A 42,670-nucleotide genomic window follows, 5' to 3' on the forward strand; every position below is an offset into this window, starting at 1 on the left:
CCGCGCCCCGCCGCCCGCCGGGGCAACCGCGGCCGGGGGGCGGGGCGGTCCCGGGCCCCGCCACCGCTGTTCCCCGCTATTGGTCGATGATCAGGACCGCGGTCCTGGTCGGTCGGTGCGGTCAGCCACCGTTGTCGGCGCCGCCACCCTGGCCACCGGCGGCCTGGGCCTCGTCACCGGCGGCGGCGTCGTCACCGGCAGCGGCGTCGTCACCGGCAGCGTCGTCACCAGCGTCGTCGCCACCCGCGGCGGCCTCGTCACCAGCGGCGTCGCCGTCGGCGTTGTCACCGGCGTTGTCACCGGCGCCCTGGTCCTGGCCCTCGTCACCGGCGTTGTCGTCCTGACCGCCGCCGGCCCCGCCGACCTCGATGCGGACCGAGTCGATGGCCGGGGTCTGGTTCGCCCGCGACATCATCGGGGTGCGGTGCGAGCCGTCACCGGCCCACGAGGTGCACTGCAGGGTGCCGGCCTCGTCGATGCCCGGGACGTCGATCGTGACGGTGTCCGAACCCTCGCCACCGCCGTTGTCCTGGGTCGCCAGGAAGAACTCCGGCGCGCCCGACGAGTCGGGGGCCTCGTCGGTGCTGGGCAGGATGCGGCAGGCCGTGTGGAAGTGGCCGCGCTGCAGGTTGGTGCCCTCCTGCAGGAAGGAGGCCTCCAGGTAGTACCCGCCGACGGCGGCACCCAGGAACCGGTCGCGGACCAGGTTGCGGGTGGCCACCTGCAGCTGGAAGTCCTCGCCGACGCCGACGGCGTCGGGCGCCGCGGTGATCAGCAGCGAGGGCAGCCGGTCCTCCGGCGCGACCTCACCCATCGAGGTGTTCACGCACTGCGCGTCGCCGGACTGGAAGCCGGTGTGCGGGGGCAGGTTGCTGTCGGCGCAGCTCTGGCCGAGCACGTCCAGGCCGTTGGTGTTGCCGGGCGGGGGCTCCTCGGCGGGCGGCTCCTCAGCCGGGGGCTCCTCCTCGCCGGGGGGCTGCTCACCCTCGCCGGGCTGCTCACCCTCGCCGCCGCCGGGCTGCTCGCCACCGGGCTGCTCGCCCTCGCCGCCGCCAGGCTGCTCGCCGCCAGGCTGCTCACCCTCGCCGCCGCCGGGCTGCTCGCCACCGGGCTGCTCGCCGCCAGGCTCCTCGCCACCCGGCTCCTCGCCACCGGGCTGCTCGCCACCGGGCTGCTCGCCACCGGGCTGCTCGCCACCGGGCTCCTCGCCACCCGGCTCCTCGCCACCGGGCTGGCCGCCGCCCGGACGCCCGCCGCCGGGACGGCCGTAGCCGCCGCCGTCCTGCTGGTTGCCGACCGGGACGACGACGGTGTCGCCGGTGGGCTGCTCGCCCGGGGCCGGCGCGCCGTAGCCGCCGCCGTTGCCGCCCGACGGGGCGGAGGGGACCCCGCCGAAGTCGCAGGCGGTGGGCAGCAGGCACACGGCGAGCGCCGCAGCGGAGACCACCAGCTTGCGGCCGGCCCTCCGGTGTCGAGCGGTACTGGTCGGTGACATGAGTCGTGCTCCAATTCGGGGTTGGGGAGCGGATAGAGCCCGGTGGGCCTGGTGGCCCGCCGGTGCCGGCGTTCGAAGCGGGGAGCTAACGCCGGACGGAGTGACGTGGTCCTGTGCTGTTCACGGCCCGGTGGGTCGCGGTCGCGTTCTCCGGGACGCGGTGCGATCCGGAGTCCCCCGGCCGGTTCGACCCGGTCTCGGAGACGGTGCGGTAGCGGCCCGGCGCCGGGGGGTAGTGCCCGGAGCCCGGTCCCTGGCCGTACCCGCCGTTCGCGGGCGGGTAGTAGCCGGAGCCGTTGTGGTAGCCCGAGCCCGGGTAGCCGTCGTCGCGGATCGGCGGGCCGAGCGGGCCGGTCATGTCCGGGGTGAGGTCGGAGTTGATCCGGAAGGCGCCCGAGTCGGAGACCGGCGCGTAGTGGGGGGCGTCGATGGTCGGGTGCGGGCCGGTGTCCCGCACGCCCGGAGCGCCCAGGTTCCACTGCACCGAGGGCTCACCCGCGCCGGCGCGCGGCGACGGGATGACCGTCGTGCCGGAGACGGCGCTCGCGCCGACCGCCGCCTCGCGCGGGTACGCGGCACCCGGCATCGAGGTCTCGGCCGCGGACGGGGTGGAGCCGCCACCGACCGGGAGGGCGGCGACGGAGGCCCGGGCGGGCACCGGGGCGGCGCTGACGGTCGAGCCGACCGGGGCGCGGCTCTTGGTGACGGTGACCCGCTCGGTGGTCTGGGCCTTCTTCTTGCGCAGCGCCGAGAGCATCGCCACGACACCGATCATCACCGCGACGAAGACCAGGATCGGCAGGATCAGCGCCTGCGGGCCGGTGCCGTTGGTCAGCACGTTGGTCAGCGAGGCCTGCGTGATCGGCAGCTGGCTGTAGTCGACCAGGCCGGTGCTCTCCAGGTACTGGCAGTGCCGGGTGACGAAGGCGTCGGCGGTCTCGGCGAACTGGCGGATCAGGTCGTTGCGGGTGGAGACCCGCACGTCGTTGATGACCGGCAGCACGCCGCCGTGCGCGCCGCGGACGAGCTGGACGAAGGTCTGGTCGTAGTCCGAGCCGGTGGCCGCGGCGATCTGGTTCATCCAGGCCTGCTGCTTCGAGCTGGCCGAAGCGGGCAGCTGCACCCCCAGCTGCTCGGCGATCCGGCGGGTCTCCACGTCCAGCTCGGCGTGCTCCGCGGCCAGCTTGCCGCCCACGTCGCGCACCGCGGCGCTGGTGGCCATCTGCTGGGCCTGCTCGCTGGTCGGCCCCTCCCAGAGGTTGGCCTGGCGGACCGCGGTCAGCAGGTTGATGTCGTTCTGGGTGAGTGGGCCGAACGCGGTCTGCGTGGCGCCGAGACCGGCGCCGCCGGAGATCCAGGTCTGGTACACGGACGCCGAGACGGCCAGGACCACCGCTGCGATCAGCGAGACGCGGAGCAGTCGGGGGATGCGGCGGAGCATGGGGGCCTTCCTGATCATGTGGCGGGGGAGTCACACGAAGCCGAGCGGGTCGACGGTGGCGGAGCCTGTGGGGAGTCAGGGCATCCGCGTCACACGAAGTCGAACTGCTCGGTATGGACGCGATCCGCGGGGACCGACATCTCGTCCAGCACGTTCATCGCATCGACCACCATCCCCGGCGGACCGCAGATGAAGTAGTCGAGGTCCTGCGGGTCGCCGATGTCGCCGACGACCAGGCCCATCAGCTCGGAGTTGATCCCGCCGATGGGACCGGACCAGTCGGGACGGGGCCGGCGCAGGACCTCGGTCACCTCGAGGTCGATGTAGCGCCGCAGGGTGGCGAGCTCGTCCCGGAAGAACAGGTCCTCGGGGGCGCTGGCCACGACCACCAGCCGGTAGGGCCGGGGGTCGCCGCGGTGCGCGGCGGTGCGCACCATGCTGAGCATCGGGGTGATGCCCACCCCGCCGGCCATCAGCACGAAGCCGGCCGACGCGGTGGTCAGGTCGCTGGTGAACGCGCCGTGCGGGCCGTCGACCCAGACCGGCTGGCCCGGCTGCAGGCGCCGGATCCGGCGGGTGAAGTCGCCTGCGCCGCGGATCGTGAACTCGGTGAACTCGTCGTGCGCGCTGGAGGCGATGGTGAAGGGGTGCTCCTGGCCGGTGGCCGAGCGGTCGAGCCGGATCCAGGCGAACTGGCCGGGGGCGAAGGCCCAGCTGGTGGTGGAGCCGTCGCGGTTGCGGGTCTTGGGCTCCAGCACCAGCGTGGCGACCGTCGGGTTCTCCAGCCGCACGTCGCGGACCAGGAACTCGGTCGACTGGTCGTAGATGTTGCGCCAGATCCAGCGGTAGGCGAAGACCAGCACGACGGCGACGGCCAGCGCGGTGAGCACCAGGGCGAACGTCGGGTCGTTCATCAGCTGGTTGAGCAGCACGATGTGCATCGCCGAGGTGATCAGGACGACCACGGCGAGGGCGAGGTGGCTGGTCCGCCAGAACTCGTAGGACAGGTCGAACTTCCGGCGCAGGATCGCCAGCAGCACGATCGCGACGAGGCCGAAGGTGGCGATCGTGGCGTTCTGGGCCCGGCCCGGGGCCTCCGGGAAGTTCAGCAGCGCAGTGTTGGTGGGGTCGGCGGCGACGACGCAGGCCAGGTGCAGCAGCACCAGCGACGCGGTGACGATGCCCAGGAACCGGTGCAGGTCGATGATGTTCTCGATGCCGAACGCGCGGTTGAGCGAGCGGATCCGCGAGGGCAGCACGACGACGCACACCATCGCCGAGGTCGCGAGCAGGCCGGTGACGACCGACAGGTTGCTCCACAGCGAGATCCTGCGGATGCCGTTGCCCGTCACGCTCGGCGGCACGGAGAGCCACAGCAGCGAAGGCGCGATGACGATCACCGCAAACCCCGCGAGCCAGATGGCCCGCAACTGACGCTGTTCCATGGCCGGGACCGTATGAGACGCGCTCATGGTCGGGTTGCGAGTCTGAGAGGGCAGTGGGCCCGGAGTAGCGGCCGACGCGACGAGCGGTTAGCAGTTACTCCGTCTGCCCCAATATTTGGGCTGAACGCCGAGCAACGCCTTCAGAATGTGATCGAAGCTGTATGGGGAGCGAGGCAACCTGCCGCTCGCCGACGCGTCTCGACCACACGAGCCGCGCTGTCAGCCGCTGGGCTCGCCGTCCACCGCTGCGCCCACCCTACCGCCCGCCCGCGCCGGGCGGGCGGCGAAACCTGCTCGCAACGGATTCGACCCACCCGGACCGGCCCGTCGTGCCGCGTCGTCCTAGGTCACAGGAAGGTCACGGCAGGGGGGCGGATGGGGTTCCGTCGTGCCGGCCATCCGATGCCGCTGGGCGCGCGTGCGCTCGCGCTGGCCGTGTCCGCGCTGGTCGTGGCCGGTCGCGGCGCACCCGAGTACACCTACGTCACCAACTCCGAGGACCGCACCTACCTGCGGATCCCCAGCACGTGGCGGCCGCTCGACGACAAGGTCGATCCTCGAGGGCATGGGGGTCGGCTCCACCGGCGACCCGGAGCAGATCGGCTTCTGGCTCGAGGCCTACGACGCCGACACCGCCGAACCGTCCGTGGCCCACCTGTTCGGGCAGAACTCGAACGCGCCCGCGGTGGTCGTCGGCGTGCAGGACGTACCGCTCACCGTGCGCGGGCAGATCCCGCTCGACGTCGCACCACAACCACACCGGCGTCCGGCTGGCCCTGCCGGCGGGTGGGCGGCGGGCGCTGCCCGAAGCGACCCGGCTCGGACACGGCGGCGGCGACGACGCCGCCCGACCCGATGCCGTAGAGGTTCTGGGGCACCGCGCGCCCCTGTTGGCCACCGCGCCTACGTCATGACATGTGCGCGGTGGCAGTAGGTGCGCGCGCTGGCCCACCACGACAAAGGCCCGCTCCACAGGGGCGGGCCCCGGTCGTAGGTCGAAGCTCAGCGGTCCCGACTGGTCGACGTCCCCCCCGGGCGCGTCTCCACCTCGTCGTCGTCCACGTCGTCGTCCGGGTCGCGCTTCACCAGGTCGAGCCCACCCGCGCGCCGGTCGTCGCGCGTGCTGCCGGTGGGCGCGGGGGGTGCGGTGACGGTGCCGACCGGCGAGGTCTCGGCCGCCGCCCCGCGCCGACTGGCGGCCTGGGACTTCTCCAGCACCGAGGCCACCTCGGCCAGGTCGGCCAGCAGGTCCTGCAGCCGATCGGTGCTGGAGTCCAGCGGTGCGGTGGCCAGCACCCAGGACTCCTCGGCCCAGACCAGCTCCACGTCGTCGCCCAGCGCGTCGGCCGCGGCGGCCAGCCGCGGCGTCAGCAGGGGGCGCGCGGCGTCGGCGTCGGCCACGAAGGCGTACCGGTCGCCGACGGGCTCGAGCAGGTCGAGACCGGCGTCGTCGGGCAGCGGGGCCGAGGGCAGCCGCAGCTCGACCGCGGCCGGTAGCGGCTCCCCCACGTGCACCGCGACCAGCACCGACGTCGGGCGGCCCGCCTGCTCGTGGTCGAACACGTAGGCCTGGCGGTCGCCGTCGGGGGTGGGCACACCGCCGGACATCAGCCGCCGGGCCACCCCGGGACCGCCCTGGCTGATCGTCCCGTACCGCCACCGGCTGGGCAGGACCGGATCGGAGTCCAGGTACTCCCAGCCGCGCAACGCCGCCCACTTCTTGCGGTCGCGGGCGCCCGACCCGGACGATCCCCCGCCCCCGCGCTCGCTCAGCAGCAGCGCCGCGCCAGCCAGCACGGCCACCACCGCGATGACGAACCACACCGTCGACGAGAGACCCACGCCACGAGGGTAGACCCGGGGACCCCCCGCAGCCGGGACCGCCACGGGGGTCGGGCGCCCCACTGTCACCCGGCGGGGTGCCCGGGACCCCCGATCAGTGCGCGGTGACCGGGTACGCCCGCCCGACCACGAGCTGCCCGGTGCCGCCGCTCGCGGACGGGTCGAGGTCGACGCGGACCGTGTCGCCCTCGCGGACCGCCCCGGACAGCAGCGCGCGGGCGAGCTGGTCGCCGATGGCCGACTGCACCAGCCTGCGCAGCGGGCGCGCCCCGTAGACCGGGTCGAAGCCGTTCATCGCCAGCCACTCGCGCCCGGCCTCGGACACCTCCAGCGAGAGGCGCCGCTTGGCCAGCCGCTTGCGCAGCACGTCGACCTGGATGTCGACGATGTGGGTGAGCTCCTCGGTGGACAGCGCGTGGAAGACCACCACGTCGTCGAGCCGGTTGAGGAACTCCGGCTTGAAGTGCCTGCGGACGACGTCCATCACCGCGTCCCGGCGGCCGCGGTCGTCCAGGCCCGGGTCGGCGATGGCCTGCGAGCCCAGGTTCGAGGTCAGCACCAGGATGGTGTTGCGGAAGTCGACCGTGCGGCCCTGCCCGTCGGTGAGCCTGCCGTCGTCGAGGACCTGCAGCAGCGTGTCGAACACGTCCGGGTGGGCCTTCTCCACCTCGTCGAACAGCACCACCGTGTACGGCCTGCGGCGCACCGCCTCGGTCAGCTGGCCGCCCTGGTCGTAGCCGACGTACCCGGGCGGGGCGCCGACCAGCCGGGCCACCGAGTGCTTCTCCGAGTACTCGCTCATGTCGATGCGGACCATCGCCCGCTCGTCGTCGAACAGGAAGTCGGCCAGCGCCTTGGCCAGCTCGGTCTTGCCGACGCCGGTGGGCCCGAGGAACAGGAACGACCCGGTCGGGCGGTTCTCGTCGGCGACGCCCGCCCGGGCGCGGCGCACCGCGTCGGACACGGCGCGCACCGCCTCGGCCTGCCCCACGACGCGCCTGCCGAGCTCGTCCTCCATGCGCAGCAGCTTGGCCGTCTCGCCCTCCAGCAGCCGGCCGGCCGGGATGCCCGTCCAGGCGGAGACGACGTCGGCGACGTCGTCCGGGCCGACCTCCTCCTTGAGCATCACGTCGGCGTCCGGTGCGGTGACCGCGGTGGACTCGGCGAGCTTCTTCTCCAGCGCCGGGATCCGCCCGTAGCGCAGCTCGGCGGCCCGGCCCAGGTCGCCGTCGCGCTCGGCGCGCTCGGACTCCCCGCGCAGCGCCTCCAGCTGCTCCTTGAGCTCGCGGACGCCCTCGATGGCGCCCTTCTCGTTCTGCCAGCGGGCGGTGAGGGCGGTCAGCTCCTCGCGCTTCTCGGCCAGCTCGGCGCGCAGCGCCTCCAGCCGGTCGCGCGAGGCGGCGTCGTCCTCCTTGGACAGCGCCATCTCCTCGATCTCCAGCCGGCGCACGGCGCGCTCCACGGTGTCGATCTCCACCGGGCGGGAGTCGATCTCCATGCGCAGCCGCGACGCCGCCTCGTCGACCAGGTCGATGGCCTTGTCCGGGAGGAAGCGGGCGGTGATGTAGCGGTCGGACAGCGCCGCCGCGGCGACCAGCGCGGCGTCGGTGATCCGCACGCCGTGGTGGACCTCGTAGCGCTCCTTGAGCCCGCGCAGGATGCCCACGGTGTCCTCCACCGACGGCTCGCCCACGTAGACCTGCTGGAAGCGGCGCTCCAGCGCGGGGTCCTTCTCGATGCGCTGGCGGTACTCGTCCAGCGTGGTCGCGCCGACCATGCGCAGCTCGCCGCGGGCCAGCATCGGCTTGATCATGTTGCCGGCGTCCATCGCGCCCTCGCCGCCCGCGCCCGCCCCGACGATGGTGTGCAGCTCGTCGATGAACGTGATGACCTGGCCGGCCGAGTCGGTGATCTCCTTGAGCACGGCCTTGAGCCGCTCCTCGAACTCACCGCGGTACTTCGCGCCGGCGACCATCGAGCCCAGGTCGAGCGACACGACGCGCTTGCCGCGCAGCGACTCCGGGACGTCGCCCGCGACCACCCGCTGGGCCAGGCCCTCGACGATCGCGGTCTTGCCGACGCCCGGCTCGCCGATCAGCACCGGGTTGTTCTTCGTGCGCCGCGACAGCACCTGCACGACGCGGCGGATCTCGGTGTCGCGCCCGATCACCGGGTCGAGCCTGCCCTCGCGGGCGCGCTCGGTCAGGTCGACGCCGTACTTCTCCAGCGCCTGGTAGGTGCCCTCCGGGTCGGGGCTGGTGACCCGCGAGCCGCCGCGCACCCTGGCGAACGCCTCGCGCAGTGCCTCGGGGGTGGCGCCGTGCCTGCGCAGCAGGTCGGCCACCTGTCCCCGGGTCGAGGCCAGGCCGACCAGCAGGTGCTCGGTGGAGACGTACTCGTCGCCCATCTCGGTGGCCAACTGCTGGGCGGCGCTGATCGCGGCCAGCGCCTCGCGGGAGAGTTGGGGAGCGCTCACCGTGGCGCCCGCGGCCGAGGGCAGCCGGTTGCCCAGTGCGGTCAGCTCGGCGCGCACCGACGCCGGGTCGGCGCCCACGGCGGTCAGCAGCGGGGCCGTGATCCCCTCACCCTGGGCCAGCAGCGCGCCGAGCAGGTGGGTGGGGCCCACGTCGGGGTTGCCGGCGAGCGATGCGGCCTGGACGGCGGCGGAGATGGCCTGCTGGGTCTTGGTGGTGGGGTTGAAGGAGTCCATCCCTCACGTCCTCCTGCGGTCGTTCCCGGGCATCGATCAGCCCGTCCTCTCGGACAACGCCAGAAAAGTTGAGTCTGTTCCGCTCATGTCTGACCGGTTCATCCGGACGGTGACGCTCGGCGCCCGGCCCGTAACGTCGCGCCGTCGACCGACGACCTCGTTCCCCGAGGGCGCCCGTCCCCGGAACCGGGGACCCGCCGTGCCACGATCCGGTGGCGCACCGCGATCGGACTGTCACGATCCGTTCGCTGTGGCGATAGGGTGCCACGCCGAGACCCCGGCGCGAACCACGCGCGCGGGCACCGCACCGCAATGCGGCGCAGAGCAGCGAGAGAGGAGCCGGCCGCATATGACCGTGGACCAGCTGCTGACCGCCGACGTCGAGCCGCCCGCCGAGGAGCACCCGCCCCCGCCGGCCAGCGCCGACCTCGTCCGGTCGAGCTTCGCGCTCATCGAGCCGCGCGCCGAGGAGGTGGGGCGGGCCTTCTACGCCGGCCTGTTCGGCCTGGCCCCGGCCACCCGGGCCATGTTCCCGGTGAACATGCAGGTGCAGCGCAGCCGGCTGCTGCGCGCGCTGGTGCACGTCGTGCAGCAGGTCGACCGGCCGGAGGTGATGGTGCCGTTCCTCGAGCAGCTCGGCCGCGACCACCGCAAGTTCGGGGTCGTCGGCGAGCACTACGAGGCCGTGGGCACCGCCCTGCTCAACGCGCTGCGCGGGGTCGCCGGACCGGCCTGGACACCGGCGGTGCACCGGGCCTGGAGCGAGGCCTACGCGGTGGTCGCCGGGGCCATGCGCACCGCGGCCGAGGCCGAGCGCGGGCCCGCCGGCCGGCTGGGCCAGGTCGTCGGGCACCGGCGGATCGGCTGGGACATCGCGGTCGTCACCGTGCGCGCCGAGGAGCCGGTGCCCTACCTGGCCGGCCAGTACGTCAGCGTGGAGACCCCGCAGCGCCCGCGGCTGTGGCGCTACCTCTCCCCGGCCAACGCGCCCCGCCCGGACGGCCTGCTGGAGTTCCACGTGCGCGCGGTCGACGGCGGCTGGGTGAGCCGGGCCGTGGTCGCACACACCGCCGTCGGCGACGTGTGGCGCATCGGACCGCCGATGGGGCGGATGCACCTCGAGCCCGACACCGGCCGCGACCTGCTGATGGTGGCGGGCGGCACCGGCTACGCGCCGGTCAAGGCGGTGATCGAGGAGCTCGCCCGCCGCCCGCGCCGGCCCGCCACCCAGGTGTTCGTGGGCGGGCGCTCCTGGGACGACCTCTACGACCTCGCCGCGCTGCGCGAGCTGTCCTACCGCCACCCCTGGCTGGACGTGGTGGCCGTCGTCGAGGGCGACATCGACGCCGGGCGGCCCGCCGACGGCGAGGCACCGGCCGCCGAGCAGGGCACCCTGGCCGACGTCGTCACCCGCTACGGGGCGTGGGCCGACCACGACGTGCTGGTCAGCGGCTCGCCGGCGATGATCCGCTCGACCGTCTCGCGGATGCTGGTGGCCGGCACCCCGCTCGACCGCATCCGCTACGACCCGTTCACCATGGACTGACCGGGCCGCACGGGCGCCGGTCAGCTCCGGCGCGGCCCGGGCCGCCACACCACCAGCGCCTGCCGCCGGTCGACCGGCACCAGGTCGCGCCGGTAGGACGCGTGCACCGACGCCGCGGCGTGCTCGGCCGCCGTGTGCGCGGCCAGCAGCTCGTCGGCCATCTCGGCCAGGCGCGTGCGCAGCTCGTCGACCAGCTGCTCCAGCTCGATGATCCGCTTGATGCCGGCGAGGTTGACGCCCTCCTCCTGGGAGAGCCGCTGCACCTCGCGCAGCAGGGCGATGTCGCGGGCCGAGTACCGCCGCCCGCCGCCGGGCGACCGGCCGGGGCTGACCAGCCCCAGCCGGTCGTAGCTGCGCAGCGTCTGGGCGTGCAGCCCGGCCAGCTCCGCGGCCACCGAGATCACGAAGATCGGCGTCTCGGCGGTGGCACCCGGGGGCAGCCCGACCCCGGCCGCCGGGCGGCCGGGGTCGGGCGTCGGGCGACCGGTCGTCACCGGGCACCGCCGAGCAGGTCGGCCCGCGGGTCGTACGCCTTCGTCGCCTCGGCGTAGGACTGCAGGGCCGTGGTGGCCGCGTCGTCCAGCCGGCTGGGCACCGCCACCTCGACGGTGACCAGCAGGTCGCCCGGGTTGCCCGAGCGCTTCTGCACGCCGCGCCCGCGCACCCGGAAGGTGCGCCCGCTCGCCGTGCCCGGCGGGACCTTCAGCGACACCGTCGAGTCCAGCGTCGGCACCGTGATCGTGGTGCCGAGCACCAGCTCGGGGTAGGTGACCGGCACGGTGAGCGTCAGGTCGTCGGGGTTGCGCTCCGAGCGGCCGAACAGCCGGTGCGGCTCGACGTGCACGCGCAGCAGCAGGTCGCCCGCCGGGCCGCCGGTCGGTCCCGGCTCGCCCTTGCCCTTGATCCTGATCTGCTGGCCGTCGGTGACCCCGGCCGGCACCCGCACGGTCAGCTTGCGGACCTGCGTGGTGACGCCCTCGCCGCGGCACTCCGGGCACGGGTCGTCGATCAGCCTGCCGGTGCCCCGGCAGTCCTGGCAGGGCTCCGAGAACGCGAACGCCCCCTGGCTGCGGCTGACCAGGCCCACCCCGGCGCACGTCGGGCACGTCCGCGGCGTGCTGCCGGGCCGGGCCCCGGTGCCGGCGCACCGCCGGCAGCGCGCGGGACCGGCCAGCCGCAGCTGGACCTCGGCCCCGCGCACGGCATCGGCGAACCCGATCCGCACCTCGTTCTCGATGTCGGCGCCGCGCTGCTGGGTGCGGGCACCGGCGGACCGCCCGGCGCCCGCACCGCGGCCGCCGAGGATGTCGCCGAACAGGTCGCCGAGGCCACCGCCGCCGGCACCGGCCCCGGTCCGCCCGAGCAGGTCGTTCAGGTCGAACCCCTGCCCGCCCGCACCGCCGCCGAAGCCGCCGGGGAAGCCCTGGCCGCCGCGGAACCCACCGGCACCGCCGGCGAACAGCGACCGGGTCTCGTCGTACTCCCGGCGCTTCTTGTCGTCCGAGAGCACGCCGTAGGCCTCGGACACGGACTTGAACCGCGCCTCGGCCCGGGCGTCGCCCGGGTTGGCGTCCGGGTGCAGCTCGCGGGCGAGCTTCCGGTACGCCTTCTTGATCTCGTCAGCCGACGCGCTCGAAGCGACGCCCAGCTCGCGGTAGAAGTCCTTCTCGATCCAGTCCCGCTGGGTCACTCCGCCTCCTCACGCAGTCCGACTCACGCGGTGGTCCGCACCGCCTGGCCCCTCAGTCCGCCAGGCGGTGCTTGCCCGACCCCTTCACACCGTCGACGTCGCCGTCGGGCTCCTCCGCCGTCCCGTCGTCGGGCCGGTCGGCCACCGTCACCATCGCCGGGCGGAGCACCCGGTCGGCGATGCGGTAGCCGCGGCGCAGCACCGACGACACGACGGTGACGGTGGGGCCGGGCTCGGAGCTGGCCTCGTGCTGCACGGCCTCGTGCACCGACGGGTCGAAGGGCTCGCCCTCCAACCCGAAGGCCTCCAGGCCCAGCTTCTGCACGACGGCCGTCAGCTTGTCGGCGACGGCCTTGAACGGGCCGGTCAGGTCGCCGTGCTGCTCGGCGCGGTCGACGTCGTCGAGCACGGTGAGCAGGTCGCCGACGAACTGGACGCGGGCCCCGACCAGCACGGACTCGCGGTCGCGGTCGACGCGGCGGCGGTAGTTGGCGTACTCGGCGCTGAGCCGCTGCAGGTCGGCGGTGCGCTCCTCGAGCTGGGCGGCCAGCTCGGCCGCCGACGCGTCGTCCGCCCCGCCGTCGGGGGGCCCGCCCCGCCCCGCCCGGGCCGCGGCGGGGGCCGCGGCGGCGGCCCCCCGGGCCTCCCCGGTCACCGGGTCGATCCGCCTGCGGTCCCTGACCACGACCCGCTCGCCCTCGGCGGCGCCGTCCCCACCGCCGGCCGAGCGTTCGTTGCGATCGGTTGGGTGGGTCACTTGCGGTCCTTCTCCTCGTCGACGATCTCCGCGTCGACCACGTCGTCGCCCTGGTCCTGGGCCTGCTGGTCACCACCGGGCTGGCCGGGGGCACCCTCGGGCTGCTGCTGGTAGAGCGCCGAGCCCATCTTCTGGGACTCGGTGGCCAGCCGCTCCATCGCCGACTTGATGGTGGCGGTGTCGGTGCCCTTGAGGGCCTCCTGGGCGTCGGTCAGCGCGCTCTGCACGTCGGACTTGACGTCGGCCGGCAGCTTCTCGTCGTTGTCCTTGACGAACTTCTCGGTCTGGTAGACCAGCGACTCGGCCTGGTTGCGGACCTCGGCCTCCTCGCGGCGGCGCTTGTCCTCCTCGGCGTGCTGCTCGGCCTCGCGCATCATCCGGTCGATCTCGTCCTTGCCCAGGGCGGAACCACCGGTGATCTGCATGGCCTGGCTCTTGCCGGTGCCCATGTCCTTCGCCGAGACGTTCACGATGCCGTTGGCGTCGATGTCGAAGGAGACCTCGATCTGCGGCACGCCCCGCGGGGCGGGCGGCAGGCCGGTCAGCTCGAACATGCCGAGCTTCTTGTTGTAGGCCGCGATCTCGCGCTCGCCCTGGAAGACCTGGATCTGCACCGAGGGCTGGTTGTCGTCCGCGGTGGTGAAGATCTCCGAGCGCTTGGTCGGGATCGTGGTGTTGCGCTCGATCAGCTTGGTCATCACGCCGCCCTTGGTCTCGATGCCCAGGGACAGCGGGGTGACGTCGAGCAGCAGGACGTCCTTGACCTCACCGCGCAGCACACCGGCCTGCAGGGCGGCGCCCACGGCGACGACCTCGTCCGGGTTGACGCCCTTGTTGGGCTCCTTGCCGCCGGTCAGCTCGCGCACCAGGTCGGTGACCGCGGGCATGCGGGTGGAACCACCCACCAGGACCACGTGGTCGATCTGGCCGACCGAGATGCCGGCGTCCTTGATGACTTGGTTGAACGGGTTGCGGGTGCGGTCGAGCAGGTCGGAGGTGATCCGCTGGAACTCCGCCCGGGACAGCGTCTCGTCCAGGAACAGCGGGTTCTTGTCCGCGTCGACCGTGATGTAGGGCAGGTTGATCGTCGCCGTGGTCTGGCTGGACAGCTCGATCTTGGCCTTCTCCGCGGCCTCGCGCAGGCGCTGCATGGCCATCTTGTCGCGGGTCAGGTCGATGCCCTGGGAGCTCTTGAACTTCTCGACCAGCCAGCCGATGACGCGCTCGTCCCAGTCGTCGCCACCGAGGTGGTTGTCACCGTTGGTCGCCTTGACCTCGACCACGCCCTCGCCGATCTCCAGCAGGGACACGTCGAACGTGCCGCCACCGAGGTCGAACACCAGGATGGTCTGGTCCTTGTCGCCCTTGTCGAGCCCGTAGGCCAACGCGGCCGCGGTGGGCTCGTTGACGATGCGCAGGACGTTCAGCCCCGCGATCTGCCCGGCCTCCTTGGTGGCCTGGCGCTGCGAGTCCTCGAAGTACGCCGGCACGGTGATGACCGCGTCGGTGATCTCCTCACCGAGGTAGGCCTCGGCGTCGCGCTTGAGCTTCTGCAGCACCCGCGCCGAGATCTCCTGCGCCGAGTACTTCTTGCCGTCGATGTCCTCGGTGGCCCAGCTCGAACCGATGTGCCGCTTGACCGACCGGATGGTGCGGTCGACGTTGGTGACGGCCTGGTTCTTCGCCGACTGCCCGACCAGCACCTCGCCGTTGCGCGCGAAGGCGACGACCGACGGGGTGGTGCGAGCACCCTCCGAGTTCGCGATGACCGTCGGCTCGCCGCCTTCGAGGACGGCGACGACCGAGTTGGTGGTCCCGAGGTCGATACCGACCGCACGAGCCATTGTGGTTCCTCCGATGGAGCTTGAGTTCAGGTCGCTCAAGTTTGGCACGTCCCAGCTCGGGCTCTGGATCCACCCTTGAGCCGGGTCCGCTCAACTTGCTCACCTCGCCCAACGCGCCACCCCCCGCCCGTGTTCCCGGCGCCGTGGATCTCTCGGCGTCGACCCCTGAGCTCCAGCTCACAGCGCTTCTCGCGCCCTGGCCGGCAGAGCGGCTCCGTCACGCTCAACTGGCGAGAGCGACTCTCGTCCCGTCAGGTGGCGGGAAAGCGACTCTCGTCCGGTTCACGGGGGCGGCGGCGCAGCACAATGGGGTCTTCGCAGGACGGGCGTGGTCCTCGCAGCTTCCGCGCGCCCTGCGCGGACGCTGCCCGCTCTGCGAGGACGCACCGAAGCCCCGAGGACCCGGCGACGACGCCGCTTCTCCCCCCGAGGCCCCTGCTCGATCTGAGGTCGCTCGCCGCGTAGGCGCCGCCGGAGGCGCTCTTCACCCCGTCAGTGATCCACGCCGCTCGTCCGAGGCTGGGCACGCCGCCCGGCAACGTTCCTGCTTACCGAGGGCGTCCGCGCGCGCCCGCTCCGATGGAAGAGCTCGTCGGAGGGAGGGGAAGTGCGCCTCCGGCGGGGGCCTCGGCTCGAGCAGGGGGGTCGAAGTGCCCCGGCGGGGGTTGCCGGGGAGATGGCGGTCCCGGTGGGTCCCGGGGCACCGCGCGCACCGTGTCTCCACCGCGCACATGTTCTGACGTGTGCGCGGTGGAGAGTAGGTGCGCGCGGTGGCGGCTGGGTGCGCGGTCGGGCCAACGGGCGTGGGGGCGCGGTGGTGTGCGGGGCGGCCGTGGAGGCCCGCCGTCACCGGCCCCGCTTGCGGGGCTTCCCCGGCTCCGGCCCACCCAGCGGGGCCGCGGGTCGCGGTTCCACCCGGCCCGCCGACGCCGGTGGCAGGGGGTCGTCCACGGGGGCCAGGACGCGGTGGCGGGCGGCGTCGTCGACGGGCTCGTCGGTTTGCGCCTCGCGGTACTCGAGTTGGCCGTCGGGGCCGAGTTCGGCGACGTAGCCCGCGGCCATCGCCTGCTGCTCGTCGAGGTCGACGAGGACCTCCCAGCGGCAGGGGGTGACCTTGTAGTCGGGCCAGTCGAGGTGGCCGTAGGCGTCGTGCAGGTCGGCGAGCAGGCCGACGAAGACCTGCTGCCAGCGCAGCGGCATGGACTGCGCCAGCGAGCGCGGGACCACGAGGTGGTCCAGGGTCGCGCCGGGGACCGGGCGGTCGAGGTAGTCCCGCACGGGGGTGGTGGAGGCGGGGACCACGGGTTCGGACGGCAATTGCGGCTCCTGCTGCTTCCTGCTGCGTGTCCTGCTGCTGCCTGGCACGGGGGACCCTGCCGATACTCCCACGCGCGCCGCGGGCCCCGACCGGGCTCGGGCCCGGGCCGGGTCCGGTCAGACCCGGTCGTACCCGGCGACCCGCCAGCCGGACTCGGTGTCGACGACCAGCACGCGCAGGGTGACCGCGTCGGTGGGCACCTCCACCTGCACGTTCCGCTCGGCGACCCGCACCGGGGACGGGTCGCCGGTGACCCGCGTGGCCGGGATGTTCTCCGGGTCGACGCCGGAGAGCACGCCCAGGTACTCCTCGGTCGTCAGGGGGCGCAGGCCGTCGAGCCACACCCGGGCCGGAGTGCCCTCGTCGGGTCGCACCCACGCCTTCGCCCACCGCTCGGCGGCGTCCAGCGCCTCGGGCGGGACCTGCGACAGCGGCAGCGGCGACACCGCCGACGACGAAGGGCCGGTGCCCGGTGTCGAGCGCGGGGTCCCGGCCGACGGGTTCGCTCCCGCCGACGGCCTGGCCGTCGGCGAGGTGAGCGGGGTGGCGGGCTCGGGGCCCCGGAGGTAGCCCAGCCCGACGGTCACGCCGACCGCCACGAGCAGCACCACGACCACGACTGACGCCAGTCGGGCCGGTGAGCGCAGCGGCCACTGCCAGATCGCGCGGTAGGCGGCGGACCGGCCGCGCGGGGTCCTGATCGGCACCGGGGTTCCTCGTCGGGATGGGGGCGTCTACTCGGGGCGGTAGGACGTCGGGCTGTAGGCCGACTGCGTGGTGCGCGGCCGGTAGATGCGGTACACCGGCACCCCGTCGACCAGTTCGGCCTGCACCGGGCGCGCTCCGCCCGGGCGCAGCGGCACCGCGTCCGGGCGGCGGTAGATGACCCGGTCGTCGACCTCGGCCGGGTCGTAGGCGCCGGGGTTGCCGCCACCGCCACCCGCCCCGATCCCGCCGCCCCCGCTGGGGAGGGCGGGGCGCCGGGCGGCCGGCACCGGGACGGGCGCGGACATCTGCTCGACCTCGGTGCGCTGCACGGGCCGGCGCTGCGGCGGCACGCGGGCGGCGCCCGCCGCGGCCTCGGGGCGGTGGCTGTCGGGGTCGTCCGCCCCACCGGCGCCCGAGCGGCGCTCGTCCCACCAGCGGCTCTGCCGGTCCTCCGGCGGGCCGCCGCGCATCCGCTGCCAGACCCGGCCCATCGGCCCGGAGCCCGCGCCGGGCACGATGCCGCCGAACGACTCGCGGGTAAGCGAGACCATAGACACGAGCCGGCGGAACGGCCGGGCGACCGCCCACAGCACCACCGTGACCACGCCGGTGACCAGCAGGGCCAGCCAGAGGTCGATGCCGGACCCCGGCCGGAACAGCGAGACCACCAGCAGCGCGTGCAGCCCGGCCAGCGCGCCGACGATCAGCGCGTTGACGATGGCCGCGCCGGCCACGCGCAGCAGCGCGGGCAGCACGTCCGGCTTCAGGATCGCCACCACGGCGACGGCGGGCGCGGTCATCACCAGCAGCCGCAGGATCAGCATCGCCACCAGCACCAGCACCTTGCTCAGCAGCTGGAACAGCGCGATGCACAGGGCCTGCACGACGGCCAGCGCGCCGGCGCCGACCCGGCTGCCCGACACCCCCTGGAAGTACGGGTAGCGGTCGCCCATGCGCTCGCCGATGGCGGCGAAGTCGGCCTTCTTCTGCTCGGCCAGCTCCGGCGTGGCCAGGTTCTCGGCCACCTCCGGCTTGGTGAAGGTCTGCGCGCGCAGCAGGTCGCGGCCCAGCTCCTGGGCCTGCGGGACGTCCGGGGCGCCGAACTCGCCGCGCAGCCAGTTCTGGTAGATCACCTGGTCGACAAGCACCGTCGGCAGGGTGTCGCGGTTGCCGAGGCCGACCTGGCCGAGGAAGCCCTCCTGCATCTGGGTGACGCCGTCGAGCAGGAGCGGGTCGGCCGCCTTCGCCCAGTCGATCGGGGCCAGGTAGGCCGCAGACCCGACGACCAGCGCGGCCACGCCGAACGCCGCGCGTTGGGCCTGCCTGGCCAGATCGCCGCGCAGGGCGAAGACGAGCAGCACCACCGCGAGCAGCAGCAGCGCCGGGCCGATCCAGTTGCTGAAGACCGCGTCGTACATGGCCCGGGTGCCGTCGCCGATCAGACCGTCCAGCGGGCTGAGCAGCTCGCCGCCGTCGGCGATGAGGTAGTGCGCCCAGTTGACGCCGCCGACGGCGAACTTGGCGACGTTGAACGTCTGGTTGCCCAGCCAGGTGTCGGTGGTCGACGCCGGGTTGAACACGGCGCTGCCCGCGCAGCCGAGGTCGTAGTTGTGCCAGATCAGGCCCGCGTAGCCGACCTCGTCGTAGACGCTGCCGGGTTCGCCAACCCCGTACGTCGGCGGATCGAGGGAGCCGACCAGGCCGGTGCCGGGGCGGTCGGGCTCGGGGGACTCCTTGCAGGAGAACGGCTGGGCCATGGCCGTCGAGCCGAGCAGGACCGACCCGCCGACCATGCCGATCACCACGAGGACGGCCGGCCAGCGGCGCCGGTGCACGACCCCGGACGCCGCGTCGCGGGCCCGACGCCGCTTGCGCGCGGCGACCAGCACCGCGGCGAGCACCACGAGCACGGCGGGCAGCCACCCGGCGACCGCCGACGGGCCATCCGGGATCACCGAACGACCCTCCCGCTCGTCCGCACGTCGTCGTCGGGGACCGGTCCGCTGCCGTTGCGGTGCCCGGGCGGGTGGGCCGCGAGGTCGTCGTCGGCGCCGTCGACGCCCGGGTCGACGTCGCCGAGCAGGTCAAACTCCTCGTCGTCGAACAGCTCCGCGGAGTACGCCCCGCGACCATCAGGGGTCTCGTGGTGCAGGCCGTTGCCGTTGGGCGCCTCGTCGGGCGGGTCGGCCGGGAGCCGTTCCCGCCCGGTGGCCGCGGCGCGCGGGACCGCGCGCGGCGGCGCCGACGGCGCCGGCTCGGCCAGCAGGCCGTCCGGGTCGTCCAGCTCGGCGAAGTCGGTCTCCAGGTCGCCCGCGATGCCGCCCTCGTCGCCGAACTCGGCGAGGTCGAGCGTGACGCCTGCGGGCGGCGCGGTGACCGGCTTGGCGGGTGGCGGCTCGTCGGGCGCGCGGACCGCCGCCGGCACGTAGGGCGAGGCGGGACCGCGCAGCGAGACGCGGCTGGCGTCCGGGTTGGTGTCCAGCGCCTCCCGGACGTGCTCCAGGTGCGGGGCCTCCAGGTCGATGCGGATCTTCTCCACCCCGCCGTGCCCGTCGGCGAAGACGAACTGGCGCGGGGTGTCGTCGGGGCGGTCGTCGTGGCGGGGGCGGGGCGAGAGCGTGCCCAGCATCTGCTCGTAGCCCACCCCGATGGGCACCTTCAGCAGCCGCAGCGCGTCGTTCTGCGCCTCGCCGTCGTCGGTGCGGCCGACGAACACCGCGTTGACCAGGGAGGCGAAGCCGGACACCCGTAGCAGGTCGCCCGCCAGCTGGGAGGCGAACAGCGCCCGGACGTTGAACTTGCGGGAGTCGCGGGCGAGCCGGTCGATCAGCACCTTGCCGGTGGGCACCTGGGACAGGAAGTGCGTCTCGTCGAGCGCGACGCCCTTGCGGGTGTTGCGGTCGGCGTCGTAGATGGTGCGCTGGGTCAGCCAGGAGGCCAGGTTGAGCAGCTCGACGGCCAGCGACTCGCCGTCGGTCCACTCCTCACGCGGGCTGCCCGGTCGGGGCAGGGTCATCCCCTGCATGGTCAGCACGGTGAGCCGGTAGTCGCGGTCGGCCTGCCACGGGTCGTGCCGGGAGGTGTCCGGGAACAGCAGCGCGGCCTGCGGCAGCTCGCGGCGCTCGTCCAGGAAGTCGGCCACCACACCGGCGTGGTCCTCGCCCTCCCTGGCGTGCCTGCGCAGCGCGTCGATGACCATGCCGGGGTGCCGGTCGGACGCGCCGCCCACCTCGCGGACGGCCCGCAGCAGCACGATGCGGGTGTGCGGCAGCCGGGCGACGTCGTAGGGCAGCAGCCCGGACATCACGTCGAGCACGAGCCTGCGCCGGGTGGCGCCGGCCAGCGAGCGCTCGCGTCGCCACGCCCGCTCGGCGTCCTCCTCGTCGGCGAAGTGCTCCGGACGCGGCTCGGCCACGACGCGGTACGGGTTGAGGATGCCGGGCTCGGCCCGCAGCAGGTTGATGTGGCGGGAGAACGGGGCCAGCTCGGGGAGCCGGGTGAGCTCGGCCAGCGGGCCGGACGGGTCGAGCACCGTCCAGCGCGCGCCGGCGCGCAGCGTCTTGTAGACGACGAGCCCGGTCAGGAACGACTTGCCCGAGCCGAGGCCGCCGACGATCGCGGTGAGGCCCGAGGCCCGCCGCACCTCCTGGGCCAGCCACGGGTCCCAGGCGACCGGGCGCCGGGTGGCCGTGCACGTCTCGCCGATCATGATGCCGCGGCGGTCGCCCACCGAGGCGGTGGCCGCGGGCACCGCCGCGGCGGCCCAGGTGACCGAGCCGCGACGGCGGTAGGCGGTGGAGGCCAGCGGCTCGCCGGGGATGAACTCGCGCGCGTAGCTGTACTGCGCCTCCGGGTGCTCGATCTGCACCTTCGGCCGGTAGACGTCGAGCACCTGCTGGGCGCGACTGATCGCCTCGGCCTCGTCCTTGCCCGAGACGGCGATGCGCCACCAGCCGTAGAGCCGGGAGTTGAGCTGGGTGAGCCCGCTGGTGAGCTCGTCCTCGATCTCCAGGACTCGGTCGGCCTGGCGGGCCAGCGACATCGGCGGGTCGAGGTCGTGGTCGTGGGTGTAGTGCCGGATCTGGCTGCGCACCTTGCCCATCTGGCGCTGCAGCTCCCCGGTGACCTCCTCGGGGCGGCGGACGTAGATGCGGGCCGACCACTCCACGGGGAACGGCAGCCGGTCGGAGTGCTGCATCCACGGGTCGTCGATCTCCGGGATCCGCAGGCCCTCCATCAGGCCGACCGACAGCACGGCCACGTTGCGGGCCACGGTCTGGGAGCGGATGCGCCCGACGACGCGCACGGTGGGCGCGTACGGCTCCTGGTCCATCTCGACGCCGTCGGTGAACTGGGCGAGGTCCTCGGTGTCCCAGCGGGTGACGCCGCCGGGGGCGACCGACAGCGTGCGCGGGGCGGGCAGCCCGAGCGCGCACGAGCGGTGCATCAGCCAGCCGATGTCGTCGGCAGTGGCCGGGACGGCGTCCAGGCCGCTGCCGGCGACCAGCGCGTCGATGTGGCCGACCTCGGAGGCCAGCGCGGCCAGCTCGGCCCGCACGGCGGCCGGCGCGATCCGGCCCAGCACCGGCGCGGCCATGTCCACCCAGCGGTCGAGCGCGTTGCGACCGGAGACCTCGACGCCGAGGAAGACCTCCTTGTCCGACATCGACAGCCCCATCAGGTGGCGCTGCTCCCCCTCCAGGAACGCGTCCCAGCCCAGGGCGCCCGCGACGTCGGGCATCCGGCCCAGCGCGTTGTGGTCGAAGGACTCCGCCCACATGTGCACGGGGTAGGGCCGGGTGGTCACCCGCAGGTGCAGCCAGCGGCCCTGCAGCTCGCCGAGCTGGGCGGCGATCTGGCGGATCAGGACCTCGCGCTGGGTGTCGCTGCGGAAGCTCCAGGCCTGCGCGGCCAGCCGGTACCAGGCCATGACCTGGGTGCCGGTGCGCGTCAGGTGGCCCTCGATGGAGCGCAGTGCGATGTTCGGCTGGTACTTGGGCAGGTTGGACTCGCCGGCCCGGGACCGGCCCCGCCTGCTGCGGCGGTCGGCCTTGCGCCCGGCCTTCTCGGCATCGCGGGCCGCGGCCTGGGCCGCCTTGGCCGCCGCCCTCTCCGCCTTCTTGTCAGCCCTGGCCATGGCCCTGCCTCCCCGGACGGCCGGCGGCACGCCGACCGGTGTTCGCGGGACGGTTGTGGCCGGCGCGCACCGGCGCCTGGGCGGTGTGCACCGCGGCGCGGCGGGTCGTCCGCGGCCGCACGGCCGGGCCCTTGCGCACGTGGGCCGTCCGCACCGGTCCGCCGGTGCCCGCGGTGCGCCGCCGCGGCCCGGTGATCTCCTTGCGGAACAGGGCGACGACCTGGCCGAGGGGGCGCTCGTAGTCGATGCGGTGGCCGAGGAACCGGGTGATGAGCACGGTGATGATGAGCGCCCACGCGACGGAGAAGAAGTCGAGCCCGATGCCGATCCGCCGCTGCACGAACATCACCGCGATCATGACCAGCAGGCCGAGCCCGTAGCTGACGTATCGCGCGCGCCACGGGAACGTGGCCCGAGGGGGGCCCAACCACACGGCGTCGACGCGGTAGACCTCGTCGTCGGTCCGAACGAGCACCCCGTCACCCGATGAGCAGGCCGGCGAGGAAGTTGCCGATCACCGGCCCCTGCCCGGAGACCGCGATGCCCAGGGCGATGAGCCCGACGACGAGCCCGACGCTGCGCCGGGCCACGCCGGCGTTGTCACCACGACCGCCGATCCAGAGCAGGATGATGGCGATCCCGAGCAGGACGAGCGGGACGACGTTGTCCGTTATCCAACCCTGGATCCCCCCGGTGCTCAGGCCCTGCGCGTAGAGCGCAACGGCCCCGGGTCCCGTCATGACGGCTCCTCCTCAAGGGCGTCCAGCCCGAGGCGCGGCCAATGACCCGACCCTCGGGAGCTGGGCACCCGCCTGGTCGACTCGGCCCGATCCGGTTCCGAGTAGAACATGCTGACCAGTGGGAGCATAGACGGTCGGCAGGGTGGCCGCCCGCACGGCAGACAGCCTGCGGTAGTCCTCGTGCACAGTCCCGGCCGACGGGGTGAATCGATTCGCGCACAACCCGCTCGGGCGGCTCCACGAACTGGACCGATTGAGTGACCTACGCCGCTGCGCAGCGTGCGCTGTTACCTCTATGACAGGTTATCGTGCCCCGAGCGAGTCGAAGTTACCGGCAAGTAGGCCGGGGTACGCGCGAGCCGGACCCACCACCGGCTCGCCGCTCGAGGGGCGGCCACACCGCCCACCGGGCATCCGTGCACCGCCACCGGCGGCGCGAGCATTGGGAGGGGGACGCCCCGTGGTTGTGAGATTGGTCATCGGCCTGGCGCTGACCGTGATAGCGCTGGCCTTCGCCGGGCGCCGGGCGTTCCAGATCTACAAGTTGCTCAAGTCGGGGCAACCGGCCCACGACCGGTCCGACGACATGGGCCGCAGGCTGCGCACGCAGCTGACCGAGGTGTTCGGCCAGCGCAGGCTGCTGAAGTGGTCGGTGCCGGGCGCCGCGCACTTCTTCACGTTCTGGGCGTTCGTCATCCTGGCCACCGTCTACCTGGAGGCCTACGGGGCGCTGTTCGACCCGGACTTCCACATCCCGCTGGTCGGGCGGTGGCCGGTGCTCGGGTTCCTGCAGGACACCATCGCCATGCTCTGCCTGCTCTCGCTGGGCGTATTCGCCGTCATCCGGATCCGCAACGCCCCGGAGCACAAGGCCCGGGCCAGCCGGTTCTACGGCAGCCACACCGGGGGCGCCTGGTTGATCCTGTTCATGATCTTCAACGTGCTGTGGACGCTGTTCTTCTTCCGGGCCGCGTCCTCCGCGCTGGGCGTGTTCCCCTACGAGTCCGGGGCGTGGGCCTCGATCTCGCTCGGCACCCTCTTCGAGGGGATGTCCGAACCGGTCCTGGAGGTCGTGGAGAGCATCGGGCTGCTGCTGCACATCGGCGTGATGCTGGTCTTCCTGATCGTCATCGCCTACAGCAAGCACCTGCACATCGTCACCGCGCCGATCAACGTCTCGGCCAAGCGCTACCCGAAGGCCCTCGGTCCGCTGCCCGTCATGACCTCCGGCGGGAAGCCGATCGACTTCGAGGATCCCGGCGAGGACGACGTCTTCGGCCGCGGCAAGATCGAGGACTTCACCTGGAAGGGCATGCTCGACTTCGCGACCTGCACCGAGTGCGGTCGCTGCCAGAGCCAGTGCCCGGCCTGGAACACCGGCAAGCCGCTCTCGCCCAAGCTCGTGATCATGGACCTGCGTGACCACCTGATGGCGAAGGCCCCCTACATCCTCGGCGACAAGGACATGCCGGACGAAGGGGCGATCGACTTCTCCGCCGGGTTCTCCGACAACCGCGTGCACGGCGTGCCCGAGTCCGGGTTCGAGCGGGTGCACGGCTCCGGGCCCGAGCAGGCGGCCCGGCCGCTGGTCGGCACCCTGGAGCAGGGCGGCGTCATCGACCCCGACGTGCTGTGGTCGTGCACCACCTGCGGCGCGTGCGTGGAGCAGTGCCCGGTCGACATCGAGCACGTCGACCACATCGTCGACATGCGCCGCCACCAGGTGCTGATCGAGTCGGAGTTCCCCTCCGAGCTGGGCGTGCTGTTCAAGAACCTGGAGAACAAGGGCAACCCCTGGGGCCAGAACGCCCGCGACCGGATGGCCTGGACCAAGAACCTCGACTTCGAGGTCCCGGTGTTCGACGGTGAGCTCTCCGCCGAGACCGAGTACCTGTTCTGGATCGGCTGTGCTGGCGCCTTCGACGACAACGCCAAGAAGACGGTGCGGGCCACCGCCGAGCTGCTGCACCGGGCCGGCGTCGGCTACGTCGTGCTGGGGCCCGAGGAGACCTGCACCGGCGACCCGGCCCGCCGCTCGGGCAACGAGTTCCTGTTCCAGATGCTGGCGCAGCAGAACGTGGAGGTGCTCAACGCGGTCTTCGAAGGCCGCGAGCCGGGCACCCGCAAGATCGTCACCACCTGTCCGCACTGCCTGAACACGCTGGGTCGGGAGTACCCCCAGCTCGACGGGCAGTACGAGGTGGTGCACCACACGCAGCTGCTGAACAAGCTGGTCCGCGAGGGCAAGCTGGTCCCGGTGGCCACCCCCGACGGCGGGATCGACGTCACCTACCACGACCCCTGCTACCTGGGCCGGCACAACGAGATCTACGAGGAGCCCCGCGAGCTGGTGGGCGCGGCGGGCGTGAAGCTCACCGAGATGCCCCGCCACGCCGACCGGTCCTTCTGCTGCGGCGCGGGCGGCGCCCGCATGTGGATGGAGGAGAAGATCGGCAAGCGGGTGAACCTGGAGCGCGTGGACGAGGCGCTGGGCACCGGGGCGGAGAAGATCGCCACCGGCTGCCCGTTCTGCCGCGTCATGTTCTCCGACGGGCTCACCCAGCGCCAGAGCGAGGACCAGGGCGCCGGCGTCGAGATCCTGGACGTCTCGCAGATGCTGCTGGCCTCGGTCAAGCGGGGCGACGCCGCGGCGAACGGGTCCGCCGGCGCCGAGGTCGACGCCGAAGGGGCCGGTGCTCCGCACACGGCGGACACGACGCCTTCCAGCGGCACGCAGGCCAACGGGCCGGGCGACGAGTCGGCGGTCACGGCGGACGCCGATGGCGACGTCTCGGTCGGCGGTGGCGGGAGCACGGGCGGGGGCGAGCCGAAGGGCGCCAAGCCCGAGGGCAGCACCTCGCAGGACGAGCGCTCCGGCGGGGACTGAGCGGTCACCAGGGGCAGCTGCCGGTCGTGCGACCGGCAGCTGCCCCTTCGAGCATGCGTTCGCAGCGCGGTTGCGCAGCCCTACTCGGCTGGATCAGCAGGCGCGGAAGGCCGAGACCACGAACCTGCCGGGCGCGATCTCGGTGATGCTCAGCCTGCCCAGTTGAGGTCCGGGCGGTGCTCCGCTGCCCCACGTCATCGCGCAGGCGTCGACCTCAGCCCCGCTGCCGGCTGATCGGATCTTCGGGGCATCGGCGCGGTTGTAGCGGTTCCGGTCGGTCACCTGCGATGCGAGCTCGGCCACGGCGGCAGGGCAATCGGGTTGACCCACCGAGGCGGCGAAGGGAGCGAGAGCGCCGTCGCCCAGCAGGTTGTCGCAGATCGCTCCCGGGCTGTTGGCGGCGATCCGGCTCAAGATCGTCGGTAGCACCGCATCAACGTTCCGAGCGCCCTGGTTGGCCTTGCCGATCTGGTTCTCGATCGCCGCTTCCTGGGCCTGCACCTGCTGCTCCTGGACCCGCGTCACCGCGAACCCGATCCCGGAGGCCAGGCACATCACCGCGCCGACCGCGGCCAGCCGCCACCACGGCAGCTGGGCGAGCCCGGCCAGCAGCACGCCGATGCTGGCCGCCAGCGCCCAGTCCCACGGCCCGGTACTGAGCATCAGCCCCGCCACGACCACCAGGCCCGCGAGGTGCAGGTCCCAGTTGCGCAGGAGCTTGTCCAGCCGCAGCAGCCGCAGCAGGACCATCACCCCGACGCCGGCCAGCCAGGGGATCCACGACCAGCCCGAGAACGGCCAGAGCAGCAGGGCGGCGGCCGCGATGACGAGCCCGGCGGCGCCGCGGGGGGAGCGGGTGAACCGCTTCCAGCTGAACCGGGGGCCCGGGGCGGGCGCCGGGGGCGGGCCGCCCGACGGGTGCACGGGCGCCGGCGGCGGCCCGTCGGGGCGCACGGCCGGCGGTCGCGGCGGCGGATCGGCGGGTCGCGGTTCCATCGCGGCCCGAGGATAGTGCGCGGACGGGCGAGTGGGATCCGCCGTCGGTGGTGGCGGCTACAGCCACCCGTGGTCGCGGGCCATCCGGACGGCCTCGGACCGGCTGCCCGCGCCGAGCTTCTGCATCGCCGAGGACAGGTAGTTGCGCACGGTGCCGGGGGACAGGTGCACGCGGCGGGCGATGTCGGCGGCCGTCCCGGCGGCGTCCACGCTGCGCAGCACGTCGAGCTCGCGGTCGGTCAGCGGGCAGTCCTCCGCGGTCAGCGCGGTCATGGCCAGGTCGGGGTCGACGTAGCGGCCGCCGCCGTGGACCCGCCGGATGACGTCGGCCAGCACCGACGCCGAGGCGCTCTTGGTGATGAACGCGGCGGCCCCGGCGGCCAGCGCGCGGCGCAGCACGCCGGGCCGGGCGTGCCGGGTGAGGATCACGCACCGGGTCCCGGGCACGTTGGCCGCGACCCACTGGGCCACCTCGGCGCCGTCCATCCCGGGCATCTCCACGTCCAGCACGGCGATGTCGGGCCGGTGCGCGCGGACGGCCGCGACGGCCTCGTCGCCGGTGCCGGCCTCGGCGACCACCTCGATGTCGGGCTCCAGGCCGAGCAGCGCGCCGACCGCTCCCCTGGTCAGCGACTCGTCGTCGGCCAGGACCAGGCGGATGGGGGCCACAGGCGGCACGCTAGCCCACCCGGGTCGCTCGCACGTCGCCCCATGACAGGTGTCATGCCACGTGGGGCGGCGTGTCAGGTCGGTCGGTGATCGCCGGGCACTACTGGTCGCCGCCCGGGTGCGGGAGCCTCGGGGGCATGACGCGCGAGAGAGCAGACGGCAGGGTCGCCGGGGTGGTCCCGGCGCGCGGGCACACCACGGGGCGGATGCGCGCCGCGATCCGGCGCGGGCTGGTCGTCGCGCTCGTCGGGGTCGCGGCGCTGGCCGGCGCCGGCTGCGCGGCCCAGGCGGAGCCGGCCGCGCCGGCGACCGGGCCCGTGCCGCCCGAGCTGGTCGGCGACTGGAAGGGCCGGATCGAGGTGCCCGGCAGCCCGCTGGACATCGGCATCACGCTGACCACCGACGGCGGCACGTTCGACCTACCCGCCCAGGGCCTGGCGGACCTGCCGCTGGCCGACCTGCGGACCGGGGGCGGCACGTTCGCCGCGGCGCTGCCGGACGTGCCCGGCGGCGCCCGCTTCGACGGCACGGTCACCGGCGACACCATCAGCGGCGACTTCACCCAGGGCGGTCAGAAGCTGCCGTTCGCGCTGGAGCGCGGGACGCTGGCCCCGCCCGCCCGGCCGCAGGAGCCGCGGCCGCCGTTCCCGTACCGCAGCGAGGACGTGACCTACCCCGCCGACGGGTTCGACCTGGCCGGCACCCTGACGACGCCCGAGGGCCCGGGCCCGTTCACGGCGGTCGTGATGATCACGGGCAGCGGCCCGCAGGACCGCGACGAGGCGCTGGCCGGGCACAAGCCGTTCCTGGTGATCGCCGACTCGCTGACCCGGGCGGGCTACGCGGTGCTGCGGGTCGACGACCGCGGGGTGGGCGGCTCCGGCGGCGACTACGCCGCGGGCCGCTACGACGACATGGCCGCCGACGTGCTGGCCGGGGTCTCGTACCTGGCCGGGCGCCCGGAGATCGACCCGGCCCGGATCGGGCTGTTCGGCCACAGCGAGGGCGGCTACCTGGCCCCGCTGGCCGCCGAGCGCGCGGCGGGCGCCGTGGCGTTCGTGATCATGATGGCCGGACCCGCGGTGGACGGCGAGGCCATCCTGGCCCGCCAGAACGAGCTGCTGCTGGCCCAGGCCGGGGTGCCGCAGACCGAGATCGACGCGCAGGTGGCCTACGTCCGGCAGCTGGCGCAGCTGCTGCGCACGGGCGACGAGGAGGGCGCGCGCGAGCTGACCAGGACCAGGCTCACCGAGCAGCTGGCGTCGTTGCCGGAGGACCAGCGACCCCCGGCCGAGCAGGTCGACGCCCAGATCGAGGCCTCGTTCGTGGAGTACCGCAGGCTGGTGCCCTACGACCCGGCCCCGGCGCTGTCCGCGCTGTCGGTCCCCGTGCTCGCCTTCTACGGCGGCGCGGACGTGCAGGTGCCCGCCGACCAGAGCGAGCCGGTGCTCACCGAGCTGCTGGCCGACAACCCGGACGCCACGGTCCGCACGCTGCCCGGGCTCAACCACCTGATGCAGCCGTCGGCGACCGGCGCCCCCGCGGAGTACGCCACCATCGAGACGACGGTGGCCCCGGAGGTGCTGGACCTGGTCACCGGCTGGCTGCGCGAGCGCTTCTGACCCCGTCCTCGAACGTCAGGAAAGCCACCATCAGGACACCGGACGTCCTGATGGTGGCTTTCCTGACGTCGGGGGGCGGGTGGGCGGGGCGTCGGGAGGGAGGGAGGGAGGGTGGGTGGGTGGGAGGGTGGGTGGGAGGGTGGAGGGCGTCAGCGGGCGGCGGCGGGCAGCACCGCGTCGAGCCGGAAGGTGCCGTCCTCGGCGCGCCCGGCGTCGAGCCGGCCGGCGTGCTCGTCGAGGTAGCGGCCGAGGGCGACCAGGCCGGTGCCCGTGCCGTCGCCGTCCGGGGGGAGGCTGCCGTCGTTGGCGACGCGCAGCCGGGCCTCGCCGTCGACCACCTCGATCTCGATCGTGCAGTGGCTCGGCTGGGCGTGGCGCAGCACGTTGGTCATGGCCTCGCGCAGCACCCGGCCCAGCACGTTGCGGGCCTTGGGCCCGACGGTTGCCGGATCGCCCCGCACGATCAGCGCGATGCCCGCGGACTGCAGCACGGCGCGCGCCCCCTTCAGCTCGGTGACCAGGTCGGTCTCCCTGGTCTCGCGGACCATGGCGCGGACCTCGGTGAGCGACTGCCGGGCGACCCGCTGCACCTCCTCCATCTCGGTGCGGGCGCGGGCCGGGTCGACCTCCTGCAGGCGGCTGGCCAGCTCGCTCTTGAACGCCACCACCTCCAGGGCGTGGCCGAGGATGTCGTGCAGGTCGTCGGCCAGGCGCAGGCGCTCGCGGGCGGTGGCCAGCTCGGCGGCGGAACGGCGGGCGTCGTCCATGTCGGTGACGGCCTTGAGCCACCACAGCCGTTCGACGTCGACGGTCCAGATGGACAGGACGAAGAAGCCGGCCATGCCCGCCGAGTACCAGGGCCACCACCACACCGGGGCGGGGAACCCGGTGCTGATCACGTAGACCAGCACGAACACCACCGCGGTCGCGCTGAGCACCCACACGGCGCTCCAGCGCGCCCGCAGCCCGGCCACCACGTCGCCGAGCAGGACCCCGCTCACCACCGCCCACATCGCACCGATGGGCGAGGTCCCGACGCCGACCAGCACGACGGCCAGCCCGACGGCGCAGGCGATGAGGACGAACCAGAGCGGCGCCCGTCCGCCCAGCGACCGGATGTGCTCGCGGATCCGCCAGAGGTGCAGCCCGATCGCCGTGGCGTACAGCAGCAGCATCGGCCACTGCGTCGCCAGGTCGAGCCCTTCCATCCAGATGATCGTCGTGGGGACGGCCAGCAGGTAGAAGACCGTGATCGCCAGGCCGATGCGACCGAACCGCCGGGCCGCGCGCAGCTTGCGCTCCTCGGCCCCGGCCAGCGGCCCGGTCAGCGACGGGGTGTCCACGACCGAACGGTAGCCGACCCCGCGGCCGGTCACCGCGCGCCGATGACAGCTGTCATGGGTGGTCAGGACGCCGTGTCAGCCGGATCGGTGATCGCCGGGCACTACTGGGGCCTGCCGCGGGCGGGCAGGGTCGTCCCCATGACACAGACCACCGCACCGATGGCCGGGCCGGGGCTCGACCGTGCGGACGGCGACCTCGCCATCCGCGTGCGCGACCTGCGCGTGAGCTACGGCGACTTCGAGGCCGTGCGCGGCATCGACCTGCAGGTCCGCCGGGGCGAGATCTTCGCCCTGCTGGGGACGAACGGCGCGGGCAAGACCACCACGCTGGAGGTGCTGGAGGGCTTCGGCCGGCGCAGCGGCGGCGAGGTCTCGGTGCTCGGGCTCGACCCGGCGACCGACACCGCCGCGCTGCGCCCGCGGATGGGCGTGCAGCTGCAGGAGGGGGGCTTCGTCGAGGAGCTGACCGTGCTGGAGTCCCTGCAGCTGTGGCAGCGCATGGTCGACCGCCGCGACGAGCCGCAGCGGCTGCTGGAGCGCTTCGAGCTGACCACCCGCCGCGACGTGGCGGTCGGCAAGCTCTCCGGCGGCGAGAAGCGCCGGCTCGACCTGGCCATGGCGGTGTGGGGGTCGCCGGAGCTGGCCGTGCTGGACGAGCCGACCACCGGCCTGGACCCGGAGTCGCGCCGGCGCACCTGGGACGCGATCCAGGAGCTGCAGGAGGCCGGCCGCACCGTCGTGCTGACCACGCACTACCTGGAGGAGGCCGAGGCGCTGGCCGACCGCATCGCGATCATGCACGAGGGCCGGATCGCGGTGTCCGGCTCGCTGAGCGAGATCGTCGCCGCGCAGCCCGCCGGGTTCTCCGCGACGCTGCCCGGCCCGCTCGACCTGCCGCCGCTGCGCGGCCGCGCCGAGCACGACGGGGAGACGCTGCGGGTGCGCACCGACGACCTGCAGGGCGACCTGACGACGTTCCTGACCTGGGCGGCCGATCGAGGGGTTCGGCTGCCCGACCTGCGCGCGGCGCCCGCGTCGCTCGCCGACATCTACCACGGCATCCGGACGGAGCAGTAGTCATGACCAGCGCAACGACCACGCCGACGACCACGGGGACGAGCACCGGCAGCAAGGTGCTGGCACTGGCCATGAGCGAGACCCGGCTGATGCTGCGCAACCGGACGGTGGCGGTGTCGGCCCTGTTCATCCCGCTGGTGATGGGGGCGTTCTTCGCCTACAGCTTCACCAGCAACGGCGGGGAGGACCCGTCGCCGTTCGTGTTCGCGCTGGTAGTGGCCAGTCAGCTGGCCATCGTGGTGGGGATGACCGTCTACGTCACCACGACGATCACGGTCGTCGCGCGCCGCCACACCCGGGTGCTCAAGCGGATGCGCACCAGCGGCATCTCCGACACCGGCCTGCTGGCCGCGACGATCGCGCCCACGGTGGTGGTGGGGCTGCTGCAGCTGGTGCTGTTCGTGCCGTTCAACGCCTACATGGGCGTTCCGGTGCCCGCCGACCCGCTGGCGCTGGCGCTGGCCGCGCTCGGCGGTCTGGCGCTGAGCGTCACCGCGGCGCTGGCCACGACGGTGGTCACCGCGACGCCGGAGCGCGCGCAGATCACCACGCTGCCGCTGGTGTTCCTGATCCTCGGCGCCTCGATCGCGTTGGCGGTCATCCCGGCCGACGGCTGGTGGCAGCTCCTCGCCCTGGTGCCGGGGGCCGCGATCGGGGAGCTGGCCGGGTACGGGCTGCTCGGCGGGGCCTGGGGCGCCGGCGTCGCCGGGCTCCCGGCCGTGCTCCCGGCGCTGGTCGCGCTGGTCGTCTGGCCGGTGGTGTTCGGCGTGCTGGCCAAGCGGTCGTTCCGCTGGGACCCGCGCAACTGATCCTCAGCGCCGGGTGTCGGCCCGGTGGAAGTTCTGGTGCGCCCGCGAGGGCGTCGGCCCCCGCTGCCCCTGGTAGCGGGAGCCGACGCCCTCGCTGCCGTAGGGGCGCTCGGCCGGGCTGGACAGCCGGAACAGGCAAAGCTGGCCGATCTTCATCCCGGGCCACAGGGTGATCGGCAGGTTGGCCACGTTGGACAGCTCCAGCGTGATGTGGCCGGTGAAGCCGGGGTCGATGAACCCGGCCGTGGAGTGCGTCAGCAGGCCCAACCGGCCCAGGCTGGACTTGCCCTCCAGCCGGCCCGCGAGGTCGTCGGGCAGCGAGACCGACTCGAAGGTGGAGCCGAGCACGAACTCGCCGGGGTGCAGCACGAACGGCTCCTCGCCGTCGGTCTGCACGAGGGAGGTCAGCTCGTCCTGCTGCTCGGCCGGGTCGATGTGGGTGTAGCGGTGGTTCTGGAACACCCGGAAGAACCGGTCGAGGCGCACGTCGACGCTCGAGGGCTGCAGCATCACCGGGTCCCACGGGTCCAGGCCCAGGCGCCCGGACTCCAGCTCCTTGCGCAGGTCGCCGTCCGAGAGCAGCACGGGGGCCACCCTAGGCGGCGCCCCGCTCAGCCCTCGGAGGGGGCCGAGTCGTTCTCCTCCCGCGCGGCCGGCTCCGGCTCGGCGACCAGCTCGGGCGCCGGGTCGGGGGCGGGCAGCAGCGGGGAGGACGTCAGGCCGAACATCCAGGCCACCGCCTGCTCGACGCGGGCGGCCTCCAGCCCGTCGGACGGCTCGGTGATCGTGTTCGGGGTGGCCGCGAGCACCTGGCGGACCGTGGTCATCACGGCCGGGCTGAGGATGCTGCGGATCGAGTCGCCCGGTTCCTGCACGTGCGGGCCGTCGACCAGGACCGCGGGCGTGCCGAGGCCGGGGGCGTCGGTGACGAGCTCCTGGTCGTCGGAGACGAGCACGCAGCTGGCGGCGATGAGCCGGACCAGGTCGGCCAGGGGGAGGTCGCGCACGACGGTGGCGCGCGAGTTCTGCAGCAGCGGGTAGGCCGCGCCGTGCGCGGCGAGCGAGCCGTACAGCACGACCTCGATGTCGGGCTCGTTCTCCAGCAGGTCGGGCAGGCCGGCGAGCACGCCGAGGGAGTCGGCGCGGTCGAGGCCGACCAGGACCAGCCGGGGCAGCCCGGCGTGCACCCGCCGGACCAGGCGGGCGATGCGCAGGTCGGCGGCCTGCGGGTTGGCCGCCATCGTGTCGCCGACGGCGATCGCGTTGGGGCCCACGGTGGCCCCCGCCGTGCCCCGGGTGACCAGGAACAGCGACGCCAGCTGGCCGATGATGCGCCGGTTGGCCTCCTGCGGGAACGGGCAGAGCAGGTCGTCGGTCGCGGTGCCGGACTGCAGGTGCACGACCGGGATCTGGCGCCAGAAGGCGACCTGCGCGGCCATCGCGGCGGTCATCCCGCCGCCGTAGACCATGATCGCCGAGGGATCGAGGTCGACCATGAGCTCGTCGAGGCTGTTCATCAGCATGGCGCCGACCGCGGCCGGGTGCGGGCCGAGCATCGGGCCGGGCATCCGGGTGATCTCGGCCGGGACGCCGAGGGCCTCGTACGCCTCGTGCACGGCCATCGCGTCGGGTCCGGCCGCGACGGTGATGGCGCGGATGCGGTCGGCGTCCGCGAACGCGGTGGCCACCGGGGCCAGGCGGGCGACCTCCGGGCGGCTGCCGGCGATGAGGAGCACGTCGTGGTCGTGGTCCTGCACCGGGAGCGAACCCAGCTGTGGGTCGTACTCCGTCATACTCGGGTCCTATTCGGCCGGGGAGCGGGCCTTGCGGGTGCCGCCAGTGTGAACTGTAGGGCGACCCGGCGTCGAGGCCGTATCCCGATGCGCGGTCGGCCGAGCCGATTACCACCCTGTTGGACTAACCGGGGGAGCCCGAACAGTCACGCAGCGTCAGGTGCTAGGGTGGTGAGGCGCGTTGCGGATGTAGTTCAATGGTAGAACATCAGCTTCCCAAGCTGAATACGCGGGTTCGATTCCCGTCATCCGCTCAGCAGACGAAGGCCCAGGTCAGAGGGTGTCCACCCCGGACCTGGGCCTTCGTCGTCGACCCTCCTGAGCGCCTCCCGGCCGCCCCCACCGGACGGCCGTCGACACGGCTGCCTCGGGCGCCGGCGTGTCCAAGGTCATGGGTGCACATCCGGGACGCGAACGAACGGCCGAGGACCAGCCGGTCACGGCAGGTCGTTCGGCCGGTGGGCCGTTCGGGTATCCACGGACAGGGCTGCCGACGGACCGCGGGACGTCCGGGAGTTCGATCTCAGCGGGCCGAGCGGCAACTGGGTGCTGGACCTGTGGGTCGCCGCGGGCGGGTGGCTCAGCGTCGGCGGGGATGGCCCTGTACCAGTCCCTCACCGAGATGCTCGACCACCTGAGCCGGGCGAGCGCGGGGCGATGACCGATCGGCCCGGGCCACCCGTCCGGGGCCGGGATCGCTGTCGGTCGACCGCGGTACGTTCGCGCACGGCGGCGGAGCTGGTCGGCGGGTTCCGTCGCCACCGCTCATGCTCGCCGCCCCCGGAAGGGTTGCGATGCCCCCGCAGGACTCCCCGGTGCCCACCGAGTTCCCGCAGCGCCTCGGGCGGACCGCCCGCCGCGTGCTCGCCCTGAACGGGTACACCCGTTACGACCAGCTGACCGCGGTCACGCCCGGGCAGCTGTTGGCGATCCACGGCGTGGGGCCGAAGGCGATCCGGATCCTGGGCGAGGAGCTCGCCGAGCGGGGCCTGTCGTTCGCCGGATGACGCCCGGAGCCGCCGTCAGGCGCGCGGGCGCCAGGCCGGGTCGCGGCCGCTGAGCCCGACCAGCCGGTCGATGTCCGGCGCGTCGGGCGGTACCGCGACGACCGGGCCGAACAGCTCCGCGGAGCGCGGCACGCCGGCCAGGAACTCCGCGCACGCCCGCACCGACGCCCCGTCGGCCGGGTAGGGCTGCCCGGTGGCCACCGCCAGCTCCCAGCCGTGCACCACGATCTCGTCCAGCGCGAACATGCCCGCCGCCGCCGCGTCCAGGGGCACCCCGCCCGCCTGCGTGGAGCCCTCCCACGCGGTGGGGGCGCGCCACGCCTCGGCCAGCTCGGCCAGCCGGGCCGGGATCCGCTCGCGCCAGCCGTGGGCCGGGCCCGCGGCGCCGTCCGGGGGTGGCTCGACGGCGGGCGCCCGCGCGGTCTTGCGGGCGGTGGCGACCAGCCCCACCGCGAGCCCCTCGACGTGCACCACGAGGTCGCCCACGGTGCAGCCGGGGGACGGCGTGGGCCCGGCGAGCTGCTCGTCGGTGATCGCGCTGATGACCGCGCCGGTCACCCGGGCGGCGGGGGCGAGGTCGGGTCCCACGGGGGTTCCTCCTGCTGTGGTCGGGTCTTACCGGGTAGGACCGGCGCCGGGCCCGGCGCTCATCGCTCGGGCGGGTGCTGTCGGTCCCCCGGCCTACCGTCGCGCCATGTCCGCCGCGCCGCGCCCGTACGTCACCGCCCACACCGCCGTCTCCCTCGACGGCGCCAGCACCGGCTTCGAGCCCGACCAGGCCCGCTTCTACGAGCTGGCCGCCACCTTCGGCGAGGACGTGACGCTGGCCGGCGCCGACACGATCCTGGCCCAGGAGCCTGCCCTGGCCGGCGCCCCGCGGCCCGGGCCGGCGCGCGACGGGCCGCTGCTGGCCGTCGTGGACGGCCGGGGCCGGGTGCGGGAGTGGCGGGCGCTGCGCGAGGTGGGGCACTGGTCCGACGTGCTCGCCCTGCACGCCGCCGGGACGCCGCCGCGGGCGCCCGACCGGGCCGTCGACGAGCTCGTCACCGGGCGGGAGCGGGTCGACCTGGCCGCCGCGCTGGCCGAGCTGGGCCGGCGCGGCGCCCGCCGGGTGCGGGTCGACAGCGGCGGCGCGCTGACCGGCGCGCTGCTGCGGGCCGGCCTGGTCGACGAGATCAGCCTGCTGGTGCACCCCGTGTGGTCCGGCGACCGGGGCGCGCGCCGCTGGTACGGCGAGGCCGGCGGCCCGCCGGGCGGGCTCACGCTGGTGGCCAACCGCAGCGTGGGCGACTCGCTGGTCTGGCTGTACTACCGCACGGGTTCCTGAGCCGGGTCGGGGGCGTCCGGGGTCGCACGGGCGGCCGCGATCACCCGGGTGAGGGCGCCGTGCAGCTCCTCCAGCTCGCCGACCTCCACGCCGAGCCGGGCGACGATCGCCGGCGGCACCTTCTCGGCCTCCGCGCGCAGCGCGCGCCCCGCCGCGGTGAGGGTGACCGCGAGGCTGCGCTCGTCGGCGCGGTCGCGGCCCCTGGTCAGCAGTCCGGCCGCCTCCAGCCGCTTGAGCAGCGGGGAGAGGGTGCCGGGGTCGAGTGCGAGCGCGCCGCTGAGGTCCTTGACCGATCGCGGCGAGCGCTCCCACAGCGCCAGCATCACCAGGTACTGCGGGTGGGTCAGGCCCATCGGCTCCAGCACCGGCCGGTAGAGCGCCACCACGGTGCGCGCGGCCACCGACAGGGCGAAGCACACCTGCCGGTCGAGCTGCAGCGGGTCGGCTGCGTCACGGGGAGTTCCGTCGGGCACGACGTCGAGCGTACCCTTGGTGCAGTGACAGTTGGTGCACCAAGCATTGGGGTACACATGGAAGCGCGCGCCCGCCGTCGCCCGGGACCGGTGCGCTGGCTGCTCTACGCCTTCGGGCGCGGCCTGCCCGCCGAGCACCGCGAGTGGGTGCTGCACGACCTGACCACCCGCACCTGGCCCGCCCGCCAGCTGGTGCGCTCCGTCGTGCAGGTGCTGCCGTTCGCGCTGGTGCTGGCCGCGGTGCTGCCCGGTGAGCTGTGGGTGCGCGTGATCGCGGTGATCGGCGGGGCCCTGGTCGGGATGATCTACGCCGTGGCCTACCTCTACGAGACCACCGAGCACCGCGCCATCAAGGCCGGCTACCCCCGCGGCACGCTCCAGCACATCCGCGACGCCGCGCACGCCGAGGAGCGCGCCCGGGCCCAGGCCCGGTACAACGAGCGCTACCGGCGCGAGCAGTTGCCGCCCGGCACCGAGTAGCGCCGGTCACGGACGGCGCCCGAGGTAGGCCAGCAGGGCCGGACCGGCGGAGGCGTCCGCGGGCGCGGCGAGCTCCGGGCCGTACATGCCGGGGCCGCGCAGCACCGCCGCGAACCGCCGCGCGATCGCCAGGCAGCCCGCGGCGAGCTCCTCGTCCACGGCGTCGTCGGCGCCGACGGCCCGGGCCAGGTCCCAGCGGTGCACCAGCGGCTCGACGACGCTCATGTCCGCCAGCTCGACACCACTGACCTCCCCGAGCGGCGTGGCGTGGCGCCGCCCGGCGACCGAGGGGTCGTCGAGCGCCGCGAGGACCCGCGCCTCGACGTCGAGCCACCGCTCCCGCGGACCCGACGGACCGTCCCGGCCCGGATCCGCACCGAGCAGCGACAGCAGCGTCCGCTGAGCGCCCGCCACGTGCTCGACGACGTCGGCGGCCGACCAGCCCGGGCAGGGCGACGGGCGCGCCCACCCGTCCGCGGGCACGGCCCGCACCAGCTCGCCGAAGGACCGCAGCGCCCTGCGGTAGCGATCCACCCCGTCCATCCGGCCTCCCTCCTCCGGCGACCGACGGTAGGGCCCGCGCACCACCGCCGCGGACCCGTTCGCGGACCGCGAGATGTCCGCCGTCGGCGAACGCGGGGGTACCGACGGCGCGGCTCCGCCTGCGGGTCCCGGGGGCGACCGGCCGGCGGCGCTGTCGGTCCGACGTGGTGGACTGCGCCCATGAGCACCGCACCGACCAACGGGATCGCCGGGCTGGCCGCCGTCGCCGTCGACTGCTCCGACCCACCCGCGCTCGCCGCCTTCTGGCAGCGCCTGCTCGGCGGCCTCGCGGAGGACGACGCCCACGGCGACACGATGCTCACCGGCGGTCTGGTCGACGTCATCTTCATGCGGGTGCTCGAGCCGAAGACCGGCAAGAACCGCCTGCACCTCGACCTGCGCGCCGCCGACGCGGACGCCGCCGTGGCGTTCGCGATCGAGGCCGGGGCGACGAAGGCGGACGACGTCTACAAGGGGCCGCGCTGGCAGGTCATGCGCGACCCGGAGGGCAACGAGTTCTGCATCCTGCCGCCCCGGTCCTGACCGCTCACCCGGCCGCGAACACCTCGACCTCCAGCGGCCACCGGGGCGCCGCCGGTCTCCGGTCGCGCCTGGTCGGCGGCCGGCGGCCACCGGTCCGCTAGTGTCCGCGCCGTGAAGCCTGCCGGGGACGAGCGCACTTCGGACGGCGGCGATGTCGCGGCGCGGCAGCCGCCCGTCGAGCAGCTGATGACCGTGCGGTCGGTCGACCGGGACGCGTCGGTGCTGCTGGTCGTCGAGGGGGCGGTGGACGGGCTGACCGCGCCCCGGCTGCGGACCGCGGTCGCCGACGCGTTCGACCGGCTGGACGGGCGGGCGCTGGTGCTCGACCTGTCCTCGGTCACCTTCCTGGGCTCTCCGGGGCTGCGCACGCTGTTCGACTCCGCCTCGGAGGCCGTGGGCCACCGGGGGCACCGGCCGTTGCGCGTCGTGGTGGACCACTCGCGGCCGGTGATCCGCCCGATCGAGATCGTCGGGCTGGACAACGTCCTGGCCCTCTACCACGACGTGGACGAGGCGCTGCGCGGCGACGAGCCGACGGTGTAGCACACAGAGCCTGCGTTCGCGTCCTCGAGCCGGAAGGTCCACACTCGCGCCGTGCCCCCGCCATCCGACCAGGAGGAGCACCGGGTCCGCAGGACCCGGCCCGCCGCCGACGACGCGACCGTCGGCGCGGAGCTCGACATCGAGCTCAGCGCCGGGTGGGCCGCGCCGTCGATCGCCCGCGAGCGGGTCGAGGCGTGGCTGCGGGCGCACCGCTGGCCGCCCGCGCAGATCGACGAGCTGGTGCTGGCGGTCAGCGAGGCGGTCAGCAACAGCGTCGAGCACGGCTACCGGGTCCCACCCGAGACCGTGGAGCCGCGGGAGACGGTGGACCTGCGCATCCGGCTGACCGTCGCCGACGACGGCTACCGCCAGGTGGAGTTCGTGGTGTCCGACCGGGGGCGCTGGCAGGAGCCGGACACGGCGGCGTCCACGCGCGGGCACGGCATGCTGATCATGCGCAGCTGCACCGACGAGCTGGTCGTCGAGGGCACGCCGAACGGCACCACCGTGGTGCTGCGCAGCCGGCCCATCCCTCCGCGCTGAGGCCGGGTCAACCGCGCTCCGCGTCGAGCTGCTTGCGCAGGGCGGCGGGCGCCTTCTCCCACCAGGCGTCCCGCAGCATCTCGGTGAGCCGGTCGCGGTCGATGCGGTCGAGGTCGACCAGGACGGCGCCGTACCCGTCGTAGTGCGGGGTGGTGGTGAACGCCGGGTCGCCGGAGGCCAGCAGGGCCTCCTTCTCGTCGAGCCGACACATCAGCACCAGCAGGCCCTCGGCCTCGGTGCGCAGCCGGGCGAAGCCCTTGTCGCGGACCTTGAGCGCCGGTGTCCGGTACCAGGTCGACTCGCTGACCCCGGGCAGGGCGCCGGCGATCTCGACCACGTCATCCCACGTCGGCATGGGGCACATCCTGCTCGGCGGAGCCGCCGCGCGTCGTGGACGGAACGGAACCGCACCCGACCGGGCTCAGCCGAGGAACTCCGCGATCGTCGCGGTGGCGGCCGCCAGGTCGGCGCCCTCGGTCCAGCGCGGCACCAACCGCGCCCCCGGGACCCGCTCGGCCAACAGCCGCGAGGCGCTCGACGGGTGGTGGGGGTCGTCGCCCATCAGCACGAGCAGGGGTGTGGTGATGGCGGACAGCTCGGCGTCGGGGACCGTGAACAGCGTCGGCTCGACCCCGAACAGACCCTCCCGGAACGCCGCCCACTCGGCGGGCCCCGCCTCCGGGTGCGCGCCGACCCGGTCGACGGCCCAGCCGTCGAACAGCTCGTAGAACAGGGCCCGGTTGTCGTCGAGGCCGATGGGCTGCAGGGCCACCGCGCGCTCGACCCGGTCCGGCGCCGAGCGGATCAGGTTGAGCAGGAAGGGGCCGCCGATGCACATGCCGACCACGTGGAACCGGTCGACGCCGAGGTGGTCGAGCAGGGCCAGCTGGTCGGCGGCGTAGGTGGCCCAGCCCTCGTCGCCGGTGACCGGGGCCGTGGAGCCGCCCGCGTGCCGCTGGTCCATCACGATCACCCGGTGGGTCCCGGCGAGCGCGGCCACCGGGTTCCACGGCACCTTCTCCCAGGCCTGGGCCCGGGACTTCATGCCGCCGGGGGCCAGTGCCAGCACCGGGAAGCCGGAACCGTGCACGGCGTAGCGGATGCGCGCGCCGTCGCGCTCGAACGTCTGCATGGGCGGAGTCGACCACGGCGGCGTGCCGCCGGGGGACTCACTTCACCCTGGGCGGACGCAACGGGGGGTGCCGGGCGATGAGCACCGAGCCCGCCACCGCCGCGGCCAGCCCCAGCGTCATCACCCACCACCAGCCGGGGCGCACCGCGTCGCCCAGCAGGAAGATGCCGACCAGGCCGGGCACCAGCACCTGGGCCACGGTGAAGACCGCGGTCACCGCGCCGACGTCGCCGCGGGCCAGCGCGGCCGTGTAGCCGATCATCCCGACCACCCAGAAGCCGGCGACCAGGTACGTGGACGGCTGGGTGAGCAGCAGGAGCGGGTCGGGCGACTCGCCGGTCTGCACGTGGGCGGCGCGCACGGACAGCGCGATCCCGCCGAAGCCGATCCCGGCCACCGCGGCCAGCGGCCAGGCCCGCCTGCTCTGGCGCAGCACCAGCACGCCGACCGCGAGCAGCAGCCAGGCCACCAGCAGCACGACGTCGACGCCCTGCTGGCGGGCGGGGGGCTGCTCGGGGCCCGCGCTCGCGGCCACCAGCACCAGCCCCAGCAGGCAACCGACCACGGCCAGCCGCATCACGGTCGGCATCCGGGCCCCGGCCAGCCAGGCCCCGACCACCGCCGTCAGCGCGATGGCGCCGCCGACGACCGCCTGCACGGCGAAGACGGGCAGCACGCGCAGCGCCCCGGCGGCGCAGAGCCAGGCCAGGAAGTCCAGCGCGAGGCCCGCGAGGTAGCGGGGCTGCACGGCGACCGGTCGCCGCTTGGTGGCGCGACGGGTGCCCTCGGCCTGCAGCAGTGCGCCGCCGCTGTAGAACACCATCGCGACGATCGCCAGGAGGATTCCGACGACCACGGTCCCAGCATGCCGTCCGCGCCGGTCACGCCGCCGATCGGGGCTGCTCCCGCCCGGCGTGTCGCGACGCGGGTCACTCCGCCGGGCACCCCCGGCGGCGGATCAGTGCCCGCCGACGCCCCGGTCGGCGCGCGCGCCGGGAGCCTCGAAGAAGCCGCTCATCAGGCCGCCGGGCAGGGTGGCATCCGGGTCCCAGCGGGACGCGCGCTGCTCGGCCAGCCTGCGCCGCGGGATCTCCGATGCCCGCACCACCACGAGGACGAGCAGGGTCGCCATGATGATCGGGGCGCCGACGAGCAGCGCCACGGCGTCGAACGCCAGGTAACCGACCGCCAGTGCGGCGACCTCCATGGCGATGATCGCCGCTCCCAAGCGCCTCACGTGCTGTCCTTCCGTTCCACATCCGGCCGGGTCGATCCGTCCCGCGTCGGGACACCCGGGTCGAGCATCGTCCATCCGGCACCGTGTGGTGCGGTGCTCGCCGCAGCCGATGCCGGAACGTTAGGTTGGCTAAGTTGTGGTCGAGCCGGCGCCCGTCCCGGAGCCACCGGGGCCGCCGGCGTCCTGGGCCTCATCGGTCTCGGTGCCCGTTCCCGCACCGGGGTCGGTGCCGTCGCCCGTGCCGGTACCCGCGCCGGTGTCGGTCCCGCCACCGGTGTCCGTCCCGCCGCCGGTGGCGTCGCCGCCGCCGCCCTCCGAGCCGCCGGGCTCGGTGGTCTCCGGCTCGGTGGTCGTCGTGTCGGGCTCGGTCGTGGGGTCGGGCTCGGTCGTCGGCGGCGCGGTCGTCGGCGGGGTCTCGCCGCCGGTGCCCCCACCGGGCGTCCCGGTGGGCCTGCCGCCGTCGTCGTCCTCGTCGCCCGCGCCGGGGTCGGGCTCGGGAGCGGGGTCGTCGGGGACCACGGCCGGCTGCTCCGGCGGAGCCTGCTCCTCGGTGGTCGTCACCGACGAGCCGGGGACGATGGGGGTCTCGGTCCCCCTCGCACCCGATGTCGCGTAGAGCACCCCGCCGACCAGCGCCGCCGCCGCGACCACGCCGGCGATGCCGAGGTACAGCCCCGCCGGGCGGCGCCGCTCGGCCGGTCGGTCGTCGTAGTCCCACTCCGGCTCCGACCGCGACGGCGGCGCCACCGGGGGCATGGGGGCGGGCGCGCGGCGCTGCGGTCGCTGCGAGCCACCGGGGATGACCGAGGTCGCCCCGTCGCGCGGCGGACCGGACGGGCCCCGCGGCGGGCCGGGGGGCGGCGGCGGACCACCGGCGCGGGCGGCGGCGGGCTGGGTACCCCCCGGCCCGACCGGCCGGTTCGGCGGCGGGCCGGACGGGACGCGGCCCCCCGGCGGGGTGTGCGGGCCGGGG

At 74.2% G+C, this 42,670-nt stretch carries 38 protein-coding genes, 1 tRNA gene and 1 pseudogene; 12 read left to right on the forward strand and 28 right to left on the reverse strand.

Annotated features, from left to right (window positions below; translation table 11 throughout):
- Positions 1–121: 121 nt before the first annotated feature.
- From KDL28_RS10090 to clpB, 5 genes are all read right to left on the reverse strand, one after another.
- Positions 122–1,447, reverse strand: a complete 1,326-nt coding sequence (locus KDL28_RS10090) for a hypothetical protein (protein ID WP_252437166.1) — start codon at positions 1,445–1,447, stop codon at positions 122–124.
- Positions 1,448–1,580: 133 nt separating this feature from the next.
- Positions 1,581–2,936 carry a DUF4142 domain-containing protein gene (locus tag KDL28_RS10095; protein ID WP_252437168.1) on the reverse strand — a complete coding sequence of 452 codons (1,356 nt, stop codon included), beginning with the start codon at positions 2,934–2,936 and terminating at the stop codon, positions 1,581–1,583.
- Positions 2,937–3,025: 89 nt separating this feature from the next.
- Positions 3,026–4,381, reverse strand: a complete 1,356-nt coding sequence (locus KDL28_RS10100) for a ferredoxin reductase family protein (RefSeq protein WP_252437169.1) — start codon at positions 4,379–4,381, stop codon at positions 3,026–3,028.
- A 1,002-nt stretch (positions 4,382–5,383) separates the two neighbouring features.
- A complete protein-coding gene (locus tag KDL28_RS10105; protein ID WP_252437171.1) occupies positions 5,384–6,223 on the reverse strand; it encodes a TtfA family protein in 840 nt (279 codons plus the stop codon).
- Between the two features lie 94 nt (positions 6,224–6,317).
- A complete protein-coding gene (gene clpB / locus KDL28_RS10110; RefSeq protein WP_252437172.1) occupies positions 6,318–8,933 on the reverse strand; it encodes an ATP-dependent chaperone ClpB in 2,616 nt (871 codons plus the stop codon).
- A gap of 349 nt (positions 8,934–9,282) precedes the next feature.
- Between clpB and KDL28_RS10115 the strand changes: the two genes are divergently transcribed.
- Positions 9,283–10,479 carry a globin domain-containing protein gene (locus KDL28_RS10115; protein WP_252437176.1) on the forward strand — a complete coding sequence of 399 codons (1,197 nt, stop codon included), beginning with the start codon at positions 9,283–9,285 and terminating at the stop codon, positions 10,477–10,479.
- Between the two features lie 20 nt (positions 10,480–10,499).
- Here KDL28_RS10115 and KDL28_RS10120 read toward each other — a convergent pair whose 3' ends face one another.
- The 10 genes from KDL28_RS10120 to KDL28_RS10165 form a co-directional block, all read right to left on the reverse strand.
- On the reverse strand, positions 10,500–10,973 hold the full coding sequence (locus KDL28_RS10120) for a heat shock protein transcriptional repressor HspR (RefSeq protein WP_308215982.1): 474 nt from the start codon (positions 10,971–10,973) through the stop codon (positions 10,500–10,502).
- Positions 10,970–12,169 (reverse strand): molecular chaperone DnaJ, encoded by a 1,200-nt coding sequence (dnaJ, locus tag KDL28_RS10125; protein ID WP_252437178.1) that lies wholly within the window; start codon positions 12,167–12,169, stop codon positions 10,970–10,972. Before dnaJ ends, KDL28_RS10120 begins: the two co-directional genes overlap by 4 nt.
- A gap of 52 nt (positions 12,170–12,221) precedes the next feature.
- Positions 12,222–12,926 (reverse strand): nucleotide exchange factor GrpE, encoded by a 705-nt coding sequence (gene grpE, locus KDL28_RS10130; RefSeq protein ID WP_372496940.1) that lies wholly within the window; start codon positions 12,924–12,926, stop codon positions 12,222–12,224.
- Positions 12,923–14,770, reverse strand: coding sequence for a molecular chaperone DnaK (gene dnaK, locus KDL28_RS10135; protein WP_252437181.1), 1,848 nt, complete (start codon positions 14,768–14,770; stop codon positions 12,923–12,925). The genes grpE and dnaK overlap by 4 nt, the downstream gene beginning before the upstream one ends.
- 846 nt (positions 14,771–15,616) lie before the next feature.
- Entirely contained in the window at positions 15,617–16,087 is a 471-nt protein-coding gene (locus KDL28_RS10140; RefSeq protein ID WP_252437182.1) for a hypothetical protein, read from the reverse strand.
- 117 nt (positions 16,088–16,204) lie between these two features.
- Positions 16,205–16,795 (reverse strand): hypothetical protein, encoded by a 591-nt coding sequence (locus KDL28_RS10145; protein WP_252437183.1) that lies wholly within the window; start codon positions 16,793–16,795, stop codon positions 16,205–16,207.
- Positions 16,796–16,822: 27 nt separating this feature from the next.
- On the reverse strand, positions 16,823–18,751 hold the full coding sequence (locus KDL28_RS10150; RefSeq protein WP_252437184.1) for a hypothetical protein: 1,929 nt from the start codon (positions 18,749–18,751) through the stop codon (positions 16,823–16,825).
- Complete coding sequence (locus tag KDL28_RS10155) at positions 18,748–21,933, reverse strand: ATP-binding protein (protein ID WP_252437185.1); 3,186 nt, start codon at positions 21,931–21,933, stop codon at positions 18,748–18,750. Before KDL28_RS10155 ends, KDL28_RS10150 begins: the two co-directional genes overlap by 4 nt.
- On the reverse strand, positions 21,920–22,408 hold the full coding sequence (locus tag KDL28_RS10160) for a hypothetical protein (RefSeq protein WP_252437186.1): 489 nt from the start codon (positions 22,406–22,408) through the stop codon (positions 21,920–21,922). Before KDL28_RS10160 ends, KDL28_RS10155 begins: the two co-directional genes overlap by 14 nt.
- Before the next feature lie 4 nt (positions 22,409–22,412).
- A complete protein-coding gene (locus KDL28_RS10165; RefSeq protein WP_252437187.1) occupies positions 22,413–22,673 on the reverse strand; it encodes a hypothetical protein in 261 nt (86 codons plus the stop codon).
- A gap of 460 nt (positions 22,674–23,133) precedes the next feature.
- On the opposite strand from KDL28_RS10165, the gene KDL28_RS10170 reads away from it, so the two are divergent.
- Positions 23,134–25,560: a (Fe-S)-binding protein gene (locus KDL28_RS10170; RefSeq protein ID WP_252437188.1), complete on the forward strand. Its 2,427-nt coding sequence runs from the start codon at positions 23,134–23,136 to the stop codon at positions 25,558–25,560.
- A 93-nt stretch (positions 25,561–25,653) separates the two neighbouring features.
- On the opposite strand, the gene KDL28_RS10175 is transcribed toward KDL28_RS10170, so the two are convergent.
- Entirely contained in the window at positions 25,654–26,556 is a 903-nt protein-coding gene (locus KDL28_RS10175; protein ID WP_252437189.1) for a hypothetical protein, read from the reverse strand.
- Between the two features lie 57 nt (positions 26,557–26,613).
- The gene (locus KDL28_RS10180) at positions 26,614–27,225 is read right to left on the reverse strand and encodes a response regulator transcription factor (RefSeq protein ID WP_252437190.1); all 612 of its coding nucleotides are present in this window, start codon (positions 27,223–27,225) and stop codon (positions 26,614–26,616) included.
- A 137-nt stretch (positions 27,226–27,362) separates the two neighbouring features.
- Here KDL28_RS10180 and KDL28_RS10185 point away from each other — a divergent pair, with 137 nt between their 5' ends.
- Positions 27,363–28,847, forward strand: coding sequence for an alpha/beta hydrolase family protein (locus KDL28_RS10185; protein ID WP_252437191.1), 1,485 nt, complete (start codon positions 27,363–27,365; stop codon positions 28,845–28,847).
- A 149-nt stretch (positions 28,848–28,996) separates the two neighbouring features.
- On the opposite strand, the gene KDL28_RS41440 is transcribed toward KDL28_RS10185, so the two are convergent.
- Positions 28,997–30,190, reverse strand: coding sequence for a sensor histidine kinase (locus KDL28_RS41440; RefSeq protein ID WP_252437194.1), 1,194 nt, complete (start codon positions 30,188–30,190; stop codon positions 28,997–28,999).
- A 138-nt stretch (positions 30,191–30,328) separates the two neighbouring features.
- Here KDL28_RS41440 and KDL28_RS10195 point away from each other — a divergent pair, with 138 nt between their 5' ends.
- Positions 30,329–31,267 (forward strand): ABC transporter ATP-binding protein, encoded by a 939-nt coding sequence (locus KDL28_RS10195; protein ID WP_252437195.1) that lies wholly within the window; start codon positions 30,329–30,331, stop codon positions 31,265–31,267.
- Between the two features lie 2 nt (positions 31,268–31,269).
- Positions 31,270–32,076: an ABC transporter permease gene (locus KDL28_RS10200; protein WP_252437196.1), complete on the forward strand. Its 807-nt coding sequence runs from the start codon at positions 31,270–31,272 to the stop codon at positions 32,074–32,076.
- 3 nt (positions 32,077–32,079) lie between these two features.
- On the opposite strand, the gene dcd is transcribed toward KDL28_RS10200, so the two are convergent.
- On the reverse strand, positions 32,080–32,661 hold the full coding sequence (gene dcd / locus KDL28_RS10205) for a dCTP deaminase (protein ID WP_252437197.1): 582 nt from the start codon (positions 32,659–32,661) through the stop codon (positions 32,080–32,082).
- Between the two features lie 26 nt (positions 32,662–32,687).
- Positions 32,688–33,869, reverse strand: a complete 1,182-nt coding sequence (locus KDL28_RS10210) for a UDP-N-acetylglucosamine 2-epimerase (protein WP_252437199.1) — start codon at positions 33,867–33,869, stop codon at positions 32,688–32,690.
- Positions 33,870–34,052: 183 nt separating this feature from the next.
- On the opposite strand from KDL28_RS10210, the gene KDL28_RS10215 reads away from it, so the two are divergent.
- Both KDL28_RS10215 and KDL28_RS10220 read left to right on the forward strand, forming a co-directional pair.
- A tRNA-Gly gene (locus KDL28_RS10215) sits at positions 34,053–34,123 on the forward strand.
- Between the two features lie 540 nt (positions 34,124–34,663).
- Entirely contained in the window at positions 34,664–34,876 is a 213-nt protein-coding gene (locus KDL28_RS10220; RefSeq protein WP_252437200.1) for a helix-hairpin-helix domain-containing protein, read from the forward strand.
- 15 nt (positions 34,877–34,891) lie between these two features.
- Here the strand turns inward: KDL28_RS10220 and KDL28_RS10225 are convergent, their stop codons facing one another.
- A complete protein-coding gene (locus KDL28_RS10225; RefSeq protein ID WP_252437202.1) occupies positions 34,892–35,464 on the reverse strand; it encodes a TIGR03086 family metal-binding protein in 573 nt (190 codons plus the stop codon).
- Between the two features lie 106 nt (positions 35,465–35,570).
- On the opposite strand from KDL28_RS10225, the gene KDL28_RS10230 reads away from it, so the two are divergent.
- A complete protein-coding gene (locus KDL28_RS10230) occupies positions 35,571–36,203 on the forward strand; it encodes a RibD family protein (protein ID WP_252437205.1) in 633 nt (210 codons plus the stop codon).
- Here KDL28_RS10230 and KDL28_RS10235 read toward each other — a convergent pair.
- Positions 36,185–36,676, reverse strand: coding sequence for a MarR family winged helix-turn-helix transcriptional regulator (locus tag KDL28_RS10235; RefSeq protein ID WP_252437206.1), 492 nt, complete (start codon positions 36,674–36,676; stop codon positions 36,185–36,187). The genes KDL28_RS10230 and KDL28_RS10235 overlap by 19 nt on opposite strands.
- Before the next feature lie 57 nt (positions 36,677–36,733).
- Between KDL28_RS10235 and KDL28_RS10240 the strand changes: the two genes are divergently transcribed.
- Entirely contained in the window at positions 36,734–37,156 is a 423-nt protein-coding gene (locus KDL28_RS10240; protein ID WP_252437207.1) for a DUF5313 family protein, read from the forward strand.
- A 6-nt stretch (positions 37,157–37,162) separates the two neighbouring features.
- On the opposite strand, the gene KDL28_RS10245 is transcribed toward KDL28_RS10240, so the two are convergent.
- A complete protein-coding gene (locus KDL28_RS10245; protein WP_252437208.1) occupies positions 37,163–37,699 on the reverse strand; it encodes a TIGR03086 family metal-binding protein in 537 nt (178 codons plus the stop codon).
- Positions 37,700–37,879: 180 nt separating this feature from the next.
- Between KDL28_RS10245 and KDL28_RS10250 the strand changes: the two genes are divergently transcribed.
- The 3 genes from KDL28_RS10250 (at position 37,880) to KDL28_RS10260 (ending at position 39,328) form a co-directional block, all read left to right on the forward strand.
- Positions 37,880–38,242, forward strand: coding sequence for a VOC family protein (locus KDL28_RS10250; protein ID WP_252437209.1), 363 nt, complete (start codon positions 37,880–37,882; stop codon positions 38,240–38,242).
- Positions 38,243–38,353: 111 nt separating this feature from the next.
- Positions 38,354–38,785 carry an anti-sigma factor antagonist gene (locus KDL28_RS10255; RefSeq protein ID WP_252437211.1) on the forward strand — a complete coding sequence of 144 codons (432 nt, stop codon included), beginning with the start codon at positions 38,354–38,356 and terminating at the stop codon, positions 38,783–38,785.
- Positions 38,786–38,836: 51 nt separating this feature from the next.
- Complete coding sequence (locus KDL28_RS10260) at positions 38,837–39,328, forward strand: ATP-binding protein (protein WP_252437213.1); 492 nt, start codon at positions 38,837–38,839, stop codon at positions 39,326–39,328.
- Between the two features lie 7 nt (positions 39,329–39,335).
- Here the strand turns inward: KDL28_RS10260 and KDL28_RS10265 are convergent, their stop codons facing one another.
- The 5 genes and pseudogenes from KDL28_RS10265 to KDL28_RS10285 all read right to left on the reverse strand — a co-directional run.
- A complete protein-coding gene (locus tag KDL28_RS10265) occupies positions 39,336–39,683 on the reverse strand; it encodes an MmcQ/YjbR family DNA-binding protein (protein WP_252437214.1) in 348 nt (115 codons plus the stop codon).
- Between the two features lie 66 nt (positions 39,684–39,749).
- Positions 39,750–40,460 carry an alpha/beta fold hydrolase gene (locus tag KDL28_RS10270; RefSeq protein WP_252437216.1) on the reverse strand — a complete coding sequence of 237 codons (711 nt, stop codon included), beginning with the start codon at positions 40,458–40,460 and terminating at the stop codon, positions 39,750–39,752.
- A 37-nt stretch (positions 40,461–40,497) separates the two neighbouring features.
- Entirely contained in the window at positions 40,498–41,316 is an 819-nt protein-coding gene (locus KDL28_RS10275) for a hypothetical protein (protein ID WP_252437218.1), read from the reverse strand.
- Positions 41,317–41,418: 102 nt separating this feature from the next.
- On the reverse strand, positions 41,419–41,697 hold the full coding sequence (locus tag KDL28_RS10280) for a hypothetical protein (protein ID WP_252437219.1): 279 nt from the start codon (positions 41,695–41,697) through the stop codon (positions 41,419–41,421).
- Between the two features lie 129 nt (positions 41,698–41,826).
- Positions 41,827–42,670, reverse strand: a pseudogene (locus KDL28_RS10285) (hypothetical protein); the annotation flags it as partial.

The organism is Pseudonocardia humida, from assembly GCF_023898865.1.
Lineage (GTDB): Bacteria > Actinomycetota > Actinomycetes > Mycobacteriales > Pseudonocardiaceae > Pseudonocardia > Pseudonocardia humida.

Coding starts and splice junctions, on each gene's coding strand:
- KDL28_RS10095 (WP_252437168.1), bottom strand. CDS start 2,936: ATGCTCCGCCGCATCCCCCGACTGCTCCGCGTCTCGCTGATCGCAGCG.
- KDL28_RS10100 (WP_252437169.1), bottom strand. CDS start 4,381: ATGGAACAGCGTCAGTTGCGGGCCATCTGGCTCGCGGGGTTTGCGGTG.
- clpB (WP_252437172.1), bottom strand. CDS start 8,933: ATGGACTCCTTCAACCCCACCACCAAGACCCAGCAGGCCATCTCCGCC.
- KDL28_RS10115 (WP_252437176.1), top strand. CDS start 9,283: ATGACCGTGGACCAGCTGCTGACCGCCGACGTCGAGCCGCCCGCCGAG.
- dnaK (WP_252437181.1), bottom strand. CDS start 14,770: ATGGCTCGTGCGGTCGGTATCGACCTCGGGACCACCAACTCGGTCGTC.
- KDL28_RS10155 (WP_252437185.1), bottom strand. CDS start 21,933: ATGGCCAGGGCTGACAAGAAGGCGGAGAGGGCGGCGGCCAAGGCGGCC.
- KDL28_RS10165 (WP_252437187.1), bottom strand. CDS start 22,673: ATGACGGGACCCGGGGCCGTTGCGCTCTACGCGCAGGGCCTGAGCACC.
- KDL28_RS10175 (WP_252437189.1), bottom strand. CDS start 26,556: ATGGAACCGCGACCCGCCGATCCGCCGCCGCGACCGCCGGCCGTGCGC.
- KDL28_RS10185 (WP_252437191.1), top strand. CDS start 27,363: ATGACGCGCGAGAGAGCAGACGGCAGGGTCGCCGGGGTGGTCCCGGCG.
- KDL28_RS10195 (WP_252437195.1), top strand. CDS start 30,329: ATGACACAGACCACCGCACCGATGGCCGGGCCGGGGCTCGACCGTGCG.
- KDL28_RS10200 (WP_252437196.1), top strand. CDS start 31,270: ATGACCAGCGCAACGACCACGCCGACGACCACGGGGACGAGCACCGGC.
- KDL28_RS10210 (WP_252437199.1), bottom strand. CDS start 33,869: ATGACGGAGTACGACCCACAGCTGGGTTCGCTCCCGGTGCAGGACCAC.
- KDL28_RS10220 (WP_252437200.1), top strand. CDS start 34,664: ATGCCCCCGCAGGACTCCCCGGTGCCCACCGAGTTCCCGCAGCGCCTC.
- KDL28_RS10230 (WP_252437205.1), top strand. CDS start 35,571: ATGTCCGCCGCGCCGCGCCCGTACGTCACCGCCCACACCGCCGTCTCC.
- KDL28_RS10240 (WP_252437207.1), top strand. CDS start 36,734: ATGGAAGCGCGCGCCCGCCGTCGCCCGGGACCGGTGCGCTGGCTGCTC.
- KDL28_RS10245 (WP_252437208.1), bottom strand. CDS start 37,699: ATGGACGGGGTGGATCGCTACCGCAGGGCGCTGCGGTCCTTCGGCGAG.
- KDL28_RS10250 (WP_252437209.1), top strand. CDS start 37,880: ATGAGCACCGCACCGACCAACGGGATCGCCGGGCTGGCCGCCGTCGCC.
- KDL28_RS10265 (WP_252437214.1), bottom strand. CDS start 39,683: ATGCCGACGTGGGATGACGTGGTCGAGATCGCCGGCGCCCTGCCCGGG.
- KDL28_RS10270 (WP_252437216.1), bottom strand. CDS start 40,460: ATGCAGACGTTCGAGCGCGACGGCGCGCGCATCCGCTACGCCGTGCAC.